Source organism: Paenibacillus sp. FSL H7-0703 (assembly GCF_038003485.1).
GTDB classification, from domain to species: domain Bacteria; phylum Bacillota; class Bacilli; order Paenibacillales; family Paenibacillaceae; genus Paenibacillus; species Paenibacillus polymyxa_B.
Genome location: NZ_JBBOPF010000001.1, coordinates 3,197,672 through 3,255,342, shown reverse-complemented (window position 1 = coordinate 3,255,342; position 57,671 = coordinate 3,197,672). Strand labels below are relative to the sequence as shown.

The following is a 57,671-nucleotide window of genomic DNA, read 5'->3' as shown; positions in this document are numbered from 1 at the left end:
GCAGTAATAGTAAATCCATCACCCGTTTGACGGCTACGACCCCGCCATGAGTGCTGATTTCTACGACATCTTCTGTCGTAAAAGAGCGTGGCGCCCGCATCACTGTAACTAAAACTTCCTCCACCTTTTCCTGGCTTTGAGGATCTATAATATGTCCATAATGTACTGTGTGAGTTGGAGCCTTGCTTAGAGGTGTTTTACTACGGAACAAAGCCTCCACTTCTGTGACCGCTTCTGGACCGCTGACTCGTACAACCGCAATGCCGCCCTCGCCGACAGCCGTTGCAATGGCAGCTATAGTATCACTCAGCATAAAGTTTCTACCTCCTATCAAGTAGAAACGACATTGCCGTCCTTCATCAAGGACGGCAGCCGTTTCAGCGAGAAATATAAGAAAAAAAGCAATGGCTTCTGCATCTTGCAGAGAGCCATTGCGTCGGATTATTTTTTAGCAATGATGACGCGCCGATTGGGCTCGTCCCCCTTGCTGTATGTTCTAACCAGCGCATGCTGTTGGAGCTTGGCATGAATCAGCTTCCGCTCCTGTGACGGCATTGGCTCCAGTACCACTTCCTTGCCATAACGAATAGCCTGGTTCGCCAACCGATCTGCCAAATCCTCCAGCGTTTTTTGCCGACGTGCACGAAATTGCTCGGCATCCAGCACAATTCGGATGAACTTGTCAGAATGACGGTTGGCAACGATATTCGTTAGGTACTGCAATGCATCCAACGTCTGTCCTCTGCGGCCGATCAACATACCGAGCGACGGTCCGGAGATATCCAGTGTACTTTCATCCTTGCGGTGGCGGACATCGACTTTAACGTCCAGTCCCATTCCTGCTGCTGTTTCACGGATGAAACGCACCGCCTCTTCATAAGCATCTATATGTCCCGAGGGTGCTTCCATGTTCATCTGTGCTTCCTGTGCAACAGGCCCAGTTTCTTTTGATAAAGCCTGTCCCACGCTAGAAGGTGCTTGAGCCGATACATGAAGTTCAGCCGCGTGTGTGGTTTCAGGAGACGGCTCAGAGAGCAGCGTAAGCTCCACCTTCGCCTTCTTGACCCCGAGCCACCCCAGGAATCCTTTTGACGGCTGTTCCAACACGCTTACGGTTACCCGTTCACGGCTTACTCCCAGCTGGGAGAGTCCTTGTCTTACAGCATCTTCAACGGTTTTTCCTGATGTCACGACTTTGGTCATCTCGACTTTTTAGCCCCCTTCGTGTTTTTACCACCTTTTTTCTTACTATTGGAGGAACCTGTTTTCGCGAGACTGGCTGTTTTCACATTCGCCAGTGCTGCTTCTTTATCCTTATTCCGATAAAGGAAATAGTTTTGAATGATCGTGTAAATATTACTGTAGAACCAGTACAACGGCAAAGCGGATGGGAAGTTGTACGACATGAACAGAATCAGCACCGGGTAGACATACAGCAAAAATTGCATCGGTCCCTGCTGCGGCGTCGGATTCATTTTCATCATCATCCAAGTTTGGACAAATGTCGTAATCGCTGCCAAAATCGGCAGGATAAACAAGTGATCCGGTTTACCTAACTGGAGCCACAAGAAGTCATGATCCCGCAATGCCGAGTTATAATAAATGGCATTATAAAGCGCGATGAAAATGGGCATCTGTACTACCAAAGGAAGACAGCCAGCCATCGGGTTGACTTTATTTTCCTGGAACAACTTCATCGTCTCTTGCTGGACTTTTTCAGGCGTATCCTTGTACTTCGCTTGGATTTCTTTTAATTGCGGCTGAATGGCCTGCATAGCTTTGGAACTACGTACTTGCTTGAGTGTAAGCGGCAAAATAATGGTTCGCACGATAATCACCAAAATCAGTACGGCCAGGCCATACTCTCCAGAGAACCATTGGGCAAATGTATCTAGCGCATACGAAAACCAGTAAACGACATATCTTTGCCAAAACGATCCATTGGCCAAGTCTGCCGTCGTGTAAGAATTGTGGGCCGTCTGGGCACATCCGGACAGCACAGCAACAAGTGCCAATAAGGCAATCAGGAGGAACCATTTTCCCCGTTGAGTCTTCAAACGCGACACTTCATAACCCCTTTCTTAACCAATCCATTCCAACGTAAATCATACCATATCCTGTAGGACAAAGATACTGACTATCGGCGTGAAGACTTGAGCAGCGAGGCTTTGCGTAGAACGTGCAGCACGCTTTTCTCCAGCTCTTGATACGACATTGTAACCGCACCTTTACGAACGATAAAAATCAGGTCAATCTGCTCCACCAATTCATGCTCATGATGGCGCACAATTTCCTTAACGATTCTACGCATCCGGTTGCGAACTACTGCATTGCCGATCTTCTTGCTGGCCGAAATTCCGACGCGGAACTGCTCTACCTCTCTGCGGCGGAACCAGTACACCACAAACTGATGGTTGGCAAAAGATTTGCCATGGCGGTATACGCGCCCAAAGTCCGCCCGGTTTCGTAGACGCAATTTTTTTTGCACGGCGCTTCTCCTTGCTCATCTCTTTTACACATGTCGGTAAGCTTACCTTTACCTTTTATATAGTAAGAAGTATGGACAACATTCCAACATGGTAATCTCGCTTATTTTATATCCGTTTTCAAAAGCTTCATCTAATATAGGACAGGATGCTGGACTTCTCCCTCTACTTTCGCTACATTTTTACAACAATAGAAGAAGGGGGCCGATCCCTGAATACCTCAATTATGAAAAAAAAGACCACCGTAGTGGTCTTTATGCACGCATTACGCACTCAATACTTTTCTACCTTTTTGGCGACGAGCTGCCAAAACTTTACGGCCATTCTTCGTGCTCATTCTTTTACGGAAGCCGTGAACTTTTTTACGTTTGCTGACATTCGGTCTGAAAGTCGGTCTCATTGTGCTGCACCTCCTTACAAGGAATACGTTTTATATGGAATATACCTAACGTAGCAATCTCCACAAAAAACACCTTTGTACATTTAACCACAAATAGCGGCCAAAGTCAATGTACTTGTGAATCCTCTCCCTCTTTTTCGAATCAGGAAGCCTCCTCCCCTTCCCCCGCTCACTCACTTCACTCTTTTATTGCCTTATTTCATAAAATTTCTTTCGCCTCTCCTCCATCATCAGCATTCTATTGGTAGTTTTCACTCCTCCAAAAACTGCTCTTTTTACATTCCTTCATTCTGTGACTTGAATCCATCCTATTTTCAAATCGACGTTATCCGGTTCGTTCAAAAATAATGTCGGAAACGTTACCGGAAATTTTCAACAGAAAAATAAGCCTCTGTAACCAAAAGGCAACGGCTGTTATACACAGATCCACAAAAAGAACTGAATTGTGATTTAAATGGTCATAACCTGTGCATAACATTTTAGAGTAAAAAAGAGTTATTGTCGAAAACTGAACAAATTATAAACAATATCTTGTGTTGTGAATAAAAATTGTACACAACAGATTGAATTTGTGGATAAATAACCACCAGTCATTGAAATACAAGGCTTCTTTTGCTATGATGATATTACTTTTGAATGTGAATATGTTGTTTTACCCTCCATATTATCAACACCCTGTGGATAAAGTTGTGAACAAGTTCAATTTATCCATCTTTTTATTTTTGTGCGGATTTGGGATTCTGGGGATATATTCTACATTTTTCATTTGATTTCGACATATTGCAGTCCCGTTTTGGCCTGCGGGATCAAGAGAACGGATCGTGCCGCACATTCCCTCCTGAGAAATATCGCCTCTCTTCTGCTGATCAGCAGCGGAATTTCCATTAGCTATTTTTCAGGGTCATTTTGTGCTGCGTTCTCTCACCACACTGCCGCATGATTTAGGCGGCGGTATGTCTTTTTATGGCCTTCAACAACATTTTTGGGATTTTAGGCGTTTTGCCGAAGCGCCGAGAGCAGCTCTCTGCAGCTTAATTCGGTAAAATGTCAGGATTTAAAAGGAGTGACGTCTGTGGACAGCCATACCTCTGAACTATGGCAGCAAATTCTATCCATTATACAAACCAAGCTGAGTAAGCCGAGTTACGACACTTGGTTTAAGGCTACCAAGGCAGCGAAACTAAATGACCACTCCATTGTGATTTCTGCACCGACAACTTTTGCCGTGGAATGGCTTGAAAGCCGCTATACCAAGCTAGTCGGAGCAACGGTTTATGAAATTTTGGGCAAACAGCTAGAGGTCAAGTTCGTTATTGAAGAGAACAAACCCGCCGAGGTCGACCTTCAGCAACAACCTCAGCAGCAGCCGGTCGTTCATGAAGAAGCTGTGTCCCATATGCTGAATCCCAAGTATACATTCGATACATTCGTCATCGGATCGGGGAACCGTTTTGCCCATGCGGCATCGCTGGCCGTCGCCGAGGCGCCGGCCAAAGCTTACAATCCGCTGTTTTTATACGGTGGTGTGGGGCTGGGAAAAACGCATCTGATGCACGCTATCGGGCACTATATTTTGGAGCACAATCCGACCAGCAAGGTCGTTTATTTATCGTCGGAGAAGTTTACGAATGAATTCATTAATGCCATCCGGGACAATCGCGGGGAAAGTTTCCGGAATAAATATCGCAACATTGATATTTTGCTCATTGATGATATTCAATTCATTGCGGGCAAGGAATCGACGCAGGAGGAATTTTTTCACACGTTCAACGCGCTTCATGAGGAACGCAAGCAGATTATAATCTCAAGCGATCGGCCGCCTAAAGAAATTCCAACGCTGGAAGAACGGCTGCGCTCTCGCTTCGAGTGGGGACTTATTACGGATATTCAGCCGCCGGATCTGGAGACGAGAATTGCTATTCTTCGGAAAAAGGCACGTGCGGAAAACCTGGATATTCCCAATGAGGCCATGATGTATATCGCTAATCAAATTGATACGAACATCCGTGAGCTGGAAGGGGCGCTAATACGCGTTGTCGCCTATTCTTCCTTAACAAATCAGGATGTAACAAGTCATCTTGCGGCTGAAGCGTTGAAGGACATTATCCCGTCCAGCCGTCCAAAAATGATCACGATTCAGGATATACAGCATCAAGTCGGGGAATTTTACAATCTACGGCTGGAAGATTTTAAAGCGCGTAAGCGGACGAAGGCTGTAGCTTTTCCACGACAAATTGCCATGTACCTGTCTCGTGAGCTAACCGACTATTCTTTGCCGAAAATCGGCGAAGCTTTCGGTGGGCGTGATCATACGACTGTCATTCATGCGCACGAAAAAATCTCCAAATCCATTCAAGTGGATCAGGATCTGTTTAAAGTTATCAACAACCTAATAGAAAAAATCAAAAATCCAACCTGAACAAGTTCAGAGCCTATACACAATTTATACACATGTGGATAGGCTTGATTTTATTAGGGTTACAGTGACTTATCCACATATTCAGTGCGCCTATTACTATTACTAATATATTTTAAAGATATACATCACCTAAATAAGGCCCGCGTCAACGCGTGCTTGAAGGATTAAAACCCGTAGGAGGAACTTATGAAGATCAGCATTCTGAAAAACGTTTTGAACGAGGCTATACAACATGTATCCAAAGCGATATCAAGTCGGACTACGATTCCAATTCTGAGCGGTATCAAGCTGGATGTGAATCACCAGGGAGTAACGCTGACCGCCAGCGATACAGACATCTCCATTCAATCCTTTATTCCGATGGAGGATGGTGACCAAACTGTCGTTCAGGTCGAACAACCCGGTAGTGTTGTACTGCCAGCCAAATTCTTTGTCGAAATTATCAAAAAGTTGCCGTCTCAGGAGATCCGTATGGAGGTAAAAGACCAATTCCAAACCTTTATCTCGTCCGGTGCAACTGAAATTCAGATTGTTGGCTTGGACCCTGAAGAATTCCCGGTGCTTCCCAACATTGAAGAAAATCAAGTCATCTCTGTGCCAGGAGATCTACTTAAAAATATGATTAAACAGACGGTGTTCTCCATTTCCACCCACGAAACGACACCGATTTTAACCGGCGTGTTGTGGAATCTGGCTGAGGGGGAACTGAAGTTTGTGGCAACGGACCGCCACCGCCTTGCCACCCGCAGCGCTCATTTGGAGACGTCTGAAGGCTTGCGCTTTAGCAATGTTGTCATTGCGGGCAAAACGCTGAATGAGCTGAGCAGAATTATTCCAGACCAAAATATGCTTGTGGATATCGTAGTAGCGGACAATCAGGTATTATTCAAAGTAGATCGGGTGCTATTTTATTCCCGCATCTTGGACGGCACCTATCCTGATACTTCTAGAATTATTCCGACCTCCTACAAAACAGAACTGATTGTGGATACAAAAAGTTTAAGTGAGTCAATTGACCGTGCTTATTTGCTGTCCCGTGAGGAAAAAACGAATATTGTAAAAATGCAGTCGCTGGAAAATGGCGGATTGGAAATTTCCTCTAGTTCCTCTGAGCTTGGCAAAGTGCGTGAGGAAGTAACTGTGTCCAAATTTGAGGGAGAGCCGCTCAAAATTTCGTTCAACTCCAAATACATGCTCGACGTGCTCAAGGTGATTGACAGCGAGCAGCTGACGATTGCTTTTACCGGCATTATGAGTCCCATTATTTTAAAACCGGCAGATTCCAGCAATGCGCTGTATATCATCCTGCCATATCGCACAACCAACTGACGTTTAGCTTTAACCCACCCGAGGACAAGCGAAAGGATGAACAAGCCTTGAAACAGATATCTATACAGACCGAATACATCAAGCTCGATCAATTTTTAAAATTAGCCGATTGTGTATCCACAGGAGGCATGGCTAAAGCCCTGCTGCAAGAGGGACAAGTCCGTGTGAATGGTGAACCGGAAGAACGTCGTGGAAGAAAACTGTACCCGGGTGATACCGTAGAAGTAGAGGACAACGGAAGTTTCGAAGTTACAGCAGGAGCATGATCGCCTGGGTGGCAAGGACTCCTTTTAGGTACGGAGTAACAAGGGGGACCCTATGTGTTTGTGAACAACATTGTTTTGCAGCAGTACCGGAACTATGAACAGCTGGAGCTGAATGAATTTGGTCCCGTTAATTTGCTAATCGGACAAAATGCGCAGGGCAAAACGAATCTGGTAGAGGCGATTTTTGTACTGGCTTTAACCAAAAGTCATCGAACGTCCCGCGATAAAGAGTTAATCTCTTTCGGGGCTACTTCCACTCACCTAGCTGCGGATGTGGATAAAAAATACGGGAAAATCAGACTGGATCTCGCGTTATCCACACAAGGCAAAAAAGCAAAGATCAACGGACTGGAGCAGCGAAAACTGAGCGATTTTATTGGTTCGTTAAATGTGGTCATGTTTGCACCTGAGGATCTCGAAATCGTCAAAGGAACACCGGGGGTTCGCCGCCGGTTTCTTGACATGGAAATTGGACAGGTTGCGCCAGGATATCTGTATCATTTGCAGCAATACCAGAAAGTATTGGTGCAGCGAAATAACCTGCTCAAGCAAGCTTGGGGTAAGGATATGGCTTCAGTACAGCTGATGCTGGAGGTATGGAATGAGCAACTTGTTGAGCATGGTGTTAAAATTGTTAAAAAGCGGAAACAATTTATAACAAAGCTACAAAAGTGGGCTCAGGCCATTCATGAAGGGATTGCAGGTGGGACAGAAGAGTTAAAATTAACCTATGTTCCCTCCTTCAGTGAGCCAGAGGAAGAAGATGAAGCTGTCTTATTGGAGCGATTTATGATAAAGTTATCCCAAATGAGGGAACAGGAAATCCGCCGTGGCATGACTTTGGCGGGACCCCATCGTGATGATTTGGCCTTTGCCATTAACGGCAGAGAAGTGCATACGTATGGCTCGCAGGGGCAGCAGCGGACGACGGCCCTGTCCTTGAAGCTGGCCGAAATAGAGTTAATTCATGAAGAAATTGGTGAATATCCTGTCCTGCTGCTGGATGATGTTTTGTCCGAGCTGGACCCCTATCGTCAGACTCAGCTGATCGAGACTTTCCAAAGCAAGGTACAGACCTTTATCACGGCAACCGGGGTTGAGACTTTGAACGCAGAACGACTCAAGGATGCCAATATTTATCACGTCCACGACGGGCATGTGGAACACTAAGGAGTGAGTGACCGCTATGTATATTCATCTGGGTGGAGAAAAAATCATCCGCTCTTCAGAGCTTGTGGCTATTTTCGATATCTCGATTGAAAAATCCTCTAAAATCTCCAAGCAATACGTGAACCACGCCCAACAGCAAAAGCATGTCGAGATGATTGGCGAAGAGGAAGCCAAGTCCATCGTAGTGACTCAGAATACGGTGTATTATTCCCCCATCTCCTCAACAACACTCAAAAAGCGGGCAAACCAGTTTGTTGCCAATGCTTAACCATAGAATCTATAGAAGTAGGTGAAAGGCATGTCTATGAATCAACCGTCTTATGATGCGGGCGAGATTCAGGTCCTTGAGGGCCTGGAAGCGGTTCGGAAACGTCCCGGGATGTATATTGGCTCCACGAGCGCCAAAGGTCTCCATCATTTGGTCTGGGAAGTTGTGGACAACAGCATTGACGAAGCGCTGGCGGGTTACTGTGACAGCATTCAAGTTGTCGTTCACGAAGACAATAGCATTACCGTTACAGATAACGGTCGCGGTATTCCAGTAAGTGAACACGCCAAAATGAAAAAATCTGCGCTGGAAGTCGTTATGACCGTGCTTCACGCAGGTGGTAAATTTGGAGGCGGAGGGTACAAGGTATCCGGTGGTCTGCACGGGGTTGGTGTATCCGTAGTAAATGCCCTCTCCAGTAAAATGATCGTTCATGTTAAACGGGACGGACATCTGTATGAGCAGGAATATCATCGTGGTGCTCCGCAGTATGATGTCAGAGTCATCGGTGACACAGACGAGACGGGTACCCAAACGACTTTTTATCCTGACGATCAAATCTTTACAGAAACGACCGTATATGACTATGATACGCTCCAGACGCGGATTCGTGAGTTGGCTTTCCTGAACAAAGGTATTGCAATCAGCTTGACTGATGAACGGACGGGCGCCAGCGATACATTTCACTACGAGGGCGGAATCAGTGAATATGTGCAATTTTTGAATCAAAAAAGAGAAGCGCTGCATGAACAGCCGATTTATGTCGAAGGCTCGCGTGATATGATTCAAGTCGAAGTGGCATTGCAATATAACGACAGCTATACCGAGAATATTTATTCTTTTGCCAACAACATCAACACCCATGAGGGCGGAACTCACGAATCAGGTTTCAAGAGTGCATTAACCCGGATCATTAACGATTATGCACGTAAAAATGGCTTGATTAAGGACAACAATGCCAACTTGACCGGTGACGATGTGCGTGAAGGATTGACGGCGATTATCTCCGTCAAAATTCCAGAACCACAGTTTGAGGGTCAGACCAAGACAAAGCTTGGTAACAGTGAGGTGCGAGGGATTGTCGAATCCCTATTCGCAGAGAAACTCCAGGAATTCCTAGAGGAAAATCCGTCTGTTTCCCGCCGGGTAGTTGATAAATCCTTACAAGCAGCACGTGCCCGGGAAGCAGCGCGTAAAGCGCGTGAGCTTACACGTCGTAAAAGTGCGCTGGAAATCAGTTCGCTCCCAGGCAAACTGGCGGATTGCTCCTCTAAGGATGCTTCGATTAGTGAACTGTACATCGTCGAAGGTGACTCAGCAGGAGGATCGGCCAAGCAGGGTCGTGATCGTCACTTTCAAGCTATTTTGCCGATTCGCGGTAAAATCCTGAATGTTGAAAAGGCACGCTTGGACCGTATTTTGTCCAGTGATGAAATCCGGTCGATGGTAACAGCAATGGGTACAGGGATCGGAGACGACTTTGACATCGCCAAAGCCCGTTATCACAAGGTCATTATCATGACAGATGCGGATGTCGATGGTGCCCATATTCGTACGTTGTTGCTAACGTTCTTCTATCGGTACATGCGTAAAATCATTGATGCAGGCTATATTTATATTGCTCAGCCACCACTATTCAAAGTGGAGCGTAACAAAGTTGTACGTTATGCGAACTCTGAGGCGGAACGTGATGAGATCATCAGGGAATTTGGAGAAAACGCGAAATACAATGTACAGCGCTATAAAGGTTTGGGTGAGATGAATGCGACCCAACTTTGGGAAACTACGATGGACCCTGAGAGTCGTACTATGCTTCAGGTAACTGTCAGTGACGCGATGTTGGCTGATACACTGTTCAATACCTTGATGGGTGATAATGTAGAACCCCGTCGTGACTTTATCCAAGAACATGCGAAGTACGTGAAAAATCTTGATTTTTAATGTGTGATGTTCCTTCCTAGTGGCTGTTTTACGTGCTCATTAGGTAGTATTTTGTAGGAGTTCACAAGGGGCGCCCAAATGGGCGTCCCTTTTCTTCTCATTAACCAGCCCGGGTGTATTTGAATATTTAGTCTCATTGTTTTAGGCTTTTTTCTTAGAGCGTACGGGTTTACCCGTGGATGAAGAGTACCGGCCGTAGCCTACTGCATATCTGAATATTTTATGATAGAGGCTTTTGTTTGGAAGGGAAGAGAACACCTTAATTGCTGGTCTCGTATTAACCTCCAGAATCCACGGATAATTTTGCTGATCCAGTCCCACATCTAATCCAATTTCCCTTAAACGTGGGTATCTTTTTTGCAACTGCCAGGCTACCCGTTCGCCCATTTTTGATAATTTTTGCTCCAGTCGTACAGCTTCCTTTACATCCATGTATGGAGCGACCAGCTCATTGAAAAAGCGCGTTGTCCCACCGCTGTGATGATTGGTGACGACTTTGTCAGGAGCAGCTACGCGTCCTACAATAAGCGTTGTTTCCCATTGGTGTCTCAAATTCATCTGGGTTAATACCCTCAGATCGAAAGGGCGTGCTTCATGCTGAAGAAGTGGAATTCCACGCTGGATCAGATATGGACGTTTTCGTATGCGGGAAGAAACCACTTTATGCAGATCTTCTAGACTTTCGAAGGTGAAGGTATCTACTTCATAGCGAAGCACATACCAAGTTCTCTCTTCGATAATTCCTTCTTCTGTCGGTGGAAGCGGCTCTGTCAGCCTCTCTGCCCGCATAACCCCTTTTCCATAAGTACCGTTATCCGGCTTAATATAGACAGTACCATACACGGCCAACATTTCGTTCAAGTGATCAAATGTGTACAACCGTGTTTCTGGTACATAAGCCGCCAATGTCGGATTGGGGAGAATGGCATTTGTTTTGGTCCACTTACTGGATACTCGCTGAATAGACAAGTAATCTCATCCCTTTCTTTTCGAAATATGAGTCATGTACTTGGAATCCGCAACACTTTGACAAAACAAGGGAAACTAAAGGACAAGCGCGTAAAACAATGATATAATAGAGAAATACGGCGTTTTTCGGAATTTTGCTAAGTGAACCCTGACCGTATACGTATTGTATGTGGAAAAGGCCCTTAGGGTGGGGGCTAATCCCCAGCTCTGGGGAATTTGTTATAATCAGGGCTTGTGAGTTGTACAAGAGATAGCAATCTGCTACACGCAGAAAGAGAATGACGAGGGATTTACGCTGTAAAGAGGACAGATGCGTTTAATTGTGCTCTTTTTGTGAAAGTAATATAATTACACAGATGAGGATTTCAGCCAAAATCCTGCGCAGAGAGCGGAGTGTATAGGCAGTATCTTGTTAGGCTTTTCACATAGAGAGCATTGTATTGAAGGATAAGAAGGAGGACCAGCATGGCGGATCAAAATAACTCGCAAATCATCAATAGGGATATCGGAGTGGAAATGCGCGAATCCTTTATGGATTATGCCATGAGTATTATTGTTAGCCGTGCCTTGCCTGATGTGCGGGACGGACTGAAGCCGGTACACCGTCGTATTCTGTATGCGATGTCCGAGCTAGGCATGTCGCCAGATAAGCCTTACAAAAAATCGGCAAGAATCGTCGGCGAAGTTATCGGTAAATATCACCCTCATGGTGATACGGCTGTATATGATACGATGGTGCGGATGGCGCAGGATTTTTCCTTGCGTTATATGTTGGTGGATGGACACGGTAACTTTGGCTCCGTGGATGGAGATATGGCGGCTGCGATGCGTTACACCGAAGCACGGTTGTCCAAGATTGCCATGGAAATGCTACGTGATTTGAACAAAGAGACCGTTGATTTTATGCCGAACTACGATGGTGAAGAGAGCGAGCCCGTCGTATTACCTGCACGTTATCCTAACTTGCTGGTGAATGGCGTCGGCGGAATTGCAGTCGGGATGGCTACCAATATTCCTCCGCATAACTTGGGAGAGGTTATCGATGGTGTACAAGCACTGATCGAAAACCCTGACATTACGCCGATGGAACTTATGGATTATATTCAAGGGCCCGATTTCCCGACAGCAGGTTATATTTTAGGACGCTCTGGTATTCGTCAGGCGTACCAGACTGGCCGCGGATCTGTGACCATGCGTGCGAAGACCACCATAGAAGAGATTGGCAATAAAGCACGAATTATCGTGCATGAGCTGCCTTACCAAGTGAATAAGGCTCGTCTGGTCGAGAAAATTGCCGAATTAGTACGTGACAAACGTATTGAAGGCATTACGGATCTTCGGGATGAATCGGACCGTACGGGTATGCGTGTCGTTATCGAGTTGCGTAGAGACGTGAACCCGAATGTCGTTCTGAATAATTTGTTTAAACATACGGCCATGCAGTCGAATTTTGGTATTAATATGCTTGCCATTGTAAACAACGAACCGAAGATTTTGAACCTGAAGGATGTCTTGTATCATTATCTCAAACATCAGGTCGAAGTTATTCGTCGCCGGACAGAATTCGACCTGAAAAAAGCCGAAGCTAGAGCACACATTCTGGAAGGCTTGCGCATTGCTCTTGACCATCTGGACGAAGTTATTGCCTTGATTCGTTCTTCCCAAACTGCAGAAGCAGCTCGTGAAGGACTGATTGAGCGTTTCTCGCTCACTCTTGAGCAGTCTCAGGCTATTCTAGATATGCGTCTGCAGCGCTTAACTGGTTTGGAACGTGAGAAGATCGAGAACGAATATAACGAGCTAATACAAAAGATTGCGGAATACCGTGAGATTTTGGCGAATGAGCATCTGGTACTCAACATCATTAGTGAAGAGCTGAATGAGCTTAAGGAACGTTTCGCTGATGACCGTCGCACTGAAATTACAGTGGGTGAAGAGAGTATTCTGGATGAGGACCTCATTCCGCGTGAAGATGTTATTATTACTGTAACCCATACAGGATATATCAAACGCCTTCCTGTTACTACCTATCGCAGTCAAAAACGCGGTGGTCGTGGTGTAGTAGGTATGGATACCAAAGATGAGGATTTCGTAGAGCATCTGTTCATAACGAATTCACATCATCATTTGTTATTCTTTACCGACAAGGGCAAGGTATATCGGATTAAGGCCTATGAGATTCCTGACCTTAGCCGGACAGCCCGGGGGACACCGATTATTAACCTGATTCAGATTGAACAGGGTGAGTCGATTAATGCGGTAATTCCAATCGAGGAATTTGTGGAGGATAGCTATCTATTCTTTGCAACCCAGCATGGAATCATTAAAAAGACACCACTTGACGACTATGCAAATATCCGCAAAGGTGGCTTGATTGCCATTAACTTGCGTGAAGATGACGCCCTGATCGAAGTGAAGCTGACGGACGGACAGCAGGAAATGATTATTGGTACAGCGCAAGGCATGTCTATCCGTTTCCCTGAAAGTGATGTACGGTCTATGGGCCGTAGCGCTACAGGGGTTAAAGGGATCAACCTTGATGAGAGTGATGCTGTAATTGGTATGGACATCGTAGATACCAGCCTGGATATCCTGATTGTAACGGCCAAAGGTTATGGCAAGCGTACCCCTGTTGTGGATTATCGTATCCAAAGCCGTGGAGGTAAGGGGATCAAGACGATTAATGTTACGGATAAAAATGGTCCGGTTGTCGGTCTCAAGGTTGTAAAAACCGAAGAGGATCTGATGATCATTACAGCTAGTGGCACCTTGATTCGGACTAGCATGGGGGAAATCTCCACGATGGGTCGGAATACACAAGGGGTAAGGCTGATTAATATTCGCGATGATGATTCGGTTGCAACTGTTTGTCGAGCGAACAAGAATGAGGAGCAGGATGAACTGCTTGAAGAATTATTAGAGGATGGGGAAGCTGGAGAGGGCTCATCTCTATCATCTGTTGAACCAACTCTCGAAACGAATACAGAAGATACGGAAGGTAACGACCCAGAATCTTCTGAGGGTGAATAATAGCCTGAATATGAAAACAACAATAGTTATTAAATTTTAGATGGAGGAGACTCTCTGACTATTTGGTCAGGGAGTCTTTTTTTTTTCTGGCTAACCAATTCAGACAAGTATGCTTTAAATGGCATAAAATGAATGTACAGGATCATTTCCAAGTAATATAATGACATCATAACTGGCAGCTGGAGCAGCTGTTGTGAGAACAGAGAGGTTGACCATGACAACTGTACCCGTATCCGAATTAAAAGCAGGACTTAGATTGCAAAGCGATGTATTTACAGAAATGGGCAGCTTGCTGCTACCGAAAGGGCGCATTCTACTACCGCGTGACTTGGAGATTTTACAGGCGTTCCTGATCCAGCAAGTTGAGGTAGGGACGGATGATCTTGCAAAATCCAGTAGCGAGTCTACGACTGTTCGATCTGGAATATCTGAAACGCAAGGACCTTCGTTAGATGGGCGAGATGAATCTGAACAATTCCAGGATGAGTATGACAAAATGGTGATGCTTGTTAAGAACGCATTTCAATCGGTACTCGTCTCTAATTTATCTATATATGAACTGCGAGGACAATTGGAGTCCTTACTGGTGCACATTCAGCGCTATAATGTAATGACCTATACTCCGCCCGCCATGATCGAAGTGGACTATATTTTTCACAACGCCGTGCTAACCTCCCTTACTTCCTACTCCATTGCACAATGGATCGGATTACCTCAAAAGGATTGGATGCAGGTGGCTTTTGCTGGGTTGCTTCATGACATAGGGAACGCTAAAATGGACCCGGCCATTCTGTACAAGCCCTCCAAACTAACGTGGGAAGAGCAAGAAGAAATACGTAGTCATACATCACTAGGATACCAGCTGCTTAAAAATGTGAAAGCTATTAACGAAGGTGTGCGTTTGGCAGCTCTTCAGCATCATGAGAAAGTGGACGGTACTGGATATCCACTGCGTCTTAAAGGGGAACAAATCCACATCTACGCTAAAATCGTTGGAGTGGCTGATGTATTCCATGCTATGACTCTAGAGAAAACATACCGGCCTGCCCAATCACCGTATCTGGTTCTAGAGCAAATCAAGTCAGAATCATTTGGAAAGCTGGACCCAAGTGTCGTACAAGTTTTTATTCATAAGTTAACCCAATTCAATAATGGAACCAAGGTGCGCCTCAATGATAACCGTACAGGGGAAATTATATTTGCTGATCGAGATCATCCGACTCGTCCGTTGATTCAAGTAGATGGGGAAATCATTAACTTAATGCTGCAAAGAGAGCTTTATATCGAGTGTATTGTTACTTAACTAAGTATTTTTAAAAAACAGTTGCACAATATAAAGAAAGTATGATATATTATTTCTTGTCGCTTCAAGTGTTATCAAAAAGAGTGAAAAACACTTTTTTAAAAAAGTGTTGACATAAATCTAGGAAATATGATACACTATAAAAGTTGCTGAGGGGTTGAAAGAAACGCCGAGGCGGACAATGAATGTTTGATCTTTGAAAACTGAACAACGAGTGAGTAAAACGATTTTGTTCGCAAAATCAAACAAGAGATATTTTTATCTCGTCAGTTTCAAAATGAGCTTATCGCTCTTTCTATAAACCAACTTCGGTTGGTCTTTAATGGAGAGTTTGATCCTGGCTCAGGACGAACGCTGGCGGCGTGCCTAATACATGCAAGTCGAGCGGGGTTGTTTAGAAGCTTGCTTCTACACAACCTAGCGGCGGACGGGTGAGTAACACGTAGGCAACCTGCCCACAAGACAGGGATAACTACCGGAAACGGTAGCTAATACCCGATATATCCTTTTCCTGCATGGGAGAAGGAGGAAAGACGGAGCAATCTGTCACTTGTGGATGGGCCTGCGGCGCATTAGCTAGTTGGTGGGGTAAAGGCCTACCAAGGCGACGATGCGTAGCCGACCTGAGAGGGTGATCGGCCACACTGGGACTGAGACACGGCCCAGACTCCTACGGGAGGCAGCAGTAGGGAATCTTCCGCAATGGGCGAAAGCCTGACGGAGCAACGCCGCGTGAGTGATGAAGGTTTTCGGATCGTAAAGCTCTGTTGCCAGGGAAGAACGTCTTGTAGAGTAACTGCTACAAGAGTGACGGTACCTGAGAAGAAAGCCCCGGCTAACTACGTGCCAGCAGCCGCGGTAATACGTAGGGGGCAAGCGTTGTCCGGAATTATTGGGCGTAAAGCGCGCGCAGGCGGCTCTTTAAGTCTGGTGTTTAATCCCGAGGCTCAACTTCGGGTCGCACTGGAAACTGGGGAGCTTGAGTGCAGAAGAGGAGAGTGGAATTCCACGTGTAGCGGTGAAATGCGTAGAGATGTGGAGGAACACCAGTGGCGAAGGCGACTCTCTGGGCTGTAACTGACGCTGAGGCGCGAAAGCGTGGGGAGCAAACAGGATTAGATACCCTGGTAGTCCACGCCGTAAACGATGAATGCTAGGTGTTAGGGGTTTCGATACCCTTGGTGCCGAAGTTAACACATTAAGCATTCCGCCTGGGGAGTACGGTCGCAAGACTGAAACTCAAAGGAATTGACGGGGACCCGCACAAGCAGTGGAGTATGTGGTTTAATTCGAAGCAACGCGAAGAACCTTACCAGGTCTTGACATCCCTCTGACCGGTCTAGAGATAGACCTTTCCTTCGGGACAGAGGAGACAGGTGGTGCATGGTTGTCGTCAGCTCGTGTCGTGAGATGTTGGGTTAAGTCCCGCAACGAGCGCAACCCTTATGCTTAGTTGCCAGCAGGTCAAGCTGGGCACTCTAAGCAGACTGCCGGTGACAAACCGGAGGAAGGTGGGGATGACGTCAAATCATCATGCCCCTTATGACCTGGGCTACACACGTACTACAATGGCCGGTACAACGGGAAGCGAAATCGCGAGGTGGAGCCAATCCTAGAAAAGCCGGTCTCAGTTCGGATTGTAGGCTGCAACTCGCCTACATGAAGTCGGAATTGCTAGTAATCGCGGATCAGCATGCCGCGGTGAATACGTTCCCGGGTCTTGTACACACCGCCCGTCACACCACGAGAGTTTACAACACCCGAAGTCGGTGGGGTAACCCGCAAGGGAGCCAGCCGCCGAAGGTGGGGTAGATGATTGGGGTGAAGTCGTAACAAGGTAGCCGTATCGGAAGGTGCGGCTGGATCACCTCCTTTCTATGGAGAATCGTTTCCTGCAACGGAAACATTCAAATATGAAGCGTATGCTTCAAAAACTACTCACTCGTTGCTCAGTTTTGAGAGCTCAAACTCTCAAAAAGGCTGGTTTTTTTACAGCTTTGCACCTTGAAAACTGGATACCGAAACGAAATTGCGTTTTAGAATATTCCTTTAAGCTGATCTTGTGTAAACAAGTGAAATAAAGGTAGCTGCCTTGAATTTCATTCACACGTAAGTGTTGAACCGAAATTCAAAGCAAATCGTATTTACGATGTAAATACTAGGTTAAGCTACAAAGAGCACACGGAGGATGCCTAGGCGCCAGGAGCCGACGAAGGACGTGGCGAACAACGATAAGGCCTCGGGGAGCTGTAAGCAAGCTTTGATCCGGGGATGTCCGAATGGGGAAACCCGGCTGTCTTCATCGACAGTCACTTTCTGCTGAATACATAGGCAGAATAGAGGCAGACCAGGGGAACTGAAACATCTAAGTACCCTGAGGAAGAGAAAACAATAGTGATTCCGTCAGTAGCGGCGAGCGAACGCGGATTAGCCCAAACCAAGGAGCTTGCTCCTTGGGGTTGTGGGACGTCTCACATGGAGTTACAAAGGAACCGGTTAGATGAAGAGGCCTGGAAAGGCCCGCCAGAGAAGGTAAAAGCCCTGTAGTTCAAAACTTGTTCCCTCCGAGACGGATCCCGAGTAGTGCGGGGCACGTGAAACCCCGTATGAATCCGGCAGGACCATCTGCCAAGGCTAAATACTCCCTGGCGACCGATAGTGAAGCAGTACCGTGAGGGAAAGGTGAAAAGCACCCCGGAAGGGGAGTGAAATAGATCCTGAAACCGTGTGCTTACAAGAAGTCAGAGCCCGATCTATGGGTGATGGCGTGCCTTTTGTAGAATGAACCGGCGAGTTACGTTCCCGTGCAAGGTTAAGGTGAAGAGCTGAAGCCGCAGCGAAAGCGAGTCTGAATAGGGCGACTTGAGTACGTGGACGTAGACCCGAAACCGGGTGATCTACCCCTGTCCAGGGTGAAGGTGCGGTAACACGCACTGGAGGCCCGAACCCACGCATGTTGAAAAATGCGGGGATGAGGTGGGGGTAGCGGAGAAATTCCAATCGAACCCGGAGATAGCTGGTTCTCCCCGAAATAGCTTTAGGGCTAGCCTCGGAAAAAAGAATCGTGGAGGTAGAGCACTGATTGGGTGCGGGGCCCGCAAGGGTTACCAAGCTCAGTCAAACTCCGAATGCCATAGATTTAGTTCCGGGAGTCAGACAGTGAGTGCTAAGATCCATTGTCGAAAGGGAAACAGCCCAGACCATCAGCTAAGGTCCCCAAGTGTGTGTTAAGTGGGAAAGGATGTGGAGTTGCACAGACAACCAGGATGTTGGCTTAGAAGCAGCCACCATTGAAAGAGTGCGTAATAGCTCACTGGTCGAGTGACTCTGCGCCGAAAATGTAACGGGGCTAAACACACCACCGAAGCTATGGCTTGATGCTTGCATCAGGGGTAGGGGAGCGTTGAATGCGGGTTGAAGGTGTACCGTAAGGAGCGCTGGACTGCATTCAAGTGAGAATGCCGGTATGAGTAACGAAAAGATCTGTGAGAATCAGATCCGCCGAAAGCCTAAGGGTTCCTGAGGAAGGTTCGTCCGCTCAGGGTAAGTCGGGACCTAAGGCGAGGCCGATAGGCGTAGTCGAAGGACAACAGGTCGAAATTCCTGTACCACCGTAATCCGTTATGAGCGATGGGGTGACGCAGTAGGGTAGTGACGCGGACTGATGGATGTCCGTCTAAGCAGTGAGGCTGATGTGTAGGCAAATCCGCACATCGTTAAGGCTGGGCTGTGATGGGGAGCGAAAATTGTAGTAGCGAAGGTCATGATCTCAGACTGCCAAGAAAAGCCTCTAGCCAGGAGAAGGTGCCCGTACCGCAAACCGACACAGGTAGGCGAGAAGAGAATTCTAAGGCGCGCGGAAGAACTCTCGTTAAGGAACTCGGCAAAATGACCCCGTAACTTCGGGAGAAGGGGTGCCTCGGTAGGGTGAATAGCCCGAGGGGGCCGCAGTGAAAAGGCCCAAGCGACTGTTTAGCAAAAACACAGGTCTGTGCGAAGCCGCAAGGCGAAGTATACGGGCTGACGCCTGCCCGGTGCTGGAAGGTTAAGGGGAGTGGTAAGCCCTTCGGGGCGAAGCTATGAACCGAAGCCCCAGTAAACGGCGGCCGTAACTATAACGGTCCTAAGGTAGCGAAATTCCTTGTCAGGTAAATTCTGACCCGCACGAATGGCGTAACGACTTGGGCGCTGTCTCAACGAGAGATCCGGTGAAATTTTAATACCTGTGAAGATGCAGGTTACCCGCGACAAGACGGAAAGACCCCATGGAGCTTTACTGCAGCTTGATATTGAATTTGGGTACGATCTGTACAGGATAGGTGGGAGCCGTTGAATCTTGAGCGCCAGCTTGAGAGGAGGCATCCTTGGGATACCACCCTGATCGTATCTAGGTTCTAACTTGGTACCGTGATCCGGTGCGAGGACAGTGTCAGGTGGGCAGTTTGACTGGGGCGGTCGCCTCCTAAAGAGTAACGGAGGCGCCCCAAGGTTCCCTCAGAATGGTTGGAAATCATTCGAAGAGTGCAAAGGCAGAAGGGAGCTTGACTGCGAGACCTACAAGTCGAGCAGGGACGAAAGTCGGGCTTAGTGATCCGGTGGTACCGCATGGAAGGGCCATCGCTCAACGGATAAAAGCTACCCTGGGGATAACAGGCTTATCTCCCCCAAGAGTCCACATCGACGGGGAGGTTTGGCACCTCGATGTCGGCTCATCGCATCCTGGGGCTGAAGTAGGTCCCAAGGGTTGGGCTGTTCGCCCATTAAAGCGGTACGCGAGCTGGGTTCAGAACGTCGTGAGACAGTTCGGTCCCTATCTGTCGTGGGCGTAGGAAATTTGAGAGGAGCTGTCCTTAGTACGAGAGGACCGGGATGGACGTACCGCTGGTGTACCAGTTGTTCCGCCAGGAGCACCGCTGGGTAGCTATGTACGGAAGGGATAAGCGCTGAAAGCATCTAAGCGTGAAGCCCCCCTCAAGATGAGATTTCCCAATTAGTAAGACCCCTTGAAGACGACGAGGTAGATAGGTTGGGGGTGGAAGTGCAGTAATGCATGGAGCTGACCAATACTAATCGGTCGAGGGCTTATCCTAAAAATAAAACGCAATGAGTTTCGGATCCAGTTTTCAGGGTGTAAGTTTTGTATTGTATAAGCTCAAGTGACTTATATAAAACAAGCGAACACACAGCATTTGACGATGCTGATTCCTGAAAAAGAATTTACGATGTAAATTCATGTTTGGTGGCGATAGCGGAGGGGTTCCACACGTACCCATCCCGAACACGACCGTTAAGCCCTCCAGCGCCGATGGTACTTGGACCGCAGGGTCCTGGGAGAGTAGGACGTCGCCAAGCAACAAGTAAAAAGAACCATGATCTCGTTGAGATTATGGTTCTTTTTTTGCATATACGTATATTTTAGAAATATCCTTACAAAAGGAAGGTAACATTTTTGTTACGGAATGTAGGAGTAAACCCTGTATAATATAGGTATTGAATCCCATACACACACGCTGCATTATTGCAGATTTATGCAAACTCCATCATAGGATTTTGTATAGTCAATCAGGCTGGTAAGGAGGGAAGATCATGCGGCGAAATAAATGGCTTGCTCTATTGGTGCTATTCAGTGTCGCTGTCGCGATTCTTACCGGGTGCGTGGAAGAGGAGCCTTCTTGGACATCGTTTGAGGGTGCTGCTAACGAGAAGACGTTTCCGGTTCCTAAAGAAGCTAGTAAAACCGATCGGGCCAGCAGTAATTCGGACATGGACTATGTTCGCTATGCACTGCCAGCGTTGAAGGAAAGTGATAGTCTACCTGCTCCTTATCTGGAGGAGATTGCAGCTTGGGGCTGGACTGAGGAACCGAATTTATCCACCTCGAATCAGAAGGTGTTTCAGAAAAATAAACACATGGTGCATTTGTCTGTGCATGATGGTTCTTTTACTGTATTGGTTCCAAAAGACAGAAAGGCTGTTGTGAAGAGCAAAAGCGTGGATCTTAATTAGGGCACGGTTTTCAACCGAGTAAGCAGCATAGTATTTATTGTAGATCATATTTATAGTAAACTCATAGCGTATTGTATGCTGTGCATAATGATGAATGAAGAGATCGAATATGGGGAAGCACTCAGAACTGCTGTTGAGTAGGGAGTGGCTTCCTTTTATATATTTGCATGTTGATCAAATGCTCTACATGAATAACAAGGATAAAGATGAGGAAAAGTTTACTTGATAAGAGAATAAAACGATTATAGTTGTTAAGTCACAAAAAAAGGAGTAACCGGTTGGGGTTGCTCCTTTTTTATTGCTTCGGTCTATATGGTCATAGGTTAGTTCAGACCTGAATTTTCTATCTGTACGGATAATGAGTGGTTAGATTTACTGTTGATAATATGAGGCATCTTCATCGGTGAACTTCAACATGCCATCTTTTCTCTCGCCGGTAAGCCGACTGAGGATGTATAGACGCGGTGCAATAAGCCAAAGATGCCAGAAGAGTAAGGATACAGTAAAGGCTGGTGGAGACCAGAGAATGAATACGGCTGATAAGCAGATACCGATCCAGAGGGTATGTATGTGCACACGACGAAAGATGCTATAGCCTATGTACTGGTCTGTCATATAGCCTAGCCAAGGTAATTTACGGTGGAATGCCCAGCGTTTGCGGAAGGATGTTCCGCCACCGATGTATAGGACAGATCGTGAGATTACGAAGTGTACCCATAAGGTTAGGAAAAAGGCAAGAGCAAACAAAAACACGCTAGTCCAGGAAAAGGCAAGGAGCAGAAAGAGAAGCATAATAACAGGCAGTGTGATATGACTCCATATTAGTTGACGCGGTATACTGATTTTTTTAATGAGCTTGTAGTGATAGTAGGTAGCTTTGGTTCCGGTTTCCTCTGTCATGCGAACAGTCCTTTCATTAATCTACTGCATCACAAGTGGCTTCCCGTCCACAGCCGGAAAAAGGGACGGTACTTCGCTCATGCCGCTTTAAATAAGCATTTAATCGTTTTTGTAGAAATACAGAATGATCGACATCCAGTGTTAGCTAGCCTACTCTATAATTACTGGAAAAGCTATCACTGATGAAGTGTTCAAGGGCTCCGATGAAAGGGTATCCATACATAAGAGCTTTTCTTATTATATCGGCATAGACGGCTGTTTTTTAAACATACGGGGTACAAACACCATAATGGCCCAGCTGGAATATATATAGAGTATATCGTCGAACTGGGCTATGAAAAGGTTTAAAATAGTAGAAAGTGCCCCATACTAATAGTAAAAGAAACAAGGTGGGATGGATATGCATGATCAAGGCGGCCACCGCTGTATTATATGCGGGCAGCACAAGCATGAAGGCATTTTTATCGTTTCCGAGTTTATCTGTGATACGTGTGAAGCTGAAATGGTGCACACGGATGCAACTGATGCCAAATATCATTTTTTTATTGATCAACTAAAGCAAATCTGGGTACAGAAAAATGCATAATATCCTTTGCTAATTAGTCTTTGAAGGATTGGCATTCCAAGGTCTGTCGATACGGGCCTTTTTTTCTGTGAGTAAAAGTAGGATTCCGCTTGATTTTACGATAAAATAAGGTAGATATAAAGCTTTGTTTGGAAGGATTGCAGAATGATGGGGAAAAAGGCGGTACATGCACCATTAATGGAAGCTCTAATACGTTACCGGACTCAGGGAAATGCTTCTTTCCATGTACCCGGTCATAAAAATGGACAAGTATATGAGCATGAAAATATTGCATCTCTGTTGCAAGAAGTGATGTCTATTGATGCGACAGAAATTACTGGACTGGATGATTTGCATCACCCAGAAGATGTGATTCGTGAAGGGCAAGAGCTGGCTGCAAAGTGCTTTGGTGCTGAAGAGAGCTTTTGGCTAATTGGAGGAAGCACGGTCGGTAATTTGGCTATGATTTTAACTGTATGTACGGAGCCGGGAGATCTACTGCTGGTACAGAGAAATGTACACAAATCTGTCCTGAACGGTCTCATGCTGTCAGGGGCTAATGCGGTATTCCTAGATCCGGAAATAGATACACTAAGCGGGCTGGCGGTTGCCCCAACGACGGATACAATAAAAGCTGCACTGAAGGCCTATCCTTCGGCTAAAGGGGTGTTACTTACACTACCTAATTACTATGGGATGGGGCATGACCTGAAGGCAACGGCTAAGGCCTGTCATGCAGCCCATGTGCCGCTATTGATAGATGAGGCACACGGTGCCCATTATGGGCTGCATCCTCGTTTGCCAGCCTCTGCGCTATCCTGCGGGGCTGATGTAGTCGTCCAGTCGACACATAAAATGCTTCCAGCCATGACCATGGGGGCCATGTTACATGTGCAGGGAGAGAGAATCCATCGGGAACTGCTTCGTCAGCGTTTGGCGATGGTGCAAAGCTCTAGCCCTTCTTATCCGTTAATGGCTTCACTGGATTTGGCAAGATGGTATATAGAGGTGTATGGAACAGATGCTTTTACAGTGGGCTTAGCGGCGGCAGATGCTTTTAGAAAGGGCCTGGAGCAGCTCCCACGCTTTCGCTTGCTAGAACCTACACAGCAGGCACTAGAAGGAGAATACGCTCACAGGGGAATCTCTGAAGTCCTAGAAAGGGCTGATGAGGGAATAAGCGGATATTCAACCCAGGATCCTTTTAAATTGGTGCTGTATGATACATGGGGTATACTGGATGGGTTTGGACTCAAGCATGAGTTGGAGACTTACGGATGCGTTCCAGAGATGAGCGACGAAAAACATGTTGTTTTATTGTTTACGTTAGGCTCTACGGCTAAGGATGCGAGTCACCTGTTGCAGGCTCTTGTGCATATAGATAATGATATAAGATTTAAGGAGACGGCTGGTGAGCCGGGGTCAACGGAAAAAGAGCAGCAAAGACTCGAATTAGATTTTTCCACGTGGAACAATGATAGAATGAAGGGATACTCTAGTCCGGTGCCGTTTGGGCTTCGACCGATTAGCCCGGATCAGATGGAGACCGTGCCTGTAGACGAATCCGCTGGCAGGGTAGCGGCTGAAATGATTATCCCGTATCCTCCAGGTATTCCACTGCTATATGCAGGAGAAACGATCACAGAAGCGATTGCATTGCGGATGAGTCGTCTACGTGAGCTGGGAGCCAAGTGGCACGGGGTAGCAGATGAAAGTATGCTTACAATTCGGGTATTCCGTTTACAATAAAGATTAGATACTAGAGACTTAACAAATACAGAAGACTGAATAAAAGAAGCATACGTAGCCTATGGGTGACTTTTATTTTTCAGGCAGGAAAGCAGGGAATAACATGAATCGCAAAGGCATTTTTATCACACTGGAGGGGGGAGACGGCTCCGGTAAAACAACTATGATTCAACGGCTGGCGAAGTTTATGGAGAGAGAAGGCTATCCAGTTATCACGACGAGGGAGCCGGGTGGCATCGAAATTTCCGAAAAGATTCGTTCTATCATTTTGGACCCTGCTCATACCAGTATGGATGCTCGAACAGAGGCACTTTTATACGCGGCGGCGCGGCGTCAGCATTTGGTGGAGAAGGTAAAGCCGGCTATTGAACAGGGATCTATCGTATTATGTGATCGTTTTGTGGATAGTAGCTTGGTCTATCAAGGATTTGCAAGAGGGATCGGAATTGAAGAGGTAGCTTCAATTAATCGCTTTGCGGTGGATGATTGGGAGCCGGATGCCACATTTTATCTGGATATTGAGCCTGAATTGGGATTGGCAAGAATTAATGCGTCACGAGGAGCAGAAATGGACCGCCTCGACATGGAGAGTATATCGTTTCACCATAAGGTGCGAGAGGCATATTTGGAGTTGGCTCGCAAATTTCCGGAGCGAATTACAATTGTTGATGCATCTCCGGCGCCAGAGCAGGTGGAGCAAGTATTGAAGGATTTGCTGAAAAAGCGGTTTGTTCAGAATTTTAGCATATAATTGTCGAAGGATATACGGTAAAATTGAGCTAGGGACAAGGTTGTCTCTAATATGACTTGAAGGAGGAATACAGGATGAAGCTGATTATTGCGATTGTACAGGATAAGGACAGTAACAGATTATCCAGCGGACTGGTGAAAGCTAATTTCCGTGCTACTAAATTGGCGAGCACAGGAGGATTTCTGCGTGCTGGTAATACGACATTTATGATCGGTGTCGATGACAATCAGGTGGACTCATTAATGAACGTCATTCGCAGCAGTTGCAAGGTTCGTGAACAGCTGGTCACACCCGTTACCCCTATGAGCGGGACGACGGATTCCTATTTACCGTTGCCTGTTGAAGTCCAGGTGGGTGGAGCGACGGTATTCGTGATGCCTGTAGACCGTTTCGAGCATTTCTGAATCTACACAATAGGGCCTATTCTGCCGATATGATAGGGGAATCGCCTGTATCTTCTCACATGATGAGAGTGAGGGCAGATCCACTAAAACGGCAGCGCTACAGTGCAGTTCCCGGAAAGCCGAAGAAACCCTGAGTTCTAGATTGAACTGTTCATGAAGGGGGAAAGTGGAAGCATCCGGGGAGAAAGCAGGTTTATATGAAAATAAATCCGGGCTATCGCCCTTTACAAAGTACATTGTCTACAAATGAAATGAGTGCAAAGCCAATTCAGCCCAAGAGCTTCTCCGACGTTATGCAGCAAAATGGGGAGCAAGCTTCGCAGGAGGAATTGAATCGGCGCTTTAAGGAAATACAAATGCAGGGAGATCGTCTTGCACGTTCAATGACGATTCGTGAGCTGAAGGCCTATAAGATGTTGGTTAAACGGTTTTTGGAAGATACCGTTCGGCGAGGCGTGTCCATGAAGGACACGAAGGGCTGGGATCGCCGGGGACGCAGCAAACGTTATAAGCTGATTGATGAAGTGGATGAGCTGTTGCTCAAAATGGCGGATGAGCTGCTCGAAACCGAGCAAGGCAAGATTGAGCTTTTGCAAGGGGTCGGTGAGATCAGAGGATTGCTAATTAATCTCTCGTTTTAATGCAGACTTATGTTATAAATGAATACAGACGGGCTGTTGCCACGAAGAAATAATCTGCTTGCTGATCATGCTGGCAGATTATTTTTGACTATGTACATGCCTGGAAGAACAACGATTTGTTGAGGGATCACAGTTGTTTTCAGTGGAGAAAGTGAGGAAATATGTCTTTTCAACATATAATGGGCCAGGATGTAGCCAAAAAAATGCTGCAAAGTGCACTACGGAATCATACGGTCAACCATGCCTATGTTTTTAGCGGGCCGCCGGGAAGCGGGCAGATGAACATGGCGCAGATCTTTGCTAAGGCTTTATTTTGTGAGCGACAGACGGATGATGCATGCGGGGAGTGTTTGTCATGCCGCAAGGTAGAGCACGGGAATCATCCAGATTTGCATATTGTAGAGCCGGATGGAGCTACGATTAAAATTGATCAGATTCGTGGGCTTCAACGTATATTTTCTTACAAATCTGAAAGCTCCAATCCGAAGGTATATATCATTCGGCAGGCGGATACCATGACAGTGCAAGCTGCTAATAGCCTACTTAAATTTCTGGAGGAGCCCCAGATTCCAGTGGTCGGCATACTCATTTCTGAAAATGGACAGGCGTTGCTGCCTACGATTCAATCACGGACGCAGCAGGTTCCTTTCCACGCTTTACAGCCGGAGGTGATGATGCAGGCATTAATTGGGGAAGGCTATACGGCAGGGCTTGTCCGGTCGGTCGTTCATATTGCTTCAGGACTGGAATCATGTAGAGAAATTCTCCAGCAGAATTGGTTTGCAGAAATTAGAAACGTAGTGTTACAATTAGTGAAGGAGTCCATGAGTCGGGGGAGCTCGTCTATTATTCTGGCTCAACAGAAGATTTTTAAAACTGGACTTTCTGAACACCTGGATATTCTGTTTCATCTGTTTCATTTGTGGTTTAAGGATATGCTTCATTTCCGTTACGGAAGGCACGAAAGCATTGTTTTCATAGATCATTTGGAGTCCGTCTCCAAATTGGCAATCACCCGCAGCACGGAACAATGGGTCTCTTATATGGATTTGGCCGCGAATTGCAGGAAGAAGCTCCGTTTTCACGTCAACGGGCAATTATGCGTGGAGCAGCTTCTGATTGGGTTGTCCGATACAAGCGGTTCTATCACCGGCTAACAGGAAGGCGCGCTTGTTCCACTCTGCACAATCCGCGACGCCAGGTTCCCGGTTTGTGCGACAGTGAGACTTCAATTGCGGCCATTCGTACAATGTCGGCTTCAAATGAGGTTTAGTGGCATACAAGGGGGTTAATTTTTGTATAGTGTAGTGGGTGTCCGTTTCAAGAAGGCGGGCAAGACTTATTATTTTGATCCGCTGGACCTTCCAGTGGAGAAAGAAAACTGCGTCATTGTAGAGACCGCGCGCGGTATTGAATATGGCAAGGTTGTAGTGGGCAAAAAAGAGGTAAATGATTCGGATGTTGTCCTGCCCTTAAAAAAAGTCATTCGTATTGCAGGGGATGATGACGCTCTTGTTGTAGAAGAGAATAAATTGGCGGCCAAGGATGCATTCGGCACGTGTTTAAATAAAATTAAAGACCATGGCCTTAAAATGAAGCTGGTAGATGTAGAATTTACATTTGACCGCAATAAGATCATTTTTTATTTTACGGCAGAGGGTCGGGTGGATTTTCGAGAGCTTGTAAAGGACTTGGCCAGTATTTTTCGTACACGGATCGAGCTACGGCAGATCGGCGTACGGGATGAGGCTAAAATGCTTGGCGGAATCGGACCTTGTGGACGTATTCTGTGTTGCTCCTCATGGCTGGGGGATTTTGAGCCGGTATCTATTAAGATGGCGAAGGATCAGAGTTTGTCGCTGAATCCGACGAAGATTTCCGGGTTGTGCGGGAGATTGATGTGCTGTCTCAAGTTTGAACATGATAACTACGAAAGCATGCGAGAAGAGCTACCTCAGGTGGGTAAGATGGTTATCACCTCTTTGGGAGAAGGTAAAGTCGTAGGTGTGAATGCAGGTCATCGCACGGTGCATGTTCAACTGTTTGAGATCAGTAAGGTCAAGGAACTTCCAATGGACGATGTAGTCGTCAAGTAAACCATTAGGTTGCTTCGGGGTGGAAACTTGGATAAATTAAATGTTTTTGCGCGTATTCACGAAATGGAAACCCAAATGGGACAGTTGCATAGCGATCTGGGTGAATTGAAACTGGCAGTAAAAGAGCTGCTGGAGGAAAATCAACGACTAACGATTGAAAACGAACAGGTGCGCAAGATGCTCAAACGTGAAACCTCTGGAGAAGAAAAGACGGCAAACAAGCCGAAGCTTCCTCCTCCGATCGTCATTAAGGATGAAGGGCAAACGGGTGAGGTCGTGGGCGAAGGCTACGACAATCTAGCAAGGCTGTATCATGAAGGATTTCATATATGCAACGTGTATTACGGACATTTGCGAACGGAAGGCGATTGCCTCTTCTGTCTGTCATTTTTGAATAAATAAAAACAAGCCGTAGGAGCAAGATGCCTACGGCTTTTTTGTAAGGAAGTATGAGTGAAAAGCGATTTTGGTTATAAAAGATGGGAGAGCACTATGTACGAAAATGAAAAGAAGTCTGAACGAATTGATGATCTGCTTTCACATAATTTGCGCATTATCCAAAGTGATGAAGTATTCAGCTTCTCGATGGACGCGGTCTTGCTGGCACGTTTTGCCGGTATTCCGCAGCGTGGGAAGATTCTGGATTTGTGTACTGGCAATGGGGTTGTCCCGCTGTTGCTAACGACACGAACAAAAGCGTCTATTGAAGGAATTGAGATTCAACCACGTTTGGCAGATATGGCTAGACGTAGTGTCAGCTTGAATGGATTAGAAGCAGCAATTCAGATTCGGGAAGGGGACCTACGTGAGCTGGTTCACACCACGGGGCATGGTGTTTATGATGCGATTACTGTGAATCCCCCCTATATGCCGCTAAATGGTAGCGATATCAAGCTGAATCCTCACCAGGCAATTGCCCGTCATGAAGTGAACTGCACACTCGAAGAAGTCATTCAGGCATCCACCCGGCTTGTACGTAATGGGGGAAAGGTATCTATGGTTCATCGCCCGCAGCGGCTGGGTGAGATTATAACCTTGATGCGTAAACATAGTTTGGAACCCAAACGAATACGTTTTGTTCACCCAAGAGTTCATATGGAAGCCAATATGGTACTAGTTGAAGCATTACGTGACGGCAAACCGGAGGTTCGTTTGTTGCCTCCGCTCATTGTATATCAGGAAAATGGGAATTATACTCAGGAAATAAGAGATATCTATGGAGAAGTAAGCAAGGGGGATTCTGTGTGAAAGCAGCTGTACAAAAAAGCTTTAGTAACAGCGAAGAAGAACGGGGAAAGTTGTATCTTGTTGCGACACCTATTGGAAATCTGGACGATATGACCTTTAGGGCGATTAACACCTTAAAATCATGTAGTATTATCGCTGCTGAAGATACACGGCAGACACGCAAACTGCTCACTCATTTCGAAATTACACCGGATATGCTCTTCAGTTATCATGAACATAATAAGGCTGCTAGTGGGCCTGAACTGATACGTTATATAATAGAAGGAAAAAATTTGGCACTGGTTAGCGATGCAGGTCTACCGGCCATTTCTGACCCTGGTTCGGATCTGGTCAAACTGGCACTGGAAGCGGAAATTAGCGTCATTCCTATCCCAGGAGCAAATGCGGCACTATCGGCTTTAATTGCCTCAGGACTGGATACAGAAAGGTTTACCTTCGCTGGCTTTCCACCACGGGAGAAAAAGGACCTAGAGAAGCTGTTGCTATCGTTTCAGGTATCTCACGGCACAATTATTTTTTATGAATCGCCTCATCGTATTGTGAAGACATTGATGGTGTTGAAGGAAACATTAGGTTCACGCAAAGTGGTGCTTGCGCGTGAGCTGACCAAGCTGCATGAGGAATGGGTGCGGGGAACCGTGGAGCAATGCCTTGCTAAACTAGAGGAGAATCCGCCGATTGGTGAATATTGTCTGGTGGTTGAAGGGAAAGACGAAGAGGAAGAGGAACAGGAGCGTCAGGCATGGTGGCAGTCTTTATCTTTGGAGTCCCACGTCGCACATTATGAGGCAGAGGGACTCACACGCAAGGATGCAATGAAGCGTACAGCCACAGATCGTTCAATCTCCAAGAGAGATGTTTACAATGCACTCTTATGAATATCTGCCTAAACAAAAAAGGGCCTTCCAACGGTTGGGTTCAAACCGTGGAAGGCAACAAGGAGTATATATGAAAAAGGTTAGAATTAACAATATCTGATAAGTCTATTATATACTAAAATTCTCAGTTTGTCACAGGTGTTGGGATTTCAGAAATGCAATCTTGGCAAACAATTTTTCCTTTGAAGTAAATTACGTTCTCAGCATTGCCGCAGAAGATACAAGCTGGCTCGTATTTTTTAAGCATGATGCGTTCGCCATCAACATAAATTTCCAAAGCGTCTTTCTCTCCGATTCCCAGGGTACGGCGCAATTCGATTGGAATAACAACACGTCCGAGCTCGTCAACTTTTCTTACAATACCAGTGGATTTCATCATAATAAATCAGGCTCCTCTCGCCGTTTAAAATAATATAAGTGTCATGATTCGACAAAATTTTCTCTTTTCTGATATTTACTATACCAACGATTCCCAAAACAGTCAACCTTAAAAATGTAGTAACAGTCTGATTATGCAAAAGTATTTAGATTAAAGAGCTTTACTTGTGTGTATTGCCTTATCTTATTGATGATTTATTCAGTTTGTCGATTTGGAAATGTCGAAAAACTATAATTCGACATATTACGACAAATAATGTCGAATGAGGGAAACCATTTAGGATTTTATTGTATTTTAATCCATTATTCCGAATATTAAAGGAGCTGATATCTTGCACCAGCCACTCAGTGAAGAAAAAGTTTTTAAAGACCCGGTACATAATTACATCCATGTTCAGGATACTGTGATATGGCGGTTGATCAACACGCCGGAGTTCCAACGTTTACGGCGCATACGGCAGTTAGGCACGTCGTATCTTACGTTTCATGGAGCGGAGCATAGCCGGTTTTCACACTCATTGGGCGTATATGAGATTACGAGAAGTATTATTTCTCAATTTGAACGTGGAGATTTCCCGGATTGGCCGAAGGAGGAAAGGCTGGTTGCTCTGTGTGCAGCTCTATTGCATGATGTGGGGCACGGCCCATTTTCTCATTCAATTGAGGAAGCCTTTCATATGAACCATGAGGATTGGACATGCCGCATTGTACTGGGAGACACGAAGATCAACGCTGTGCTACGGCAAGTCGACGAGAAGCTTCCACAAAAGGTGGCTGCGGTTATAGCCAAAACGTATGATAAACCGATTGTTGTCAACCTGGTAACCAGTCCGCTAGATGCGGATCGTATGGATTATTTGTTGCGGGATGCTCACTCGACAGGCGTCAACTATGGCACGATTGATTTGGATCGTATTTTACGACTGCTGCGTCCTCATAATGGGAGAATTGTTGTGAAGGAATCAGGTATGCATGCAGTAGAAGATTATTTAATGTCACGCTACCAGATGTATTGGCAAATTTATTTTCATCCTGTAACACGCAGCTCGGAAATCCTTTTACGTAAAATTTTCAAGCGAGCAAAGGAATTGTTTAAAAACGGATATGAGTTTGGATTTCTGCTGGACCCGTTGCCGGATCTGTTGAAAGGAGATCTTACAGTAGAGCAATATCTGATGCTCGACGAGTCATTAATCCAGACCGTATTTAGCCAGTGGAAACGAGAAAAGGACGAGATTTTAAGTGATTTGAGCAGCCGGTTTATGGACCGTAGATTGTATAAATATGTAGAGATTGAAAATATGGATACAGATACCATTGACAGTATTCGAGAAGCTTTGAAAGAGGCTGGTTTGCACCCTGAATATGATTTTGAAATTGATTTTCCGACAGATCTTCCTTATGATGTGTTTCGGCAGGGTGGCTCGACGGACAACCAGATTTTACTGCTTGGACGTCAGGGCGAGGTGAGTGAAATATCCGAAGTTTCGGAAATTGTGCGCTCAATAAGTGGTATTCACCGAGGGAAATATCATATGTATTTTCCCCAGAATAAATTGAACGCGGTAAAAGACAGGCTTCCTGCCGAAATAAGGAATTATTTTGTCAAAGAATAGACAACTATATAGAAATGTAAGTAAAAAAAGGAGATGTAAACCTTGGATTTATTCGACACTCATACTCACTTGGATGCGCCACAATTTGACGAAGATCGTGAAGAAGTTATAGCACGTGCTGTCGAATCAGGAGTAACGCGGATGATCAATATCGGATTTAATCGTGAGACCATTCCATCCACCATGAAATTGGCCGAGACGTATGATTTTATTTATGCGGCAGTTGGATGGCACCCACAGGATGCTATTACAATGCAGGAGGGCGATCTAGAATGGATTGCATCGTTATGCAGTCATAAAAAGGTTGTAGCCATCGGAGAGATCGGTCTGGATTATTATTGGGATACATCACCGAAGGATGTGCAGCATCGGGTGTTTCGAAATCAAATTGGTCTGGCTCGTGAGCTCAAGATGCCCATTGTTATTCATAACCGGGATGCCCATGAAGATATTGTTAAGATTTTGCGCGAGGAAAAAGCGAGTGAGATTGGTGGAGTCATGCACTCCTTTTCGGGTAGCTGGGAGACAGCCAAAATGGTGCTGGATATGGGATTTCACCTTTCCTTCGGTGGTCCAATAACGTTCAAAAATGCCAAGCAGCCAAAAGAGGTGCTCGCACAGGTGCCGCTGGACCGTCTGCTCATTGAAACTGATGCTCCCTATCTGACGCCTCATCCGTTTCGTGGGAAGCGAAATGAGTCTGCACATGTGAGACTGGTAGCAGAGGCTGCAGCCCAAATCAAAGGGATTACAGTGGAGGAATTAGTGTCAATAACGACCCGAAATGCCCTGGAACGATTTGACATTCAGTGAAAAAGTGAAGAAATCGATCAAAATAAAGAGATAGACGAAGCTAATCATGAATTTGTTGCAGGAAACTCGAGAATATTACAATATTTTAACCGAATATTTTAAAAAATGTACTTGAAACCTGCTTTACAACATGCATAGAAACAGGATATCATCTTTTCAGTGAATTGTTGTTTGAATGTAAACATCAACAAGTCATTTCATGAACCAGTCTCGCTGAGTCCCTTTTACAGGGAACGGGGGAACCGATATGGCTTACAGTACGTCCGGCGTATGTGCAAGAAGGGAACGTCTCTTCCGCCAGCCGGCTCGACCTAAATTCTTTTCCCGGTAGGGATTGAACAGGTGGAGGAGCCGTATTTCGATTTCTTTCTGGGTCTTTGGGGTGAATGTGAAGGCGACCGCCATGAGCGGTTGACCCAAGCTAGGGCGACTCTCTACGTCCGAACCCGACAGCTAACCCCGTAAGCGTAACAAGAGAGAAGCCATCTCGTGCATGAGTTTTCCCGCATATTCACACATGCCGGAAGCCACGAAAGAGCTCTCTAGTCTCTTTCTCTGGCTTTTTTTGTTGTGAATAAAAGAAAATCTGTCATCATACTGTGGTTAAACAGGGGAGGACAGCATGCCGCGAAGACGGGTACATGGTGCAGGACAGTCGTAGTTTGGGCTTGTCTTGTAGAAAATCTGTTATAGTCACGTCAAATCTCAACTATGTCTTACTCCAGACGGCGGGCTATGTAAGGAGGACGGAGGAAATGGGCATTTTCCAAAAAAAGGATACCCATGAGTCACGCTCATCCAGCATGTCTTACGTATTGCGTTGGAAGCAAGAGAATGTGCGCCAGGCTGCTTTGGTTGCTATTTTTCTAATCGCGCTAACGATTATGATTTCAATTCTGATGTACACGCAATCTAAAAAACAAGTCTTTTTTGTCATCGATGGCAAGGCGTCTGCGGTAGAAACCCGGGAATCCAAGCTTCAAGATTTGCTGAGCGAGCATTCCATTTCACTTCAGCCGCATGATACAGTTTCCATGCCGCTAAATGGAGCAATACAGGATGGCGATCGCGTAGTCATTAAACGTGCCAATCAAGTCAAAGTATCTTCAGGCAATGAGACGAAAAAGCTGTACACAACAGAAAATACAGTAGAAGGTGCCATTCGTACCTCGGGCTATAAATTATCATCAACGGATAAAGTTTATCCTGCGTTGGATGCCTCTGTTTCGTCTAACATGGACATAAAAATCGTCCGTGTGAAGAAACAGCAGGTCGAACAGAAAAAACAGGTGCCTTATCAGGTCATCAAAACGGCCGATCCGAGTCTTTATAAAGGCGATAATCGGGTCATTCAAAGCGGCAAATCGGGTGTGGTCGTCCAGCACGTTCAAAAGGTATATCATGATGGAAAGTTGGTATCCAAACAGCTGGTTAACAAGGAAGTTGCACAGAACCGTGTGGATAAGGTCATTGCGGTAGGAACGAAGAAAAAACCGGTCGTTCTTGCTGCTTCCGTCGGTCCCAATGATGCGGTTGAGGCAACAACGGTTAGTTCGGGCAGTGCTGTCCGTAAAGCAGGCGTAAATTTTAAATATAGCAAAGTTTTACAAAATGTCTCCATGACGGCGTATTCCTCACAGGAGCCAGGTATCGGTACACGTACTGCATCCGGCGCACGTGTCACGGAAGGACGCACCATCGCGGTCGATCCGAGTGTAATTCCAATCGGCTGGTGGGTGTATATCGAAGGGGTGGGCTTCCGTCGTGCGGAGGATACCGGTGGCGCGATTAAAGGCCACAAAATCGATGTGTATTATGAGAGTTTGAGCCGAGCCAACCAATTTGGTCGTAAGCACGGTAAAACCGTATATGTTATCGGACCGGTAAAGCCTGAAATCAACTAAAACAGGTTGTGTATGTTGAGGGCAATGCGATAGTATTAACAACATAGTTATGCCATGCTAAGAAGAGGATATCCTCTTCTTATTTTGTTTTCAAAAGCAGGGAAAGATAAATATAGCTTGCTGTGTAGCAGTGGAGGGAAACGCAAATGATCAAGGAAGTGATCGTGGTAGAGGGCCGGGATGATACGGTGGCCATTCGCCGCGCTGTTGAAGCGGATACGATAGAAACTGGCGGCTCCGCCATTAATAAAATGACGCTGCGTAAAATTGCATTGGCGCAGGAGCGGCGGGGGGTCATCATTTTAACCGATCCCGATCATGCAGGGGAGCGCATCCGTAAGATTATCGCTTCCAAGGTACCCGGCTGCAAGCAGGCCTTTATACCCGAGGCAGAAGCGACGCGTAAAGGAGATATTGGCGTGGAGAATGCCTCACCAGAAGCGATCAGACACGCTCTTGCACGGGTCCATACGACAGTGGAAGGCGCCGACCCGCTGATTGAGTGGGCGGACCTGATTGATGCTGGACTCATCACCCATCCCAATGCTGCTGCACGCCGTATGGCCTTAGGGAATGTGCTGGGTATTGGTTATTGTAACGGAAAGCAGCTACATAAACGGCTCTCTGTATTTCAGATCAGCCGCGAGGAATTTGCCGGGGCGCTGGCACAAATTGAAAGTGAAGGATTGTGATGTCCGTATGACAGGGATTCAAGATATAGCAACACCGCGGCGTACGAAGGAAATTATTCAACGGCACGGTTTTTCGTTCAAAAAGAGTTTGGGACAAAATTTCCTGATTGATCAAAATATTCTCAATAAGATTGTAAATGCTGCCGGATTGGATGAGACGAAGGGTGCACTTGAGATCGGTCCTGGGATTGGCGCTTTGACCGAGAAGCTGGCGCAATCGGCTAAGGCAGTTACCGCTGTCGAGATTGACCAGCGGCTGCTGCCAATTCTCGGAGAGGTGTTGGCCCCTTACGAGCATGTGAAGGTACGTCATGGAGACGTGCTGAAGCTGGATTTGCGAGAGGTGTTCGCAGCCGATTTTGCAGACGTGAGTAAAGTAAGTGTCGTGGCTAATCTACCGTACTATGTTACTACACCGATTCTGATGAGGCTGCTGGAGGACAAGCTCCCTCTGGAGAATATCGTCGTTATGATCCAAAAAGAAGTGGCTGAGCGCATGGCTGCGTCTCCTGGAACGAAGGATTACGGCAGTCTGAGCATTGCGGTGCAATATTACAGCGAACCTGAATTAGTCTGTACTGTGCCGAATACAGTATTTATTCCCCAGCCGAATGTGGAGTCTGCAGTCATCCGGCTGCGTGTACGGGAAGCCCCTCCGGTGGAAGTGGTGGATGAGAAGCACTTCTTTGAAGTGGTTCATGCTGCTTTTGCCCAGCGTCGTAAAACCATCTCCAATAATTTAAAAAGCCGTTTCTTCACCAAAGAGAACAGGGACACGCTGGAGCCGCTGTTGCAACAAGCTGGTATTGAACCCTCCCGTCGAGGAGAAACGTTAAGTATTGAGGAATTTGCGCGTCTCAGCGCTGTGCTATTGGAGGCAGGTATATCCTAAGCTGGAACCAAACTGTGCATTCACCCATACGATATAGGAGGGGTGATACAGTGTGATGAGTTTAGGAGACTTGGTCGTTCGGAAATCGTACGGCGGGGATGTCACGTTTCGCGTTGAGGACATCCAGCGGGATAAAGCGATCATTAAGGGAATAGAATTTCGGCTGCTGGCCGATTCTCCGGTGAACGATCTGGTCAGAGTGCCTGCAGACCAGATTAGTGGTAAGGCTCAGCAGGCCCACATTAAGGCTGGTGAGTCTCTTAATCTGTTGCAACGGGCACGCCAGCAGCAAGCTGCTCGTAGTCAGGCAGCTCTGGTAGGGGACTGGAGTGATCCGGTTGAGTCAACGTATTTTGAAATGCCGGGAAAGGTTCTTCACCTGGATGGAGATCCCAGCTATCTGAAAAAATGTCTCAGTTTATATGAACAGCTCCGTGTTCCTGCAGAGGGACATCACGTTCACGAATCGGCAATGGCAGACACGTTGTACCGACTGCTTCCTCGTATCCGTCCGGATATCGTAGTCATTACCGGACATGACGGTGTGCTGAAGCAGCCACAGCCTTACGATTTGTACAGCTTGAAAAGTTATAAAAATTCGCAAAATTTTGTGGCGGCGATTCAGGTAGCAAGACAATATGAACGTCATCTGGATTCGCTGACGATTGTAGCGGGAGCGTGCCAGTCCCATTTTGAGGCGCTGCTACGTGCGGGAGCGAACTTCGCCAGCTCACCAGGGCGTATCCTGATTCACGCGCTGGACCCCGTTTACGTGGCTGCCAAGGCGGCCTTTACTTCGATCCGTGATACGGTCAACATGGGGGACCTGTTTCACCAGACAATCAGTGGCAGTCGTGGAGTGGGTGGAATTGAAACTAGGGGAAGCTATCGCATCGGCCTGCCGAAGCTTGAAAATTTATCAACGCTTAAAGTAACGCCTTCCGCAATCTAGGATTCAAATGTGCCAATAGGATTAACCTGAGCAAAAAGCCTCTGCTTTCAGAGGCTTTTTGTCATTTTTTATATAAATTATTCCTGTTCGCAAAAAATTAAATTGACAACTTATTTTTCGTGTTGTTATAATATTTAGCTTGATTTGACAATCCCTCTAAAATTCGTTATAATGGACAAGGAAAGAGGTGGTCGTTAGGCAATGGCTAAAAATACGCTGTTGGAAATCAAACGCAGTCTCGACGCACATGTAGGGCAAAAAATTTTGCTGCGGGCTAACGGCGGACGCCGTAAGACCGTCGAACGAACTGGTGTCTTGGAAGAAACGTACCCTTCTGTTTTTATCGTCAAGCTGGATCAGGAGCAACAGACGTTTAAACGTGTCTCCTACAGCTATGCTGACATTCTTACCGAGTCGGTAGAAGTCAGCGTATATGATCCCGACTCCCATACAAGTGTAGTCGAATATTTTGAAACACCTTAATTGATTTCGTGATTTATACCAGCTTTGCAGGTTTAACGACGGCTTCGTCATTTCAAATGACGGGGCCGTTTTGTATATACAGAGCAGGATGAAGCATGACATCTCTGCACATACTAAGCCGGGAATGATCTTCCTTATTCCATTGCCGAAGGAGGCGTATGTATGAGCCGAAGAAGACGGAGTGTCATGTCGGAGGAGCTAAAGTACGAGCTGGCCAAAGATCTTGGATTTTACGACACGGTCAAGGAAGAAGGCTGGGGAGGCATTAAAGCCAAGGATGCGGGCAATATGGTCAAGCGGGCTATCCAACTTGCCGAGCAGGCAGCTTCCCGCAAATCGTAGCTATCGGTGGTGCTGATGAAAAGCGGGGATATCCGGATTAGACCGGGTCATCTCCGCTTTTTTGAACCTCATGACTTGACACGCTGAGTCTGATATAATATGTTAAGCTGTCTTGAGGGAAAAGTTGAAGGTGGGTGAACGCCTTGAAAATATATGAAAAAGCACCGGCGAAAATCAATTTAATGCTTGATGTTCTACGTAAGCGGGACGATGGTTATCACGAGGTCGAAATGATTATGACCATGGTCGATCTGTCTGACCGATTGACGATGTCTGAGTTACCGCGTGATACCATTATTATTTCAAGTCAAGCCGGGTACATACCATTGGATGAAAAAAACTTGGCTTTTCAGGCTGCGCGTCTGATCAAGGAACGTTATAACGTGTCTACGGGCGTCCATATCCATCTGGATAAGCATATCCCGGTGGCGGCAGGCTTGGCGGGCGGAAGCAGTGATGCCGCCGCAGCGCTGCGTGGACTGAACAAGCTGTGGAAGCTTGGCATCTCGGATGCAGAATTAAGGGTGCTGGGTGCGGAGCTGGGCTCAGACGTACCTTTCTGTATTACAGGGGGTACAGCTTTAGCGAGCGGACGCGGAGAACTGCTCAAGCCACTTCCGAATCCGCCACAATGCTGGGTGATCCTTGCGAAGCCGCCGATTAATGTATCGACGGCTGAAGTGTATGGTCGTGTCAAAGCGGATCAGATTACGCACCACCCGTCTGCCCGCCAGATGGAGCATGCGATCCGTAACGCTTCTTTTACCGATGTATGCAACGCGCTGGGGAATGTACTGGAGGATGTAACACTAAAGCTGTATCCAGAGGTAGAGCATCTTAAAAACTCCATGATCCGCTTAGGAGCAGACGGTGTGCTGATGTCAGGTAGTGGACCTACAGTGTTCGGACTGGTATCGAAAGAAGCCAAAGTGCCACGGATTTACAATGGACTAAGAGGGTTTTGTAAAGATGTGTACGCAGTACGACTTTTGACCTGATTTTAGATATTTTTTTCTTATTATAGTGGTAATTGTTGTACAAATACGTACAAAGATGATATATTTACTATTAAATATTCGGATTTTACTATATCACTTACATTCCGCCAGCAACCGGCCAGTCCGCCGGTGCTTTACTGTACAAAGCGGGCGGCAGGAGAATAGATCGCGAGGAATTGTTGTGAAAAAACTTAAAAGAAGCTCACGTTTGGTGGAAATGACGCAATTTTTGTTGTCACGGCCGCATACGCTGGTGCCTCTTACTCATTTTGCGGATCGCTACGGGGCAGCTAAGTCCTCCATAAGCGAGGATCTGGCCATCATCAAGGAAGTATTTGAGGATGAGGGCACTGGCGAGCTTCTGACGCTGGCGGGAGCGGCAGGGGGCGTTAAACTGATCCCAAGGCTTTCCAAGCAGCATGCGCTTGCGTTTGCGAACGACCTGTGTGCACAACTGGAGCAGCCTGACCGCATATTACCGGGAGGATACCTGTATTTGTCCGATTTGCTGGGCCAACCTGCGATGATGAACGAAGCTGGTAAAATATTCGCGACCGCTTTTGCCAATCGTCAGATTGATGTGGTTATGACGGTGGAGACCAAGGGTATTCCACTTGCCTATGCAACCGGAGCACAGCTGAATTTGCCAGTCGTTCTCGTACGGCGTGATCATCAGGTGACAGAAGGCTCGGCTGTAAGTATTAATTATGTTTCAGGATCACAAAAGAGCCTGCATACAATGTCTTTATCCAGACGTGCGATGCGTGAGAAATCGCGTGTGCTCATCGTAGATGATTTTATGAAGGCCGGTGGCACGATTCAGGGGATGGTCGACTTGCTGGCTGAGTTTGATGCTGAGGTGGCCGGTGTAGGTGTGCTGGTAGAATCGGGCGAGGTGGAGAACGAAGAGCGCCTGCTGCACGATTATATTTCACTGGCGAATCTGACCGCAGTCGATTCTCGAAGCAAGCAAATTACGGTCAAGTTGGGCAATTATTTTGATGAGTGAACAGGGCAGTAAATTGTCACAATCCATCATAAAATACCTAAATATGTCGAAAAGAAATCTTTTCAAAAAAATTACCTGAATTTAGGATACGAATTACCGAAAAAAAGAAGGATTTCGAACTGCTGTGTGGAATGTATACACCAAGTCCTATTTGGAAAAAGGTGGTGAAACACACATGCAGATTACGGATGTTAGACTCCGCCGAGTGAACTCAGAAGGAAGAATGAAGGCGATTGCATCCATTACGATTGATAACGAGTTTGTTGTTCATGACATCCGAGTTATCGACGGTAATAACGGGATGTTCGTAGCTATGCCAAGCAAACGAACTCCAGACGGAGAGTTTCGCGATATCGCTCATCCGATATCTTCAGGAACCCGTGAGAAGATCCAAGCTGCTGTATTGACTGAGTACGAACGTGCAGCTGTGGATGAAGAAGTTGCTATTGAAGAAGGCGCTTAATTCGCCTAAAGCAGGATTGGGGTACAAAAGAAAAAGAGAGCCACTAACTGTGGCTCTCTTTTCTTTTTGTCTGGAATGAGATATATTCTTTAGTGAGTTAACAGTCAGTTTTAAGGCAACTTGGAGCCATCCGGGCTGCCGAAGCGGCTTTTTCATAAGACAGGGACTAGGCAGCGATGCGTCCCGGGGATGAATGTCCAGCACAAGCTGGCCTGAAAAAATAGCCATTAACCAAAGGTTCGCCGTTATTTTTCAGGAGGATTGTGAAAAGTTAAGCAAAATCTGATCTGGGAATTAACGTTTTAGCCAAGGGGTAACTGTTATTTTCAGGATAGGAGGTTGGACTTGTTGGAAAGGTTGGCAGTCATTCTTGCCGCAGGGCAGGGAAAACGTATGAAATCCAAATTATATAAAGTTCTGCATCCGGTGTGCGGAAAACCGATGGTCGGGCATGTGCTCGACACGGTTCGTGAAATCGGTGTGTCCCGAAGCGTAGTCGTCGTGGGTCATGGAGCAGAGGCGGTACAGTCTTATTTGGGACCGTCGGCAGAATATGCGCTTCAGGCTGAGCAGTTGGGAACGGGCCATGCTGTCAAGCAAGCCAAGGACTTGCTCGGTCAGGAAAAAGGTACAACCATTGTCATTTGTGGGGATACTCCTTTGATCACAGCGGAAACGCTGGAGGGCTTGGTGCAACTGCACGAGAGCCGTGGGGCAGCTGCGACGATTCTGACCGCTGAGTTGGACGACCCGAAAGGATATGGACGAGTTATTCGTGATGCTTCCGAGGCCGTGCTCAAGATCGTGGAACAGAAAGATTGTTCACCTGAGGAAGATGCTGTCCGGGAGATCAATACGGGAACGTACTGCTTTGACAATGCCAAGCTGTTTGCAGCGCTGGACAAGGTAACGAACACCAATGCACAGCAGGAATATTACCTGACAGATGTCATTGGTATTTTGCATGGTGAAGGTGAGCAGGTTGAGGCATATTTGACAGATGATGTGTCTGAATCCATCGGTGTTAACGACAGAGTGGCTTTGTCGATAGCTGAGGGCTATATGCGTGAGCGCATTGTTCGCAAGCATATGCTGAATGGTGTCACTGTCATTGATCCGTCTTCTACCTATATCGGGAGCGAGGTTGTTATTGGTTCCGATACGGTACTGTACCCGAACACATGGCTGCATGGTCAAACACAAATCGGAGAAGAATGTGTGATTGGTCCACAGGCTGAGATTCAGAATACGATTATCCATTCAGGCGCAACGGTAAAACATTCGGTGTTGAACGAAGCGGAAGTGGGAAGCAGTACATCTGTGGGGCCGTTTGCTTATCTGCGTCCAGGCGCGAAGCTTGGCGAACATGTGAAAATTGGTGATTTTGTTGAGGTGAAAAATGCGACCATTGGAGATCATTCCAAGGTGTCTCATTTGAGCTATGTCGGTGATGCCAAGGTGGGTACAAACGTAAATATTGGCTGCGGGGCAATAACGGTCAATTATGATGGATATAATAAATCCATTACAGAAATTGAAGACGATGCCTTTATTGGCAGCAACGTGAATCTGATCGCCCCGATTAAGATTGGAAAAGGTGCTTATGTTGTAGCAGGCTCGACTGTAACACATGCTGTCCCTGATAACGATCTGGCCATTGCCAGACCACGTCAAGAGAACAAAGCCGGATATGCGGACAAAATCCGCGCACGTGCCAAAGCGAAGAAGAAAAGATCGGAATGACCTTAATCAGCAAGCTGTTGAATCTGTAATGAATGAACCAGCACGGAGGGTTTCTATTAATGACTTATTGCGATTCCAAACTCAAAATATTTACTTGTAACTCCAATCCGAAGTTAGCCCACCAGATTGCGGACTACATCGGCATCCCAATGGGGGAATCCCATACCACATCGTTTAGTGACGGTGAAATCCAGGTTAAGCTGTCGGAAAGCGTACGCGGCTGCCATGTGTATATTGTGCAGTCAACTTGTCTGCCGGTTAACGACAACTTGATGGAGTTATTGGTTATGATTGATGCACTTAAACGCGCTTCTGCCAAAAGTATCAATGTCGTTATGCCATATTACGGTTACGCTCGTCAGGATCGTAAAGCTCGTTCACGCGATCCGATTACAGCGAAGCTTGTCGCTAACTTGATTGAAAAAGCGGGAGCTCACCGCGTAATCAGCATGGATTTGCATGCGATGCAGATTCAGGGATTCTTTGATATTCCAGTAGATCATATGTTGGGAGCGCCAATTCTGGCCCAATATTTCCGTTCCAAGCAAATTGAGAACCCGATTGTCGTTTCACCCGATCATGGCGGGGTTGTTCGTGCGCGTAAGCTGGCAGACTTCCTGAGTGCGCCGCTCGCTATTATTGATAAGCGTCGTCCAGAGCCAAATGTCAGTGAAGTGATGAACATCATCGGGAACATTGAGGGTAAAACGGCTATTTTAATTGATGATATCATTGATACAGCCGGAACGATTGTATTAGGTGCAAATGCGCTTAAAGAAGGCGGCGTAAAAGATGTGTATGCGTGTTGTACACATGCTGTGCTGTCCGGTCCTGCTATGGAAAGACTGGAGAATTCGCCATTAAAAGAGGTGGTTGTGACGGATACAATCCCGATCGTTCACCCGAATCCGACAAGCAAGCTGAAGGTATTGTCTGTGGCTCCATTAATGGGAGAAGCTATCATCCGTGTGCATGAAGAATTGTCGATCAGCAAACTGTTTGAAATCGAATAAGCGCTGGCTCATTAAAAAAGGGGTTGCCTTTTCCATATGGAAAAGGTAACCCCTATCAGCATGTCAGGCTAAAAGCCTGGGCGAGATATGAATGTGAAACGTTGACGATTGTATAGTGTGTCCTCTATTTCGACGAAATGCTCATTAAAACGCGCAACGATGCCAATCTGAATATGTACATTCCCGTCATAGATCTGGACAGGAACGGAATGTTTTAAATGATATAGAAAATGGCTGTCATATAAGAGGATATCACCTTGATTGAGCATACCGGCACGCACCTTCCTATTCAATACAACTATTTTACCAAAAAATCAAGACTGCGAAAGAGGGTGTCAAAGTTATGAAGTGGATTGTAGGATTGGGCAACCCCGGTCCCCAATACGAGAAAACGAGACATAATGTCGGATTTATGGCATTGGATGCTCTTGCCTCGCGTCATAACATCCAGATTAACCAAAGCAAATGCAAGGCGTTAATTGGAGAGGGTCACATTGGTGGCGTAAAAACCGTACTGATTAAGCCAATGACCTATATGAATCTATCAGGCGAGTCTTTACGTGCTTATATGGACTATTATAAGGCCGATATGGAAGATCTGATTGTCGTGTACGATGATCTGGATACAGAAGTCGGTAAAATAAGATTGCGTTATCAAGGTAGCGCAGGCGGTCATAACGGCATTAAATCGATCATTCAGCATACCGGCACGCAGTCCTTCAATCGGATTCGTATGGGCATTTCCCGCCCGGAGCCTGGACATGCTATTGTTGATTATGTTCTGGGTACCTTTCCCAAGAAGGAAAAAGAATTACTGGCCGGAATGATCGAGGACACGTGCAACGCCTTAGAACACAGCTTGAGTCATCCGTTTGAACGGACGATGGCTGAATTCAACAAGTAAGTTCAGACGTAGGGAGACGGGCTTAAATGGAAGATTGTTGGACATACTGAAAGGTATAGAAAACTTTCAGGAGGCATATACATTACATGATTGTTAATTATGTATGCAGACATTGTCGAACTTTCTTGGGACGAATTGATTCCGCGGCAATAACCGAAGAAAGGTTGGGCTTCCATTCCTTGACCCCTGCCGAACGTAGAGATATAATAGCGTATAATTCGGGTGGTGAAGTGACCGTCAAAGTCATTTGCGAGCATTGCAGTCAGGCATTGGAGAATAATCCAGAGCTGAGTCTGCTCGTTAATCCGCTCCAATAACAGGTATTCAACTGGTAGGATGTACCAGCTTGAGAGGTGAAGCGGCAATTCCGCTTATGGAGCCTTGGCAGCATTGCTGAGGCTTCTTTTTCGGTTTACATGTAACTATTTATAAGCATAAAGGGGTGCCTTTTTTGTTACAAGCACTTATTCAGGCTTTTACGAAGGATGCTGATTATGCATCCATTGCAGCAGGTATTTCATCAGGGATGAAGGAACAACTGATATCAGGTTTATCAGGCTCTTCCCGACAGGTACTGATGGCCGCGCTTGCCGAAGATACCGGACGACCGTTAATGGTCATGACGCACAATATGTTTGCCGCTCAAAAAATAGCAGATGACTTACAGGAAGCGCTTTCTCCTGATCAGGTTTTATTGTATCCTGCTAATGAGCTGGTAGCTGCTGAAGCTGCAATATCCAGTCCAGAGACATTGTCCCAACGAATTGATGTATTGATACGCTGCGCCCAGGGTTTTCGTGGGATTGTTGTCGTGCCGTTTTCTGGTGTCCGACGTTTACTGCCAATCCCGGAAACATGGCGTGAGGCTCGTATTGAGCTGAAAGAAGGCGAGACGCTTCAGCTGGAAGCGTTTTTGCTACATATGGTCGAGATGGGCTACCAGCGTGTAGAGCGTGTGGAATCACGTGGAGAGATGAGCGTACGCGGAGGAATTATTGATTTTTATCCAATGACAACCCGTTGGGGTTATCGTGTGGAGCTGTTTGACGATGAAATTGATTCGATCCGTAAGTTTGATCCGCAAGATCAGCGTTCGGTGGAAAAGGTTCAGAACGTTACCGTAACACCGTGTAAGGAAGTTATTGCGAATAACCAGCGTATGGACCAGGCGGCGGATGCCGCTGCGATTTTGTTGGAGGAGCAGCTGGGCAAAATGACGGATCGTCAAGCTAAGCAGCACCTGAAAGAAGAGATCCATCGTGAAATTGAGTTGCTGCGAGAGCATGTGTATTTTGACGAAATCTATAAATATATCTCCCTGCTGTATCCTGAACGTAAAACCCTAGCAGACTATATGCCGGAAGATACGATTCTGATTATTGACGAACCGGCACGTATGCTGGAAACAGCCAAGCAACTGGAACGGGATGAGTCAGAATGGAACCTGCATTTGCTTCAAAACGGTAAAACGTTACCGCAGCTAGAACTGTCAGATGACGCGGACAATCTCCTGTACAACCGGAGATTTCAGACGTTGTTTCTGTCGATTTTCCTCCGTCAGGTTCCTCATACCCAGCCACAAAATATTTTGAATTTCATCTGCCGAGGAATGCAGGATTTCCATGGCCAAATGAATGTGCTCAAGGCGGAGATGGATCGTTGGCGCAAAGCCGGCACGCAGGTTATGATGCTGGCAAGTGGAGATGAACGTCTGGACCGGATGCGCCGAGTGCTTGAAGATTACGGTATTGATGAGCCGACGATGGCTATCGGCAATCTGCAAAGCGGTTTTGAAATGCCATCTATTCATCTGGCAGTCATTACCGAGGGCGAGATGTTTTCCCAGAAGCAGCGGAAAGCTCGTAAGCAGGGCCGGCATGTGGACAATGCAGAACGGATTAAGAGCTATAGCGAGCTGAAGGTGGGCGACTACGTCGTACACCAAAATCATGGGATCGGGAAGTACATGGGGATCGGCACGCTGGAGGTTGGCGGTATCCATAAGGATTACATGCATGTCCTCTACGCGGGTGGAGATAAGCTGTCTGTGCCGATTGAACAAATTGATCTGATTCAGAAATATGTCGGCTCAGAGGACAAGGAACCCAAGATTTATAAACTGGGTGGCAATGAGTGGACACGGGTTAAAAGTAAGGTGCGCAGCTCGGTTCAGGATATTGCGGATGACTTGATTAAGCTATATGCAGAACGACAGTCGGCACCAGGGTTTGCTTTTGAAAAGGATTCACCGGAGCAACAAGAGTTTGAGGATATGTTCCCGTATGATGAGACACGTGACCAGATTCGGGCCATCGAAGAGATTAAGAAGGACATGGAGCAGAGCCGCCCGATGGATCGTTTGCTATGCGGTGATGTAGGTTACGGCAAAACTGAAGTTGCCATTCGTGCTGCTTTTAAGTCTGCTATCGAAGGCAAACAAGTAGCGGTGCTGGTACCGACGACGATTTTGGCACAACAACACTATGAGACGTTCCGTGAACGTTTTTCAGGGTATCCGTTCAATATTCAGGTATTGAGCCGTTTCCGCTCGCGCAAAGAGCAGAATGAGACGATTAAAGGAGTTCGGCAAGGCACAGTCGATATTGTCATTGGTACCCATCGTCTGTTGTCGCAGGATCTGGTGTTTAAGGACTTGGGAATGCTGATTGTCGATGAAGAACAGCGATTTGGCGTAACCCACAAGGAAAAGCTGAAGAAGCTGAAAACGAACGTAGATGTGCTGACGTTAACGGCAACACCTATTCCGCGTACGTTGCATATGTCCATGCTGGGTGTACGTGACTTGTCAGTCATTGAGACGCCACCGGAAAACCGTTTTCCAGTGCAAACCTATGTGGTTGAGCACAGCCAGACTTTAGTTCGTGAGGCCATTGAACGCGAGATGGCACGCGGTGGACAGGTGTACTATCTGTATAATCGCGTGCAGGGCATTCAGGAGATGGCTGCAGAGATCAATGCGCTCGTACCGGAGGCCAAGGTGGGCGTGGGCCACGGACAGATGTCCGAAACCGAACTGGAGAAAACTATTTTGGACTTCCTGGATGGCGAATATGATGTGCTGGTCAGCACGAGCATTATTGAAACCGGAGTAGATATCCCAAATGTGAATACACTCATTGTGCATGATGCCGATAAAATGGGGCTTTCCCAGCTTTACCAGCTGCGTGGGCGTGTAGGTCGTTCCAATCGGATTGCCTATGCTTATTTCACGTACCAGCGGGATAAGGTGCTCACGGAAGTGGCGGAGAAGCGCCTTCAGTCGATTAAAGAATTTACGGAGCTGGGCTCCGGCTTTAAGATTGCAATGCGCGATTTGTCCATCCGCGGCGCGGGTAACTTGCTTGGCGCTGAGCAGCATGGATTCATCGCATCCGTCGGCTTTGATCTTTACTCGCAGATGCTGGCTGAGGAAATTAATAAACGTAAAGTCAGCGTACTTGGAGAAGAGGATCAGTCCAATCGGAATTGGAGTACGTCGATTGATTTAGGCGTCGATGCTTACTTGCCGGGTGACTATATTTATGACAGTATCCAGAAGATTGAGATCTATAAAAAGGTTGCAGCGGTCAGTACCTTTGACGAGGCTTCTGAACTGGAGGATGAACTGGTCGACCGATTTGGCGATCTGCCAGAGGCGGTGCGTCATTTGCTAGCCGTGGCCCGTCTCAAGGTATATGGGCGCATGTATGGCATCGAGTCCATGGTACAACGGGATGACAATATCGTGTTGAAATTCCATGAAGGGCGCCAGCAGGCGGTACAGACCGCCAAACTTGCCGAGATTGGTAATCGCTTTGAAAGACGTGTACAATTTGAACAGGGCACTTCTATGAGCGCACGCATAAAGGGCAAAGGTCTAAGTGATCCACAGTTGCTAGAACTGCTGGAACAATTTTTGAGTGCATTGAAAGAAGCATTCACATTGAAGGAGGAACTGCAAAATGCCACAACTAAATAAAAGAAAACCTTGGAGAATGCTCTCCTTGGGAATGGCAGCGCTGCTAGCTATATCCGTGCTGGCAGCATGTACGAAGCAAGCGGATGAGAACAAGGTCAAGGATGAACCGAAGGACAACAGCAAGGTTGTCGTGACCTATAAGGGTGGAACGATTACCGAAAATGAGTTCAACCAAGAAATCAGCATGATGAAATTCCTTTACCCGGAATATGAGGCTGCGTTAGCTTCGGATCAGGTACGGGAGCAAATTGTAAAGCAGGAAGTGGTGTACAAGCTTCTGGCGGCCAAAGCGGACGACAAAGCCAAGGAGCAGGGTGCCAAAGAAGGGAACGAACAGCTGGAGCAGTATAAAAAGTCAGTCGGAGAAGATAAGTTCAAGACATTTCTGAGTGATAAAAAACTGACCGAACAAGGTGTGAAAGATTACTTCACGCGTGTAATGACGGTAATCAACAGCGAAACCAACAAAGTAACAGATGATCAGCTAAAACAGGAATTTGAGAAAAATAAAGATCAATTCACGACAGCAACCGTGCGCCATGTATTGATTAACTTCGAAGATCCTAAAACGAAGAAACAGCGCAAAAAAGAGGATACCCTCAAGCTGGCCAAAGAAGTGAAGGCGAAGCTGGACGGAGGAGCCGATTTTGCGACGATTGCCAAGAAATATTCAGAAGACCCAGGTTCAGCGTCTAACGGAGGTCTGTATGAGAATGCATCCGTAGCGCAATGGGTACCTGCTTTTAAAGAGGCCGCTGAGACTCAACCGATTAACAAAATCGGGGAGCCAGTGGAAACGGAATACGGATATCACGTGATCAAAGTGGAGTCCCGCAATGAGCCAACGTTTGATAAATTGAAAGACAACGAAAAGGCAGCCCTGAAAAATAAATTGGCCGGGGAAAGTATCCAAAACTTTACCGAAAATGATTTGACGAAGCTTGATTTGAAAATCAATCTGCCGAAGGTACCAGCTACGCAAGAGAAAAGCGGTGCAACTTCCGGTGCCGGTAGCACAACTACACCGGGCGCAACAACAAACGGTACGGGCGATACCAATGCAGGAACAGCCAAAGATGGAGCTACAAACGAAGGTAAATAACTGAACATGCATAAGGAATTGGGAACAGATGAATACTATGGTCAGATATCACCATAAACACCATGACCGTGACGTTCTTCGTGACCGCTTCTGGGGGAGTGGAAGCGTCTTTCGATACCGTCAGTAGTTTACTAAATTCTTCTTGAGAAAGTGGGGCAACATGTGAAATGAAAGCTACTGGTATAGTTCGCCGTATTGATGACCTTGGGCGGGTAGTTATTCCAAAGGAAATTCGCCGCACCTTGAGAATTCGTGAAGGAGATCCGCTTGAGATTTTTGTGGATCGTGACGGAGAAGTCATTTTGAAAAAGTATTCACCTATTGGTGAACTTGGTGATTTCGCCAAAGAATATGCTGAGTCCCTGTTTGAAAGCACGGGCCATATTACAATGATTACCGATCGGGACACCATTATTACGGTGGCTGGAGGCTCTAAAAAAGAGTTTCTGGACAAGCCAATCGGTAGCATTATCGAAGGTAGTATGGATAATCGCAAAACTGTGCTGGAGACAGCCAGCGGCTCCTATGAGCTAACGCGAGACCACGAAGAAACACTCTCGTCCTTTGTGGCGGCTCCCATTGTTTCCGGTGGTGATCCCATTGGTTCCGTTGTATTGTTGAACAAGGACGAAAATGTAAAAATGTCCGAAATGGAGATCAAAATGGCTGAAACAGCCGCTGGCTTCCTGGGCAAACAAATGGAACAGTAACATCCCGTTTCACCCCTGTATGACGTACAGAATGGCGAAAGCCGTCCTACGTTGTACAGGGTTTTTTTCTTTCCGGGAGAAGAGGCGGTATAATAGGACTCGTGAAAGATGCATATTTCAGGTGGGAGTGAAGACGGAGAATGCAGGAAAATCGCGCCGCTTCGCGGCTGCTACGGGGTGCTGTCATTTTGACACTGGCAGCGGTAGTGAGCAAGCTGATCGGCACAGTGCAAAAAATCCCGCTGCAGAATATCGGCGGCGACGGCGTGTTTGGCATTTATAATACGGTTTATCCTTTTTATACGCTGTTCATTACCATTGCAGCTGCTGGATTTCCGGCTGCAATATCCAAATTTGTAGCTGAATTTGAGGCAGTGGGAAACCGGGCAGCGGGGCAACGTGTTGCTCGGCTATCTTCGCTTGTCTTGGGAGTGTTTGGATTGATCCTGGGCGTGCTGATGTATACGTGTGCGCCGCTCATTGGTCAATGGATCGACAATGCTCACGTCATTCCGTCGGTGAGGGCGGCGGCGTTTGCCTTTTTGTTCGTGCCGGTTATGGCGGGATTGAGAGGATATTTTCAAGGTTTGCAAGATATGCTTCCGACTGCTATCTCCCAAGTGACGGAGCAGGCGATACGGGTAAGCGTGATGATTATGCTGTTGCTGCTCATGCTGTCACAAGGAGCGGGGGCGGATATGATTGCCGCCGGAGCAGTGTTTGGTTCAGCAGCAGGCGGAGCAGCGGGCTTGGTCGTCATGTTGCTATATTGGCGAAATCACAGGAAGAGGCTTAGAAGGCAAGGGACGGTCATGGCGACAGTGCAAGCACAAACTGGAGAGCTACACCCAGCGGAAAGCAACGGTGCCTTACTAAAGGCGCTGCTGCGTTATGCCTTGCCTATTTGCCTTGGAGCGCTAGCCGTTCCGTTAATTAGTCTGGTAGACACATTTACCGTACCTCGATTGTTAAAGCAGGAGGGTTTGGACGATACTGCGGTTATGGTGGCCTTTGGCGTGTATAACCGAGGTCTGCCGCTGGTACAGCTAGTCATGATGTTTGCCACCACCCTGTCGGCATTATTCATTCCATCGCTGGCTGAGGCCCGGATAACCGGCGGTACGGAGCTGGCACGTCGCCAGTGCGAGCAATCGCTGCGCTGGTTTTGGTTGCTGGGACTAGCCGCTGCGACAGGCTTGATCGTGCTGGCTGTGCCCGTCAATGTGATGCTGTATGCGGACGACACCGGCAGCGGGGTCATGCGCTGGATGGCGCTAACCGCCGTAGGCGGCACGCTCAGCATCATCTCGGCTGCGCTGCTGCAAGGGCTTGGCGCGGTTCGCGCGCCGGCTCTGGCGATGCTCGCGGCCGCAGTAGCCAAGGCGCTGCTAAACTGGCTGCTCGTGCCGCAGCTAGGCACGGCTGGAGCCGCCATTGCGGGGGCTGTCGCCTATCTGCTGGCGGCGGTGATCAACATCGTGCTGCTGGCTCGCTTGGTAGGCCTGCGTGGGAGCTGGTCCGCCAGCGTGCTCAAGCCGGCGGCACTGCTTATCGCCCTGGCTGGTGCGGCCGGGGCGGCGATGTGGGGCACCAGCGCTGTGCTGGGTGCCTTGGGGTGGGTTGCCGGAGGTCGTGCCACGGCAGCCGCGGAGAGCCTGCTGGGCGTAGCCGCAGGCGCCGTAGTGTTCGTGATCGGCCTCGCACGCTTGAGGCTGATCACGGAAGCCGAGCTTGTGGCGGTGCCCAAGCTCGGACGCCCGCTGGCAGCCGTGCTGCGCAGGCTGCGTGTACTGACTTAGCCCAGGCATAGGGCTTAGGGCATGAAAGCGGCACAGCCATTTTATGAGCGTATACAACTTTGTGGTATAGTAAATGCCAAAGCAAAGGAAGCGGAAGCGGGTTAGGCCGTGTATTTTTTCGAGCATGAACCTTGTTTCTGCGAAACGGAGGATTGAATATGAGCGTAACATTAACGGTCGTAGGTCTGGGCTCGGGAGATCCGGATCAGCTTACGATAGGGATATTGAACAAAATGCGGGGCGCTTCAGCGCTCTATCTGCGGACCAAGGAGCATCCTGCGGTTCAAGTGCTGAATGAGTTTGCAGTGGCTTTTGAGTCGTTTGACAAGGTATATGAGACAAAGGAGTCCTTTCCAGAGGTATACGAGGAAATTACCAGCCAATTAATTACGACGGCTGTTAAGGCGGCAGACGGAAGCGAAATCGTCTATGCGGTTCCCGGTCACCCGATGGTGGCAGAAGCAGCGGTGCAGTTGCTTAAGGAGCGTTGTCCTGCGCAAGGGATTGAACTGAACATTCTGGGCGGCGAAAGTTTCCTGGATGAAGCTTTTGTGCGTCTTGGTTTTGATCCGATTGAGGGTTTCCAGCTGTTGGACGCAGGTACACTGGATGCCAGCTGGCTCCAGCCTCAGCTGCATACGCTGATCGGACAGGTGTATGACACCTTCACGGCATCTGATGTGAAGCTGTGCCTGATGGAGCGGTATCCTGACGATTATGAGGTGTATGTCGGTCACGCTCTTGGGGTGGAAGCTGAGGAAGCGGTGCACAAGGTGCCGCTGTACGAGCTGGATCGAGTAGAGGGGTACGGGAACCTATCCTTGGTATACATACCTCGCAGTGAAGATGAGGCGCTGAAACGGCGTTCTTTTGACCGTCTACACGAGATTGTCGATATTTTACGCAGCCCGGAGGGCTGTCCATGGGATCGTGAACAGACACATCAGTCGATTCGCAAAAATCTGATCGAAGAAACGTATGAAGTCATCGAAACGATAGATGAGGACGACCCTGAGCATATGAAGGAAGAACTGGGCGATCTGTTGTTGCAAATTTTGCTGCATGCCCAAATGGAAGAGGAAGTCGGAACCTTTAATGTGTATGATGTTATCCAGGGGCTGAATGATAAGCTTATTTTCCGTCATCCACATGTATTTGGTGACAATCAAGCGAATGATGCGGAAGAGGCACTGCAAAACTGGGAGCAGATGAAGGCTGAGGAAAAACGGCTTAAAGGCACGACGGCAGCAGACCCTTCCGTACTGGATGGGGTTCCACGTGATCTGCCTGCTCTTATGAAATCGTACAAGCTCCAGAAGAAAGCAGCTAAAGTAGGCTTTAACTGGGATAGCATTGAGGGCGTATTTGATAAATTAGACGAAGAAGTGGCTGAGCTGAAGGAAGCGGTTCGTGAAGGGCATGCCGTGGAAGCCCAGTTGCTGGAGTTAGGCGATGTGTTATTTGTTGCCGTGAATGCAGCCCGGTTCATGGGAGTAGATCCAGAAGAGGCATTGTCCGCCACTAATCGCAAATTTGTCGACCGTTTCCAGTATATTGAGCAGAAATTACGCGAGCAGGGGCGTCGTCCCGAAGAAAGCAGCGTAGATGAAATGGAAACTTACTGGCAGGAAGCGAAAAAGCTCCTTGGCAAAGCGTGATTCCACACATTCGCTTTTGGCTGCACAGACCAGTAAAATGAGACATATGCAGGGTTGAAAGAAGACCCAGTTTGAGAAGACTTGCCAATGGACAGAGTTTTGTAGTAGGATGTTGGCTTAACTGGGGTCGAATAAAAAAACGCCTGTCATTGCAGGATTTTTACGGACAAGCCAGAATAACTTGTAGTAATTCTGAAAATAACTGTAGCTTATAGTTAAGCGTGTTACAGTGACATTCAGGAGGGCTTCGGCCACAGTTGGACCTCACGTCTGCTCCATAAATGGACATGCAGCGTGATGATTATTTTTTGACATTTGGGAGGCTTTTATCTTATGAACAAGACAGATCTGATCAACAATATTTCCAGCAAAAGCGGTTTGAGCAAACGTGACGTTGAAGCTGTATTGAATGGCGTTCTTGGTGAAATTACAGATGCACTCGCTGGCGGTGACAAAGTGCAACTGATCGGCTTTGGTACTTTCGAAACACGCAAGCGTTCCAGCCGTACAGGCCGCAATCCACAAACCGGTAACACGATTGAAATTCCAGAATCGACCGTTCCTGCTTTTAAAGCCGGTAATAAGCTTAAAGAAGCCGTTAACTAATGCGTCTTGATAAATTCTTGAAAGTCTCGCGGCTGATTAAGCGGCGTACGGTAGCCAAGGACGTCTCCGAACAAGGGAGAGTGCTGGTGAACGGACGCGAAGCCAAGCCGAGCAGTGCGGTCAAAGTAGGCGATGAAATTACCGTCCAGTTTGGCCAGAAGCTGGTGACCGTGCGAGTGGAACGGCTCGCCGACACTACACGCAAGGACGAGGCTGCAAGTATGTACACTTTGGTAAAGGAAGAGCCTATTGCCAGGGACAATGGTTTGAACTGGTAAGCAGACATCTGATTTTCTCATAACTGTACATGAAAGCATTCCTTCATTATTTTATGAAGGAGTGCTTTTTTTCTTTAGATGACGAGTTTTCGTCCATCATATGCTGATTAACAGCAAAAGCGGTTCTAAATCATACGGCCCCCTTCATAAGCTAAGAACAGAAGGAGGGGTACATGCCATGATTGAACAAGGGAAGTCCAAGCATCATGATCTGCGCATGCAAAGCCGCAAGCAACTCGATATTTCAGGCGTCAGCAATGTGGAGAGCTTTGACAGTGAAGAATTTTTGCTTCAGACCGAGCTGGGCCATCTCACCATTCGCGGACAACATTTACATATCAAAAACCTCAGTCTAGAAGAGGGGCTGTTGTCCATTGAAGGTCTGATTACTTCCCTCGTCTACCTGGAGCCCGGGGCCCCGGCCAAAAACGGAAAAAGCCTATTCGGCAAGATCTTCAAATGAACCCTTACACGCAATGGCTGACGTTGACGTGGATGCTGTTGTCGGGCATAGCCATGGGAGTGGTGTTTGACAGCTACCGGGTGCTGTCCATCCGCTTTCATTTTGCCCGCTGGAGCGTTCATATGTTGGACGTGCTGTACTGGGTGGCCTCGGCTTTGTTTATTTTCCGTGTGCTATACGCGAGTAATCGCGGTGAGCTGCGGTTTTATGTCTTTTTAGGACTACTTTTGGGGGTTTGGCTCTATTTTTGGGCCTTTAGTGTTACAACCCAACGTTTTGTGGTAATGTTATTAGAGATAGTTCGCAGACTGACGTTGATCGTGAACAGCATACTGCGCATCCTGATTGTTCTTCCGGTGTTAGCGCTGTATCGGCTGTTACGCAAGCTGGTCGGATGGACATGGGCACTAATTGTGTTCCTGGGAAGGATGCTGATATACATCCTGATGCCGGTTTGGAAGCCGATCCTATGGCTGATCGGTCCGCTTAAAGCGCGCTGGAAGACTCCAGAGTTGCTCGTAAAGCTGGGTATCAGACTGAAAAACACAGCGAAAAGATGGTTTGGAAGGAGGTAGTATCATGCGTAATTCGTCTGTAGATCGCCATTCATCTTCTACGTCCAAGTCCAACGCGGGCGGGCGCAGGCGAATCATGATTTGGTTGCTATCGCTTGCCGCCTTTGTTAGTTGGGCAATTTTTACCTTTTTTTCTCAAGGCATGATTATGGCCGATCGAAGTGAACAGCTCACCCAGAAGGAAAAGCAGAAGCAAGCTGCTACACAAACGGAACAACAGCTTCAAACCGAAGTGAATCGTCTCAAGGACCCTGAGTACATTGGCGAGATTGCCAGAAGCAAGTACGGTCTTTACAAACCGGAAGAGACGCCAATCATCGGAGATCAGAAATAGGAACATTATCGGGCCAATGCTTAGTTGACCTTGGTTCCGCCATTTTGTATAATCAAATCACCACAGCGGGATTTTTTTGCAAAAAAATCGGTTGTATATTTTAAGGGAGGATCATTTTATTCTATGGCAATTGAAGTGGGCACCAAGTTAGAGGGCAAAGTGACAGGCATCACGCATTTTGGAGCATTTGTGGATTTGTCTGGAGGTGTCACGGGTCTCGTTCACATCTCGGAAATCGCCGATAACTATGTTAAGGATGTTAACGACCACCTGAAGATTAATGATGTTGTGACGGTGAAAGTCATTAATGTTGACAAAGATGGCAAAATCGGGCTTTCCATTAAGCAAACGATTGACAAGCCGGCAAGTGAAGCCCGTCCCCCAAGAGCTCCAAGACCGGAGCGTACAGGAGGACCAGGCGGAGGCGACCGTTTCGGCGGTGGAGGTTCAGGTCCAAGTCAAGGACGCGGTGGTGGTGGCGGTGGTTTCAATCGCGATCGTGGAGGCCGTTCTTTCAAGCCTGCACCGGGTAAACCTTCATTTGAGGATAAAATGTCACGCTTCCTGAAAGATAGTGAGGAACGCATTTCGTCGCTGAAAAAGAACACCGAAGGTAAACGCGGAGGACGCGGCGCGAAGCGTGTTTAATTCACTTTGACAACCGTATCAATCATACACGGAAAACCGTACAGTCGAGAGACTGATACGGTTTTTTTGCGTTCTACCGACAACAGATGCGAAAAGCAGTGGCTGTGGGCGCTGAATCCAGTGGTTAGTCGTACGGGCATTTATGAGATTCGCAATTTTGATGAAGAAGAAAAGAGCTTCGATGCTGGAAAGCGGATGTTTTTTTTGTCGTGAGGACATAATCGTCCGACAAACTCCAACGGTTTTCCGTCTATCTTCTGTGCAAATCGCTAGATTGGACATCAGGATGAACGACATCGAGAGGTCATGTAAGGAGTAGCGGGCGCTTCTTCCATCGGCTTCCATACGGGCGTAGCTTGATGTTCAGAGTGATGCTCTGTCCTTTCGCGCAGAACGTTTTTTTGTCGGAAATTTCTTGGAATAAGACGTGGGGTTCTGACAAACTTTCTCAGTCGTTCCGGTTTAAGATAGGAACATCAAATTGATGAATGGGGTGCC

54 protein-coding genes, 3 rRNA genes and 1 riboswitch (1 of these 58 cut by a window edge) are annotated in these 57,671 nt (G+C 47.0%); of the genes, 48 read left to right on the top strand and 9 right to left on the bottom strand.

Going from position 1 to position 57,671, the window contains the following annotated elements:
• The 5 genes from mnmE to rpmH form a co-directional block, all read right to left on the bottom strand.
• Positions 1-313 carry the start of a tRNA uridine-5-carboxymethylaminomethyl(34) synthesis GTPase MnmE gene (gene mnmE, locus MHB46_RS14290; protein ID WP_341162636.1) on the bottom strand. 1,064 nt of this gene lie to the left of the window's left edge, so the window shows 313 of its 1,377 coding nt (coding positions 1-313); the start codon lies at positions 311-313; its stop codon lies off the left edge, out of view.
• A 128-nt stretch (positions 314-441) separates the two neighbouring features.
• Positions 442-1,203: an RNA-binding cell elongation regulator Jag/EloR gene (gene jag / locus MHB46_RS14285; RefSeq protein WP_235306829.1), complete on the bottom strand. Its 762-nt coding sequence runs from the start codon at positions 1,201-1,203 to the stop codon at positions 442-444.
• The gene (locus MHB46_RS14280; protein WP_013312816.1) at positions 1,200-2,066 is read right to left on the bottom strand and encodes a YidC/Oxa1 family membrane protein insertase; all 867 of its coding nucleotides are present in this window, start codon (positions 2,064-2,066) and stop codon (positions 1,200-1,202) included. The genes jag and MHB46_RS14280 overlap by 4 nt, the downstream gene beginning before the upstream one ends.
• A 71-nt stretch (positions 2,067-2,137) precedes the next feature.
• Positions 2,138-2,488, bottom strand: a complete 351-nt coding sequence (gene rnpA / locus MHB46_RS14275; RefSeq protein WP_013312817.1) for a ribonuclease P protein component — start codon at positions 2,486-2,488, stop codon at positions 2,138-2,140.
• Positions 2,489-2,751: 263 nt separating this feature from the next.
• Positions 2,752-2,886, bottom strand: a complete 135-nt coding sequence (gene rpmH, locus MHB46_RS14270; protein ID WP_007433250.1) for a 50S ribosomal protein L34 — start codon at positions 2,884-2,886, stop codon at positions 2,752-2,754.
• A 1,072-nt stretch (positions 2,887-3,958) separates the two neighbouring features.
• On the opposite strand from rpmH, the gene dnaA reads away from it, so the two are divergent.
• From dnaA to gyrB, 6 genes are all read left to right on the top strand, one after another.
• On the top strand, positions 3,959-5,305 hold the full coding sequence (gene dnaA, locus MHB46_RS14265) for a chromosomal replication initiator protein DnaA (protein WP_103049703.1): 1,347 nt from the start codon (positions 3,959-3,961) through the stop codon (positions 5,303-5,305).
• 186 nt (positions 5,306-5,491) lie between these two features.
• Complete coding sequence (dnaN, locus tag MHB46_RS14260; protein ID WP_029518977.1) at positions 5,492-6,634, top strand: DNA polymerase III subunit beta; 1,143 nt, start codon at positions 5,492-5,494, stop codon at positions 6,632-6,634.
• 47 nt (positions 6,635-6,681) lie between these two features.
• A complete protein-coding gene (gene yaaA, locus MHB46_RS14255; protein WP_023986416.1) occupies positions 6,682-6,900 on the top strand; it encodes a S4 domain-containing protein YaaA in 219 nt (72 codons plus the stop codon).
• A gap of 54 nt (positions 6,901-6,954) precedes the next feature.
• Entirely contained in the window at positions 6,955-8,070 is a 1,116-nt protein-coding gene (gene recF / locus MHB46_RS14250; protein ID WP_013308098.1) for a DNA replication/repair protein RecF, read from the top strand.
• A 16-nt stretch (positions 8,071-8,086) separates the two neighbouring features.
• Entirely contained in the window at positions 8,087-8,338 is a 252-nt protein-coding gene (gene remB / locus MHB46_RS14245) for an extracellular matrix regulator RemB (protein ID WP_007433255.1), read from the top strand.
• 30 nt (positions 8,339-8,368) lie between these two features.
• A complete protein-coding gene (gyrB, locus tag MHB46_RS14240) occupies positions 8,369-10,279 on the top strand; it encodes a DNA topoisomerase (ATP-hydrolyzing) subunit B (RefSeq protein WP_061830445.1) in 1,911 nt (636 codons plus the stop codon).
• 141 nt (positions 10,280-10,420) lie between these two features.
• On the opposite strand, the gene MHB46_RS14235 is transcribed toward gyrB, so the two are convergent.
• Complete coding sequence (locus MHB46_RS14235; RefSeq protein ID WP_165178327.1) at positions 10,421-11,248, bottom strand: YheC/YheD family protein; 828 nt, start codon at positions 11,246-11,248, stop codon at positions 10,421-10,423.
• Positions 11,249-11,713: 465 nt separating this feature from the next.
• Between MHB46_RS14235 and gyrA the strand changes: the two genes are divergently transcribed.
• The 6 genes from gyrA to MHB46_RS14205 all read left to right on the top strand — a co-directional run bounded on the left by gyrA (position 11,714) and on the right by MHB46_RS14205 (position 21,587).
• Complete coding sequence (gene gyrA, locus MHB46_RS14230; protein ID WP_165178328.1) at positions 11,714-14,278, top strand: DNA gyrase subunit A; 2,565 nt, start codon at positions 11,714-11,716, stop codon at positions 14,276-14,278.
• 214 nt (positions 14,279-14,492) lie between these two features.
• Entirely contained in the window at positions 14,493-15,581 is a 1,089-nt protein-coding gene (locus tag MHB46_RS14225; protein WP_341163744.1) for an HD-GYP domain-containing protein, read from the top strand.
• A gap of 319 nt (positions 15,582-15,900) precedes the next feature.
• A 16S ribosomal RNA gene (locus tag MHB46_RS14220) occupies positions 15,901-17,456 on the top strand.
• 286 nt (positions 17,457-17,742) lie between these two features.
• A 23S ribosomal RNA gene (locus tag MHB46_RS14215) occupies positions 17,743-20,671 on the top strand.
• A 145-nt stretch (positions 20,672-20,816) separates the two neighbouring features.
• Positions 20,817-20,933 (top strand): 5S ribosomal RNA (gene rrf, locus MHB46_RS14210).
• The 16S, 23S and 5S rRNA genes sit together here, the layout of an rRNA operon.
• Before the next feature lie 234 nt (positions 20,934-21,167).
• Positions 21,168-21,587, top strand: coding sequence for a hypothetical protein (locus MHB46_RS14205; RefSeq protein WP_013308104.1), 420 nt, complete (start codon positions 21,168-21,170; stop codon positions 21,585-21,587).
• 372 nt (positions 21,588-21,959) lie between these two features.
• On the opposite strand, the gene MHB46_RS14200 is transcribed toward MHB46_RS14205, so the two are convergent.
• Entirely contained in the window at positions 21,960-22,487 is a 528-nt protein-coding gene (locus MHB46_RS14200) for a hypothetical protein (protein ID WP_061831832.1), read from the bottom strand.
• A 400-nt stretch (positions 22,488-22,887) separates the two neighbouring features.
• On the opposite strand from MHB46_RS14200, the gene MHB46_RS14195 reads away from it, so the two are divergent.
• The 10 genes from MHB46_RS14195 to rsmI all read left to right on the top strand — a co-directional run bounded on the left by MHB46_RS14195 (position 22,888) and on the right by rsmI (position 30,819).
• Entirely contained in the window at positions 22,888-23,073 is a 186-nt protein-coding gene (locus MHB46_RS14195; protein WP_023986422.1) for a sigma factor G inhibitor Gin, read from the top strand.
• 144 nt (positions 23,074-23,217) lie between these two features.
• The gene (locus MHB46_RS14190; RefSeq protein ID WP_341162635.1) at positions 23,218-24,801 is read left to right on the top strand and encodes an aminotransferase class I/II-fold pyridoxal phosphate-dependent enzyme; all 1,584 of its coding nucleotides are present in this window, start codon (positions 23,218-23,220) and stop codon (positions 24,799-24,801) included.
• 103 nt (positions 24,802-24,904) lie between these two features.
• Entirely contained in the window at positions 24,905-25,552 is a 648-nt protein-coding gene (gene tmk, locus MHB46_RS14185; protein WP_341162634.1) for a dTMP kinase, read from the top strand.
• A gap of 74 nt (positions 25,553-25,626) precedes the next feature.
• Positions 25,627-25,956: a cyclic-di-AMP receptor gene (locus MHB46_RS14180; protein ID WP_007427998.1), complete on the top strand. Its 330-nt coding sequence runs from the start codon at positions 25,627-25,629 to the stop codon at positions 25,954-25,956.
• Positions 25,957-26,153: 197 nt separating this feature from the next.
• Positions 26,154-26,597: a YaaR family protein gene (locus tag MHB46_RS14175; RefSeq protein ID WP_013308108.1), complete on the top strand. Its 444-nt coding sequence runs from the start codon at positions 26,154-26,156 to the stop codon at positions 26,595-26,597.
• Between the two features lie 161 nt (positions 26,598-26,758).
• Positions 26,759-27,754 (top strand): DNA polymerase III subunit delta', encoded by a 996-nt coding sequence (gene holB / locus MHB46_RS14170; protein WP_023986424.1) that lies wholly within the window; start codon positions 26,759-26,761, stop codon positions 27,752-27,754.
• Positions 27,755-27,892: 138 nt separating this feature from the next.
• Positions 27,893-28,693, top strand: coding sequence for a PSP1 domain-containing protein (locus MHB46_RS14165; RefSeq protein ID WP_013308110.1), 801 nt, complete (start codon positions 27,893-27,895; stop codon positions 28,691-28,693).
• A gap of 27 nt (positions 28,694-28,720) precedes the next feature.
• Positions 28,721-29,095: a DNA replication initiation control protein YabA gene (yabA, locus tag MHB46_RS14160; RefSeq protein ID WP_025722558.1), complete on the top strand. Its 375-nt coding sequence runs from the start codon at positions 28,721-28,723 to the stop codon at positions 29,093-29,095.
• Positions 29,096-29,185: 90 nt separating this feature from the next.
• On the top strand, positions 29,186-29,941 hold the full coding sequence (locus MHB46_RS14155; protein ID WP_254327482.1) for a tRNA1(Val) (adenine(37)-N6)-methyltransferase: 756 nt from the start codon (positions 29,186-29,188) through the stop codon (positions 29,939-29,941).
• On the top strand, positions 29,938-30,819 hold the full coding sequence (rsmI, locus tag MHB46_RS14150; RefSeq protein WP_209940727.1) for a 16S rRNA (cytidine(1402)-2'-O)-methyltransferase: 882 nt from the start codon (positions 29,938-29,940) through the stop codon (positions 30,817-30,819). Before MHB46_RS14155 ends, rsmI begins: the two co-directional genes overlap by 4 nt.
• A 124-nt stretch (positions 30,820-30,943) precedes the next feature.
• Here the strand turns inward: rsmI and MHB46_RS14145 are convergent, their stop codons facing one another.
• A complete protein-coding gene (locus tag MHB46_RS14145) occupies positions 30,944-31,198 on the bottom strand; it encodes an AbrB/MazE/SpoVT family DNA-binding domain-containing protein (RefSeq protein ID WP_007428005.1) in 255 nt (84 codons plus the stop codon).
• Positions 31,199-31,529: 331 nt separating this feature from the next.
• On the opposite strand from MHB46_RS14145, the gene MHB46_RS14140 reads away from it, so the two are divergent.
• From MHB46_RS14140 to MHB46_RS14080, 13 genes are all read left to right on the top strand, one after another.
• The gene (locus tag MHB46_RS14140) at positions 31,530-32,813 is read left to right on the top strand and encodes an HD domain-containing protein (RefSeq protein WP_165179748.1); all 1,284 of its coding nucleotides are present in this window, start codon (positions 31,530-31,532) and stop codon (positions 32,811-32,813) included.
• Between the two features lie 42 nt (positions 32,814-32,855).
• Entirely contained in the window at positions 32,856-33,626 is a 771-nt protein-coding gene (locus MHB46_RS14135; protein WP_013308115.1) for a TatD family hydrolase, read from the top strand.
• A gap of 201 nt (positions 33,627-33,827) precedes the next feature.
• Positions 33,828-34,110: riboswitch (cyclic di-AMP (ydaO/yuaA leader) on the top strand.
• 271 nt (positions 34,111-34,381) lie between these two features.
• Positions 34,382-35,530, top strand: coding sequence for a G5 domain-containing protein (locus tag MHB46_RS14130; protein ID WP_341162633.1), 1,149 nt, complete (start codon positions 34,382-34,384; stop codon positions 35,528-35,530).
• Between the two features lie 146 nt (positions 35,531-35,676).
• On the top strand, positions 35,677-36,222 hold the full coding sequence (gene rnmV, locus MHB46_RS14125) for a ribonuclease M5 (protein ID WP_013308117.1): 546 nt from the start codon (positions 35,677-35,679) through the stop codon (positions 36,220-36,222).
• A gap of 7 nt (positions 36,223-36,229) precedes the next feature.
• Positions 36,230-37,114: a 16S rRNA (adenine(1518)-N(6)/adenine(1519)-N(6))-dimethyltransferase RsmA gene (gene rsmA / locus MHB46_RS14120; RefSeq protein ID WP_341162632.1), complete on the top strand. Its 885-nt coding sequence runs from the start codon at positions 36,230-36,232 to the stop codon at positions 37,112-37,114.
• A gap of 55 nt (positions 37,115-37,169) precedes the next feature.
• On the top strand, positions 37,170-38,066 hold the full coding sequence (gene yabG / locus MHB46_RS14115; RefSeq protein ID WP_272640836.1) for a sporulation peptidase YabG: 897 nt from the start codon (positions 37,170-37,172) through the stop codon (positions 38,064-38,066).
• A 201-nt stretch (positions 38,067-38,267) separates the two neighbouring features.
• Positions 38,268-38,549 carry a biofilm formation stimulator Veg gene (gene veg / locus MHB46_RS14110; protein ID WP_013308120.1) on the top strand — a complete coding sequence of 94 codons (282 nt, stop codon included), beginning with the start codon at positions 38,268-38,270 and terminating at the stop codon, positions 38,547-38,549.
• A 162-nt stretch (positions 38,550-38,711) separates the two neighbouring features.
• Positions 38,712-38,891 carry a small, acid-soluble spore protein, alpha/beta type gene (locus tag MHB46_RS14105; protein WP_007428013.1) on the top strand — a complete coding sequence of 60 codons (180 nt, stop codon included), beginning with the start codon at positions 38,712-38,714 and terminating at the stop codon, positions 38,889-38,891.
• Positions 38,892-39,034: 143 nt separating this feature from the next.
• Positions 39,035-39,889 carry a 4-(cytidine 5'-diphospho)-2-C-methyl-D-erythritol kinase gene (ispE, locus tag MHB46_RS14100; protein WP_029519377.1) on the top strand — a complete coding sequence of 285 codons (855 nt, stop codon included), beginning with the start codon at positions 39,035-39,037 and terminating at the stop codon, positions 39,887-39,889.
• Between the two features lie 181 nt (positions 39,890-40,070).
• Entirely contained in the window at positions 40,071-40,898 is an 828-nt protein-coding gene (gene purR, locus MHB46_RS14095; protein ID WP_013308122.1) for a pur operon repressor, read from the top strand.
• 175 nt (positions 40,899-41,073) lie between these two features.
• Positions 41,074-41,361: a septation regulator SpoVG gene (spoVG, locus tag MHB46_RS14090; protein ID WP_007428016.1), complete on the top strand. Its 288-nt coding sequence runs from the start codon at positions 41,074-41,076 to the stop codon at positions 41,359-41,361.
• Between the two features lie 345 nt (positions 41,362-41,706).
• A complete protein-coding gene (gene glmU / locus MHB46_RS14085) occupies positions 41,707-43,104 on the top strand; it encodes a bifunctional UDP-N-acetylglucosamine diphosphorylase/glucosamine-1-phosphate N-acetyltransferase GlmU (RefSeq protein ID WP_341162631.1) in 1,398 nt (465 codons plus the stop codon).
• A 59-nt stretch (positions 43,105-43,163) separates the two neighbouring features.
• On the top strand, positions 43,164-44,117 hold the full coding sequence (locus MHB46_RS14080) for a ribose-phosphate diphosphokinase (RefSeq protein WP_013308125.1): 954 nt from the start codon (positions 43,164-43,166) through the stop codon (positions 44,115-44,117).
• A gap of 68 nt (positions 44,118-44,185) precedes the next feature.
• Here MHB46_RS14080 and MHB46_RS14075 read toward each other — a convergent pair whose 3' ends face one another.
• Positions 44,186-44,386: a hypothetical protein gene (locus tag MHB46_RS14075; RefSeq protein WP_023986434.1), complete on the bottom strand. Its 201-nt coding sequence runs from the start codon at positions 44,384-44,386 to the stop codon at positions 44,186-44,188.
• A gap of 74 nt (positions 44,387-44,460) precedes the next feature.
• On the opposite strand from MHB46_RS14075, the gene pth reads away from it, so the two are divergent.
• The 13 genes from pth to MHB46_RS14010 all read left to right on the top strand — a co-directional run bounded on the left by pth (position 44,461) and on the right by MHB46_RS14010 (position 57,173).
• Positions 44,461-45,021: an aminoacyl-tRNA hydrolase gene (pth, locus tag MHB46_RS14070; protein WP_061831840.1), complete on the top strand. Its 561-nt coding sequence runs from the start codon at positions 44,461-44,463 to the stop codon at positions 45,019-45,021.
• Positions 45,022-45,107: 86 nt separating this feature from the next.
• Complete coding sequence (locus MHB46_RS14065; protein ID WP_013308128.1) at positions 45,108-45,338, top strand: anti-sigma-F factor Fin family protein; 231 nt, start codon at positions 45,108-45,110, stop codon at positions 45,336-45,338.
• A 134-nt stretch (positions 45,339-45,472) separates the two neighbouring features.
• On the top strand, positions 45,473-49,000 hold the full coding sequence (gene mfd / locus MHB46_RS14060; RefSeq protein WP_341162630.1) for a transcription-repair coupling factor: 3,528 nt from the start codon (positions 45,473-45,475) through the stop codon (positions 48,998-49,000).
• Positions 48,984-50,102 carry a peptidylprolyl isomerase gene (locus tag MHB46_RS14055; protein WP_165179752.1) on the top strand — a complete coding sequence of 373 codons (1,119 nt, stop codon included), beginning with the start codon at positions 48,984-48,986 and terminating at the stop codon, positions 50,100-50,102. The genes mfd and MHB46_RS14055 overlap by 17 nt, the downstream gene beginning before the upstream one ends.
• 167 nt (positions 50,103-50,269) lie before the next feature.
• Positions 50,270-50,812 carry a stage V sporulation protein T gene (gene spoVT / locus MHB46_RS14050; RefSeq protein WP_023986438.1) on the top strand — a complete coding sequence of 181 codons (543 nt, stop codon included), beginning with the start codon at positions 50,270-50,272 and terminating at the stop codon, positions 50,810-50,812.
• 140 nt (positions 50,813-50,952) lie between these two features.
• Positions 50,953-52,611, top strand: a complete 1,659-nt coding sequence (locus tag MHB46_RS14045; RefSeq protein ID WP_341162629.1) for a putative polysaccharide biosynthesis protein — start codon at positions 50,953-50,955, stop codon at positions 52,609-52,611.
• A 158-nt stretch (positions 52,612-52,769) separates the two neighbouring features.
• Positions 52,770-54,269, top strand: coding sequence for a nucleoside triphosphate pyrophosphohydrolase (gene mazG, locus MHB46_RS14040; RefSeq protein WP_341162628.1), 1,500 nt, complete (start codon positions 52,770-52,772; stop codon positions 54,267-54,269).
• A gap of 333 nt (positions 54,270-54,602) precedes the next feature.
• Positions 54,603-54,875: an HU family DNA-binding protein gene (locus MHB46_RS14035; RefSeq protein WP_341162627.1), complete on the top strand. Its 273-nt coding sequence runs from the start codon at positions 54,603-54,605 to the stop codon at positions 54,873-54,875.
• Positions 54,875-55,153 carry an RNA-binding S4 domain-containing protein gene (locus MHB46_RS14030; protein ID WP_016818913.1) on the top strand — a complete coding sequence of 93 codons (279 nt, stop codon included), beginning with the start codon at positions 54,875-54,877 and terminating at the stop codon, positions 55,151-55,153. Before MHB46_RS14035 ends, MHB46_RS14030 begins: the two co-directional genes overlap by 1 nt.
• A 178-nt stretch (positions 55,154-55,331) precedes the next feature.
• Positions 55,332-55,616 carry a sporulation protein YabP gene (gene yabP / locus MHB46_RS14025; protein WP_025721693.1) on the top strand — a complete coding sequence of 95 codons (285 nt, stop codon included), beginning with the start codon at positions 55,332-55,334 and terminating at the stop codon, positions 55,614-55,616.
• Positions 55,613-56,191 (top strand): spore cortex biosynthesis protein YabQ, encoded by a 579-nt coding sequence (yabQ, locus tag MHB46_RS14020; protein WP_013308136.1) that lies wholly within the window; start codon positions 55,613-55,615, stop codon positions 56,189-56,191. Before yabP ends, yabQ begins: the two co-directional genes overlap by 4 nt.
• 4 nt (positions 56,192-56,195) lie before the next feature.
• Positions 56,196-56,525, top strand: coding sequence for an FtsB family cell division protein (locus MHB46_RS14015; protein WP_341162626.1), 330 nt, complete (start codon positions 56,196-56,198; stop codon positions 56,523-56,525).
• Between the two features lie 123 nt (positions 56,526-56,648).
• Positions 56,649-57,173 carry a S1 domain-containing RNA-binding protein gene (locus MHB46_RS14010; protein WP_014279051.1) on the top strand — a complete coding sequence of 175 codons (525 nt, stop codon included), beginning with the start codon at positions 56,649-56,651 and terminating at the stop codon, positions 57,171-57,173.
• Positions 57,174-57,671: the final 498 nt, after the last annotated feature.

Bases quoted from the DNA above. Each gene is read 5' to 3' on its own strand.
- MHB46_RS14030 (WP_016818913.1), top strand. From the start codon at position 54,875: ATGCGTCTTGATAAATTCTTGAAAGTCTCGCGGCTGATTAAGCGGCGT.
- MHB46_RS14205 (WP_013308104.1), top strand. From the start codon at position 21,168: ATGCGGCGAAATAAATGGCTTGCTCTATTGGTGCTATTCAGTGTCGCT.
- MHB46_RS14155 (WP_254327482.1), top strand. From the start codon at position 29,186: ATGTACGAAAATGAAAAGAAGTCTGAACGAATTGATGATCTGCTTTCA.
- jag (WP_235306829.1), bottom strand. From the start codon at position 1,203: ATGACCAAAGTCGTGACATCAGGAAAAACCGTTGAAGATGCTGTAAGA.
- MHB46_RS14200 (WP_061831832.1), bottom strand. From the start codon at position 22,487: ATGACAGAGGAAACCGGAACCAAAGCTACCTACTATCACTACAAGCTC.
- gyrB (WP_061830445.1), top strand. From the start codon at position 8,369: ATGTCTATGAATCAACCGTCTTATGATGCGGGCGAGATTCAGGTCCTT.
- spoVG (WP_007428016.1), top strand. From the start codon at position 41,074: ATGCAGATTACGGATGTTAGACTCCGCCGAGTGAACTCAGAAGGAAGA.
- MHB46_RS14065 (WP_013308128.1), top strand. From the start codon at position 45,108: ATGATTGTTAATTATGTATGCAGACATTGTCGAACTTTCTTGGGACGA.
- yabQ (WP_013308136.1), top strand. From the start codon at position 55,613: ATGAACCCTTACACGCAATGGCTGACGTTGACGTGGATGCTGTTGTCG.
- MHB46_RS14195 (WP_023986422.1), top strand. From the start codon at position 22,888: ATGCATGATCAAGGCGGCCACCGCTGTATTATATGCGGGCAGCACAAG.
- tmk (WP_341162634.1), top strand. From the start codon at position 24,905: ATGAATCGCAAAGGCATTTTTATCACACTGGAGGGGGGAGACGGCTCC.
- MHB46_RS14190 (WP_341162635.1), top strand. From the start codon at position 23,218: ATGATGGGGAAAAAGGCGGTACATGCACCATTAATGGAAGCTCTAATA.
- MHB46_RS14075 (WP_023986434.1), bottom strand. From the start codon at position 44,386: ATGCTCAATCAAGGTGATATCCTCTTATATGACAGCCATTTTCTATAT.
- MHB46_RS14055 (WP_165179752.1), top strand. From the start codon at position 48,984: ATGCCACAACTAAATAAAAGAAAACCTTGGAGAATGCTCTCCTTGGGA.
- MHB46_RS14175 (WP_013308108.1), top strand. From the start codon at position 26,154: ATGAAAATAAATCCGGGCTATCGCCCTTTACAAAGTACATTGTCTACA.
- pth (WP_061831840.1), top strand. From the start codon at position 44,461: ATGAAGTGGATTGTAGGATTGGGCAACCCCGGTCCCCAATACGAGAAA.
- rpmH (WP_007433250.1), bottom strand. From the start codon at position 2,886: ATGAGACCGACTTTCAGACCGAATGTCAGCAAACGTAAAAAAGTTCAC.
- gyrA (WP_165178328.1), top strand. From the start codon at position 11,714: ATGGCGGATCAAAATAACTCGCAAATCATCAATAGGGATATCGGAGTG.
- holB (WP_023986424.1), top strand. From the start codon at position 26,759: ATGTCTTTTCAACATATAATGGGCCAGGATGTAGCCAAAAAAATGCTG.
- MHB46_RS14010 (WP_014279051.1), top strand. From the start codon at position 56,649: ATGGCAATTGAAGTGGGCACCAAGTTAGAGGGCAAAGTGACAGGCATC.
- veg (WP_013308120.1), top strand. From the start codon at position 38,268: ATGGCTAAAAATACGCTGTTGGAAATCAAACGCAGTCTCGACGCACAT.
- MHB46_RS14080 (WP_013308125.1), top strand. From the start codon at position 43,164: ATGACTTATTGCGATTCCAAACTCAAAATATTTACTTGTAACTCCAAT.
- MHB46_RS14145 (WP_007428005.1), bottom strand. From the start codon at position 31,198: ATGATGAAATCCACTGGTATTGTAAGAAAAGTTGACGAGCTCGGACGT.
- MHB46_RS14105 (WP_007428013.1), top strand. From the start codon at position 38,712: ATGAGCCGAAGAAGACGGAGTGTCATGTCGGAGGAGCTAAAGTACGAG.
- spoVT (WP_023986438.1), top strand. From the start codon at position 50,270: ATGAAAGCTACTGGTATAGTTCGCCGTATTGATGACCTTGGGCGGGTA.
- MHB46_RS14045 (WP_341162629.1), top strand. From the start codon at position 50,953: ATGCAGGAAAATCGCGCCGCTTCGCGGCTGCTACGGGGTGCTGTCATT.
- dnaN (WP_029518977.1), top strand. From the start codon at position 5,492: ATGAAGATCAGCATTCTGAAAAACGTTTTGAACGAGGCTATACAACAT.
- MHB46_RS14130 (WP_341162633.1), top strand. From the start codon at position 34,382: ATGGGCATTTTCCAAAAAAAGGATACCCATGAGTCACGCTCATCCAGC.
- yabP (WP_025721693.1), top strand. From the start codon at position 55,332: ATGATTGAACAAGGGAAGTCCAAGCATCATGATCTGCGCATGCAAAGC.
- MHB46_RS14015 (WP_341162626.1), top strand. From the start codon at position 56,196: ATGCGTAATTCGTCTGTAGATCGCCATTCATCTTCTACGTCCAAGTCC.
- MHB46_RS14035 (WP_341162627.1), top strand. From the start codon at position 54,603: ATGAACAAGACAGATCTGATCAACAATATTTCCAGCAAAAGCGGTTTG.
- rnmV (WP_013308117.1), top strand. From the start codon at position 35,677: ATGATCAAGGAAGTGATCGTGGTAGAGGGCCGGGATGATACGGTGGCC.
- MHB46_RS14180 (WP_007427998.1), top strand. From the start codon at position 25,627: ATGAAGCTGATTATTGCGATTGTACAGGATAAGGACAGTAACAGATTA.
- mazG (WP_341162628.1), top strand. From the start codon at position 52,770: ATGAGCGTAACATTAACGGTCGTAGGTCTGGGCTCGGGAGATCCGGAT.
- yabG (WP_272640836.1), top strand. From the start codon at position 37,170: ATGAGTTTAGGAGACTTGGTCGTTCGGAAATCGTACGGCGGGGATGTC.
- remB (WP_007433255.1), top strand. From the start codon at position 8,087: ATGTATATTCATCTGGGTGGAGAAAAAATCATCCGCTCTTCAGAGCTT.
- rsmA (WP_341162632.1), top strand. From the start codon at position 36,230: ATGACAGGGATTCAAGATATAGCAACACCGCGGCGTACGAAGGAAATT.
- MHB46_RS14225 (WP_341163744.1), top strand. From the start codon at position 14,493: ATGACAACTGTACCCGTATCCGAATTAAAAGCAGGACTTAGATTGCAA.